At 73.6% G+C, this 57,671-nt stretch carries 46 protein-coding genes (2 of these 46 cut by a window edge); 23 read left to right on the top strand and 23 right to left on the bottom strand.

The features are described 5' to 3' along the window. Positions 1-879: the 5' portion of a thiolase family protein gene (locus ABD332_RS12850; RefSeq protein WP_344502060.1), read on the bottom strand. The gene continues 324 nt to the left of window position 1, outside the view; the window shows 879 of its 1,203 coding nt (coding positions 1-879); it begins with the start codon at positions 877-879; the stop codon falls past the left edge of the window. An 87-nt stretch (positions 880-966) separates the two neighbouring features. Between ABD332_RS12850 and ABD332_RS12845 the strand changes: the two genes are divergently transcribed. Together ABD332_RS12845 and ABD332_RS12840 are read left to right on the top strand one after the other, a co-directional pair. Beyond that, positions 967-2,109 carry an acyl-CoA dehydrogenase family protein gene (locus tag ABD332_RS12845; protein WP_344502059.1) on the top strand — a complete coding sequence of 381 codons (1,143 nt, stop codon included), beginning with the start codon at positions 967-969 and terminating at the stop codon, positions 2,107-2,109. Then, positions 2,106-2,909 (top strand): amidohydrolase family protein, encoded by an 804-nt coding sequence (locus tag ABD332_RS12840; RefSeq protein WP_344502058.1) that lies wholly within the window; start codon positions 2,106-2,108, stop codon positions 2,907-2,909. The genes ABD332_RS12845 and ABD332_RS12840 overlap by 4 nt, the downstream gene beginning before the upstream one ends. On the opposite strand, the gene ABD332_RS12835 is transcribed toward ABD332_RS12840, so the two are convergent. The 3 genes from ABD332_RS12835 to ABD332_RS12825 form a co-directional block, all read right to left on the bottom strand. Continuing rightward, the gene (locus ABD332_RS12835) at positions 2,895-3,629 is read right to left on the bottom strand and encodes a FadR/GntR family transcriptional regulator (RefSeq protein WP_344502057.1); all 735 of its coding nucleotides are present in this window, start codon (positions 3,627-3,629) and stop codon (positions 2,895-2,897) included. The two genes, ABD332_RS12840 and ABD332_RS12835, sit on opposite strands and share 15 nt — an antisense overlap. A gap of 179 nt (positions 3,630-3,808) precedes the next feature. Next, positions 3,809-4,822, bottom strand: coding sequence for an LLM class flavin-dependent oxidoreductase (locus ABD332_RS12830; protein ID WP_344502056.1), 1,014 nt, complete (start codon positions 4,820-4,822; stop codon positions 3,809-3,811). Positions 4,823-4,937: 115 nt separating this feature from the next. Beyond that, positions 4,938-5,216, bottom strand: coding sequence for a hypothetical protein (locus ABD332_RS12825; RefSeq protein ID WP_344502054.1), 279 nt, complete (start codon positions 5,214-5,216; stop codon positions 4,938-4,940). 154 nt (positions 5,217-5,370) lie between these two features. Here ABD332_RS12825 and ABD332_RS12820 point away from each other — a divergent pair, with 154 nt between their 5' ends. Continuing rightward, the gene (locus ABD332_RS12820; RefSeq protein WP_344502053.1) at positions 5,371-7,236 is read left to right on the top strand and encodes an ArnT family glycosyltransferase; all 1,866 of its coding nucleotides are present in this window, start codon (positions 5,371-5,373) and stop codon (positions 7,234-7,236) included. 4 nt (positions 7,237-7,240) lie between these two features. Here ABD332_RS12820 and ABD332_RS12815 read toward each other — a convergent pair whose 3' ends face one another. Together ABD332_RS12815 and ABD332_RS12810 are read right to left on the bottom strand one after the other, a co-directional pair. Then, the gene (locus ABD332_RS12815; RefSeq protein WP_344502052.1) at positions 7,241-7,852 is read right to left on the bottom strand and encodes a hypothetical protein; all 612 of its coding nucleotides are present in this window, start codon (positions 7,850-7,852) and stop codon (positions 7,241-7,243) included. Positions 7,853-8,100: 248 nt separating this feature from the next. Next, complete coding sequence (locus tag ABD332_RS12810) at positions 8,101-8,694, bottom strand: TetR/AcrR family transcriptional regulator (RefSeq protein ID WP_344502051.1); 594 nt, start codon at positions 8,692-8,694, stop codon at positions 8,101-8,103. A 105-nt stretch (positions 8,695-8,799) separates the two neighbouring features. Here ABD332_RS12810 and ABD332_RS12805 point away from each other — a divergent pair, with 105 nt between their 5' ends. Further along, a complete protein-coding gene (locus ABD332_RS12805) occupies positions 8,800-9,987 on the top strand; it encodes an acyl-CoA dehydrogenase family protein (protein WP_344502050.1) in 1,188 nt (395 codons plus the stop codon). Next, positions 9,980-11,023: a phosphotransferase family protein gene (locus tag ABD332_RS12800; protein WP_344502049.1), complete on the top strand. Its 1,044-nt coding sequence runs from the start codon at positions 9,980-9,982 to the stop codon at positions 11,021-11,023. Before ABD332_RS12805 ends, ABD332_RS12800 begins: the two co-directional genes overlap by 8 nt. Before the next feature lie 126 nt (positions 11,024-11,149). On the opposite strand, the gene gdhA is transcribed toward ABD332_RS12800, so the two are convergent. From gdhA to ABD332_RS12785, 3 genes are all read right to left on the bottom strand, one after another. Then, on the bottom strand, positions 11,150-12,496 hold the full coding sequence (gene gdhA, locus ABD332_RS12795) for an NADP-specific glutamate dehydrogenase (protein ID WP_344502048.1): 1,347 nt from the start codon (positions 12,494-12,496) through the stop codon (positions 11,150-11,152). A 277-nt stretch (positions 12,497-12,773) separates the two neighbouring features. Continuing rightward, the gene (locus ABD332_RS12790) at positions 12,774-13,409 is read right to left on the bottom strand and encodes a class I SAM-dependent methyltransferase (RefSeq protein ID WP_344502047.1); all 636 of its coding nucleotides are present in this window, start codon (positions 13,407-13,409) and stop codon (positions 12,774-12,776) included. 193 nt (positions 13,410-13,602) lie between these two features. Then, positions 13,603-14,568, bottom strand: coding sequence for a YihY/virulence factor BrkB family protein (locus tag ABD332_RS12785; protein WP_344502046.1), 966 nt, complete (start codon positions 14,566-14,568; stop codon positions 13,603-13,605). 222 nt (positions 14,569-14,790) lie between these two features. On the opposite strand from ABD332_RS12785, the gene ABD332_RS12780 reads away from it, so the two are divergent. Together ABD332_RS12780 and ABD332_RS12775 are read left to right on the top strand one after the other, a co-directional pair. Further along, positions 14,791-15,222, top strand: coding sequence for a DUF7144 family membrane protein (locus tag ABD332_RS12780; RefSeq protein ID WP_344502045.1), 432 nt, complete (start codon positions 14,791-14,793; stop codon positions 15,220-15,222). 138 nt (positions 15,223-15,360) lie between these two features. Beyond that, a complete protein-coding gene (locus ABD332_RS12775) occupies positions 15,361-17,241 on the top strand; it encodes a glycoside hydrolase family 15 protein (protein ID WP_344502044.1) in 1,881 nt (626 codons plus the stop codon). Positions 17,242-17,298: 57 nt separating this feature from the next. On the opposite strand, the gene ABD332_RS12770 is transcribed toward ABD332_RS12775, so the two are convergent. Continuing rightward, positions 17,299-19,722 (bottom strand): phosphoketolase family protein, encoded by a 2,424-nt coding sequence (locus ABD332_RS12770; protein WP_344502043.1) that lies wholly within the window; start codon positions 19,720-19,722, stop codon positions 17,299-17,301. A gap of 212 nt (positions 19,723-19,934) precedes the next feature. Between ABD332_RS12770 and ABD332_RS12765 the strand changes: the two genes are divergently transcribed. Further along, positions 19,935-20,600, top strand: a complete 666-nt coding sequence (locus ABD332_RS12765) for a hemerythrin domain-containing protein (RefSeq protein ID WP_344502042.1) — start codon at positions 19,935-19,937, stop codon at positions 20,598-20,600. Here the strand turns inward: ABD332_RS12765 and ABD332_RS12760 are convergent. Continuing rightward, positions 20,566-22,956 carry an ATP-binding protein gene (locus ABD332_RS12760; protein WP_344502041.1) on the bottom strand — a complete coding sequence of 797 codons (2,391 nt, stop codon included), beginning with the start codon at positions 22,954-22,956 and terminating at the stop codon, positions 20,566-20,568. The genes ABD332_RS12765 and ABD332_RS12760 overlap by 35 nt on opposite strands. A 159-nt stretch (positions 22,957-23,115) precedes the next feature. On the opposite strand from ABD332_RS12760, the gene ABD332_RS12755 reads away from it, so the two are divergent. The 7 genes from ABD332_RS12755 (at position 23,116) to ABD332_RS12725 (ending at position 34,138) form a co-directional block, all read left to right on the top strand. Then, positions 23,116-23,574: a hypothetical protein gene (locus tag ABD332_RS12755; RefSeq protein WP_344502040.1), complete on the top strand. Its 459-nt coding sequence runs from the start codon at positions 23,116-23,118 to the stop codon at positions 23,572-23,574. 261 nt (positions 23,575-23,835) lie between these two features. Beyond that, positions 23,836-23,925: a K(+)-transporting ATPase subunit F gene (gene kdpF / locus ABD332_RS12750; protein ID WP_344502038.1), complete on the top strand. Its 90-nt coding sequence runs from the start codon at positions 23,836-23,838 to the stop codon at positions 23,923-23,925. Beyond that, the gene (kdpA, locus tag ABD332_RS12745; protein WP_344502037.1) at positions 23,925-25,586 is read left to right on the top strand and encodes a potassium-transporting ATPase subunit KdpA; all 1,662 of its coding nucleotides are present in this window, start codon (positions 23,925-23,927) and stop codon (positions 25,584-25,586) included. Before kdpF ends, kdpA begins: the two co-directional genes overlap by 1 nt. Then, positions 25,583-27,661, top strand: coding sequence for a potassium-transporting ATPase subunit KdpB (gene kdpB / locus ABD332_RS12740; RefSeq protein WP_344502036.1), 2,079 nt, complete (start codon positions 25,583-25,585; stop codon positions 27,659-27,661). Before kdpA ends, kdpB begins: the two co-directional genes overlap by 4 nt. Then, a complete protein-coding gene (locus ABD332_RS12735) occupies positions 27,661-28,530 on the top strand; it encodes a potassium-transporting ATPase subunit C (RefSeq protein ID WP_344502035.1) in 870 nt (289 codons plus the stop codon). Before kdpB ends, ABD332_RS12735 begins: the two co-directional genes overlap by 1 nt. Positions 28,531-28,606: 76 nt before the next feature. Continuing rightward, positions 28,607-31,258, top strand: coding sequence for a sensor histidine kinase (locus ABD332_RS12730; protein ID WP_344502034.1), 2,652 nt, complete (start codon positions 28,607-28,609; stop codon positions 31,256-31,258). Between the two features lie 117 nt (positions 31,259-31,375). After that, on the top strand, positions 31,376-34,138 hold the full coding sequence (locus tag ABD332_RS12725; RefSeq protein ID WP_344502032.1) for a cation-translocating P-type ATPase: 2,763 nt from the start codon (positions 31,376-31,378) through the stop codon (positions 34,136-34,138). Here ABD332_RS12725 and ABD332_RS12720 read toward each other — a convergent pair whose 3' ends face one another. Then, positions 34,139-34,918 (bottom strand): metallophosphoesterase family protein, encoded by a 780-nt coding sequence (locus ABD332_RS12720; protein ID WP_344502031.1) that lies wholly within the window; start codon positions 34,916-34,918, stop codon positions 34,139-34,141. It abuts the gene before it with no gap. Beyond that, positions 34,915-36,270, bottom strand: coding sequence for a diacylglycerol/lipid kinase family protein (locus tag ABD332_RS12715; protein WP_344502030.1), 1,356 nt, complete (start codon positions 36,268-36,270; stop codon positions 34,915-34,917). The genes ABD332_RS12720 and ABD332_RS12715 overlap by 4 nt, the downstream gene beginning before the upstream one ends. 192 nt (positions 36,271-36,462) lie before the next feature. On the opposite strand from ABD332_RS12715, the gene ABD332_RS12710 reads away from it, so the two are divergent. Next, the gene (locus ABD332_RS12710; protein ID WP_344502029.1) at positions 36,463-36,969 is read left to right on the top strand and encodes a DUF1269 domain-containing protein; all 507 of its coding nucleotides are present in this window, start codon (positions 36,463-36,465) and stop codon (positions 36,967-36,969) included. Between the two features lie 90 nt (positions 36,970-37,059). Here the strand turns inward: ABD332_RS12710 and ABD332_RS12705 are convergent, their stop codons facing one another. After that, positions 37,060-37,419 carry an ArsR/SmtB family transcription factor gene (locus tag ABD332_RS12705; RefSeq protein ID WP_425552189.1) on the bottom strand — a complete coding sequence of 120 codons (360 nt, stop codon included), beginning with the start codon at positions 37,417-37,419 and terminating at the stop codon, positions 37,060-37,062. Here ABD332_RS12705 and ABD332_RS12700 point away from each other — a divergent pair. The 5 genes from ABD332_RS12700 (at position 37,409) to ABD332_RS12680 (ending at position 43,666) form a co-directional block, all read left to right on the top strand. Beyond that, complete coding sequence (locus ABD332_RS12700; protein WP_344502027.1) at positions 37,409-39,772, top strand: M28 family peptidase; 2,364 nt, start codon at positions 37,409-37,411, stop codon at positions 39,770-39,772. The genes ABD332_RS12705 and ABD332_RS12700 overlap by 11 nt on opposite strands. Before the next feature lie 70 nt (positions 39,773-39,842). After that, on the top strand, positions 39,843-40,607 hold the full coding sequence (locus ABD332_RS12695) for a TetR/AcrR family transcriptional regulator C-terminal domain-containing protein (RefSeq protein WP_344502026.1): 765 nt from the start codon (positions 39,843-39,845) through the stop codon (positions 40,605-40,607). A 44-nt stretch (positions 40,608-40,651) separates the two neighbouring features. Then, a complete protein-coding gene (locus ABD332_RS12690; protein WP_344502025.1) occupies positions 40,652-41,347 on the top strand; it encodes a hypothetical protein in 696 nt (231 codons plus the stop codon). After that, the gene (locus tag ABD332_RS12685) at positions 41,340-42,062 is read left to right on the top strand and encodes a Fic family protein (RefSeq protein ID WP_344502024.1); all 723 of its coding nucleotides are present in this window, start codon (positions 41,340-41,342) and stop codon (positions 42,060-42,062) included. Before ABD332_RS12690 ends, ABD332_RS12685 begins: the two co-directional genes overlap by 8 nt. A 116-nt stretch (positions 42,063-42,178) precedes the next feature. After that, positions 42,179-43,666 carry an FG-GAP-like repeat-containing protein gene (locus ABD332_RS12680; protein WP_344502023.1) on the top strand — a complete coding sequence of 496 codons (1,488 nt, stop codon included), beginning with the start codon at positions 42,179-42,181 and terminating at the stop codon, positions 43,664-43,666. 7 nt (positions 43,667-43,673) lie between these two features. Here the strand turns inward: ABD332_RS12680 and ABD332_RS12675 are convergent, their stop codons facing one another. The 9 genes from ABD332_RS12675 to ABD332_RS12635 form a co-directional block, all read right to left on the bottom strand. Then, complete coding sequence (locus ABD332_RS12675; protein WP_344502022.1) at positions 43,674-44,666, bottom strand: polyprenyl synthetase family protein; 993 nt, start codon at positions 44,664-44,666, stop codon at positions 43,674-43,676. Continuing rightward, positions 44,663-45,511, bottom strand: coding sequence for a UbiA prenyltransferase family protein (locus ABD332_RS12670; protein WP_344502021.1), 849 nt, complete (start codon positions 45,509-45,511; stop codon positions 44,663-44,665). Before ABD332_RS12670 ends, ABD332_RS12675 begins: the two co-directional genes overlap by 4 nt. Further along, on the bottom strand, positions 45,508-46,683 hold the full coding sequence (locus ABD332_RS12665; protein ID WP_344502020.1) for a cytochrome P450: 1,176 nt from the start codon (positions 46,681-46,683) through the stop codon (positions 45,508-45,510). Before ABD332_RS12665 ends, ABD332_RS12670 begins: the two co-directional genes overlap by 4 nt. After that, positions 46,680-49,319: a PEP/pyruvate-binding domain-containing protein gene (locus tag ABD332_RS12660; protein ID WP_344502019.1), complete on the bottom strand. Its 2,640-nt coding sequence runs from the start codon at positions 49,317-49,319 to the stop codon at positions 46,680-46,682. The genes ABD332_RS12665 and ABD332_RS12660 overlap by 4 nt, the downstream gene beginning before the upstream one ends. Further along, a complete protein-coding gene (locus ABD332_RS12655; RefSeq protein ID WP_344502018.1) occupies positions 49,316-49,963 on the bottom strand; it encodes a nitroreductase family protein in 648 nt (215 codons plus the stop codon). Before ABD332_RS12655 ends, ABD332_RS12660 begins: the two co-directional genes overlap by 4 nt. A gap of 11 nt (positions 49,964-49,974) precedes the next feature. Continuing rightward, complete coding sequence (locus tag ABD332_RS12650; protein WP_344502017.1) at positions 49,975-50,571, bottom strand: methyltransferase family protein; 597 nt, start codon at positions 50,569-50,571, stop codon at positions 49,975-49,977. Beyond that, a complete protein-coding gene (locus ABD332_RS12645) occupies positions 50,568-51,629 on the bottom strand; it encodes a ketoacyl-ACP synthase III family protein (RefSeq protein ID WP_344502016.1) in 1,062 nt (353 codons plus the stop codon). Before ABD332_RS12645 ends, ABD332_RS12650 begins: the two co-directional genes overlap by 4 nt. After that, complete coding sequence (locus ABD332_RS12640; protein ID WP_344502015.1) at positions 51,626-52,423, bottom strand: AfsA-related hotdog domain-containing protein; 798 nt, start codon at positions 52,421-52,423, stop codon at positions 51,626-51,628. The genes ABD332_RS12645 and ABD332_RS12640 overlap by 4 nt, the downstream gene beginning before the upstream one ends. Before the next feature lie 315 nt (positions 52,424-52,738). Beyond that, the gene (locus ABD332_RS12635; protein WP_344502014.1) at positions 52,739-54,544 is read right to left on the bottom strand and encodes an endonuclease/exonuclease/phosphatase family protein; all 1,806 of its coding nucleotides are present in this window, start codon (positions 54,542-54,544) and stop codon (positions 52,739-52,741) included. Between the two features lie 287 nt (positions 54,545-54,831). Here ABD332_RS12635 and ABD332_RS12630 point away from each other — a divergent pair, with 287 nt between their 5' ends. Continuing rightward, the gene (locus tag ABD332_RS12630) at positions 54,832-56,565 is read left to right on the top strand and encodes a hypothetical protein (RefSeq protein ID WP_344502013.1); all 1,734 of its coding nucleotides are present in this window, start codon (positions 54,832-54,834) and stop codon (positions 56,563-56,565) included. 181 nt (positions 56,566-56,746) lie between these two features. Next, positions 56,747-57,671, top strand: the 5' portion of a protein-coding gene (locus ABD332_RS12625; protein WP_344502012.1) for a hypothetical protein. It continues 662 nt past the right edge of the window; 925 of the gene's 1,587 nt are visible here — the first part of the coding sequence; it begins with the start codon at positions 56,747-56,749; the stop codon falls past the right edge of the window.

Genomic DNA, 57,671 nt, shown 5'->3' with positions numbered 1-57,671 from the left:
GGTGAGCATGAGGGTGGGGTCGTCGCCGACCACGGCGGAGGCGACGATCCGTGCCCGCGGCCGCAGGCCCAGCGCCGACGCCCGTTCCTCGCTCATGACGAGCAGCGCGCTCGCGCCGTCGGTGATCTGCGAGGAGTTGCCCGCGGTGACCTTCCAGTCGACCTCGGGGAACCGCCGGGTGTAGGGGTCGGTGGCGAAGGCCGGCGACAGGTTCGCCAGAGTTTGCACGGAGCTGCCCGGGCGGATCGTCTCGTCCGCGCCGACGACCCGCTCCCCCGCACCGTCCGGCACCCGGATCGGGACGATCTCGCGGTCGAAGGCGCCACCGGCGCGGGCCGCGGCGGCCCGCGCGTGCGACTCGGCCGCGTACGCGTCGAGCCGCTCGCGGGTGAGGCCCCACTTGGCGGCCACCAGCTCGGCGGCCACGCCCTGCGGCACGAGGCCGGGATAGCGTGCGCGGGTCCGCGGGCCGAACGGGTCGGCGTCCATGCGACCGGAGCCCATCGGCACCCGGCTCATCGACTCGACGCCGCCGGCGATCACGACGTCGTAGGCACCGGCCAGGACGCCCCACACCGCGAAGTCGACGGCCTGCTGGCCGGAGCCGCACTTGCGCTCGACCGTCACCGAGGGGACATGATCAGGGAAGCCGGCGGACAGCCACGCCTGCCGGCCCGGCGTCGCCGACTGCTCGCCGACCTGACCGACGCAGCCGACGATGACGTCCTCCACCAGCGCAGGATCGACACCGTTGCGCTCGAGGAGCGCGGCGAGCACCTGCCCGAGCAGATCGACGGGGTGGAGCCCGGCCAGGGAGCCGGACGCCTTGCCCTTCCCCATGGGAGAGCGCACCGCGTCGACGATGACGGCACCAGTCACGAGAACCTCCTGCGAGCCGCTTGACCAACGTTAACTATATAAACCAATATCACAGATACGGGTGCAGGACTACAGGACGGAGACCCCGTGAGCGAGGCACTTTTCGAGCTGCCGGAGGCGTACAGAGCGCTGCAGGAGCAGGCCCAGGCGCTGGCCAGAGCGGTGCGGCCGTTCTCCGCCCGGGCCGACGAGGCCGACCACATCGACCCCGACATGCGCGCCCAGCTGGCGGCGAGCGGGCTCACCGATCTGGTCGTGCCGGCCGCGTACGGCGGGCGGCACGAGAAGGTGGACGCCCTCGCCGTGACCGTCGTGCGCGAGGCGCTGGCCGCGGAGAGCGCCCATCTCGACTCCCTCTTCGCGATGCAGGGCATCGGCAGCTACGGCCTGGGCGTCGGCGGCGCGGAGCGGGTCAAGGCGGAGTGGCTGCCGAAGGTCGCCACGCTGGGGGCCATCGCCGGGCTGGCGCTCACCGAGCCGCAGGTCGGCTCCGACCTGCGGAACCTGGCGACGACCGTGGAGACCGACGGCGACCACGTCGTCGTCACGGGGCACAAGTCGTTCATCACCAACGGCGGCGACGCCGACTTCTATCTCGTCCTCGGCCGCCAGGGCGACGGGTTCACGCTGGTCCTCGTGCCCGCCGGGGCGCCGGGCTTCTCGGCCAGCAACCCGCACCAGATCATCGCGCCGCACGTCCTCGGCGACCTGCACCTCGACGGCGTGCGCCTGCCGGCCGACCACGTCGTCGGCCCGCCGGGCAAGGGCTTCTCGCTGGTGCTCGCCACGCTGGCGACCTTCCGGGTCTCGGTCGCGGGCGCGGCCGTCGGGCTCGCGCAGGCGGCCCTCGACGAGGCGCTGCGCCACACCGCCGGCCGCGAGCAGTTCGGCGTGCCGGTTGCCCGCCTCGGCCCGGTGCCCTCGATGCTCGCGACCTCGTGGGTCGAGATCGAGATGGCGCGCAGCCTCGCCTACCGCGCCGCCGCGGCCGCGAGCCGCGACCCCCTCGCGGCGCTCAACCTGTCGTCGATGGCGAAGGTCGGGGCCACCGAGGCCGCGGGCCGGGTCGTCGACCGCGCCGTCCAGGTCATGGGGCGGTTCGGGCTGGTGCGCGGCGGCCTCATCGAACGGCTCTACCGGGGCGCGCGGCCGATGCGCATCTACGAGGGGTCGACCGAGGTCATCCTCGATTCGCTGGCAAAGCAACTGCTGAAGGGACTGCAGTCATGATCATCGACGCGCACTGTCACGTGTGGCCCGACCACATCGCCCCGCAGGTGCTCGCGCAACGACCGGCGGGGCTGGACCCGCGCCACGACGGCACGCTGGACGGCCTGCGGCGCACCATGGACGAGGCCGGCATCGACCTCGCGATGACGCTCGCGGTCGCCACCGTGGCCAAGAACGTCGCGCGGACGAACGAGTTCATCGGCGGCGTCGACCGGTCGCGGTTCATCCCGTTCGGCACGGTGCACCCGGACCTGCCGGTCGCCGCGAACATCGCGTCGCTGCGGGACAACGGCATCGGCGGGGTGAAGCTGCACCCGCTCTTCCAGGGGCTCTCGCTCGCCGACCCCGCGGTGCACGAGATCCTGCACGGGCTCGCCGCGGAGGGCATCGTCGTGATCACCCACGCGGGCGCCGGCGGCGACGCGCAGGCCAACGACCGGGGCGCCCCGCACCATCTGCGCACCATCATCGACACGGTGCCGGGCCTCAAGCTGATCGCGTGCCACTTCGGCGGATACCACCGGCTCGACGAGGCCGAGCAGGCCGTGCTCGGCACCGACGTGCACCTGGAGACCTCGTGGCCGCCCACCCTGCGCGGGCTGGACGCCGACCGGGTGCGCGAGATCATCGCGCGGCACGGCGCGTCCCGGATCATCTACGGCAGTGACTGGCCGATGAGCGATCCGGCGACGGAGATCGCGGCGGTGCGCGCGCTCGGGCTCCCGCCCGCGGACGAGGAGGCGATCCTCGGTGGCAACCTGGCCCGCCTCCTCGGGATCGCGCCGCTAGCGCACGACTGACCAGGTGATCGAGGCGTCCATGGTGGAGGCGAACTTCTTCTCCAGGTAGCGCGTCATCTCCGCGATGTGCTCGCGCATGGACTCCTCGGCCACGTCACCGTCGCTGGCGGCGATGGCGTCGTAGATGGACCGGTGCCGCTTGAGCACCGTCCCCCGGCGATGCTCGGGGTAGTCGACCCCGAGCACCGTGCCGTCGAGGATGTCGAGCAGCGCGTCGACCAGGAAGCCGAACACGGTGTTTCCCGACGCCCAGGCAATGACGTCGTGGAAGCTCTTGTTCGTCTCCAGGAAAACGCCCTGGTCGGCGATGTGCTCGCCCATTTTCTGCACCGATTCTTCGAGCTGGCGCAGCCGCTCGGCGTCGATGCGCTGCGAGGCGAGCCGGGCCATGAGCGGCTCGAGGGCGGCACGGGTCTCCAGAATGGACCGGAATGGCGCCTGCTCGAACTGCAGCAACAGAATCAGGGACGTCGCCAGATGAGAGGCGTCGGGCTTCTCTACGATCGGACCGCCGCCCGGCCCCGGCTTGAGGGAGATGACGCCCTGCAACTCGAGAAACCGCAGCGACTCCCGGAGGGTGCCGCGGCCGACCTGATACTCCTCGAGCATGACCCGCTCGGGCGAGAGCCTGTCGCCGACCTGCTTGTTCTGCCTGCTGATCTCGTTGACGATGCGCTGCGCCACGAGCATGGCGGTCTTCTGCGGACGGTCACGGTTCACTGCCGCACCCCCCTTCTGCGTCGGCCTCCCCTGAGGCTCATTGCTTCCTATGATATTCAGCAAAAGGGCGCGTTCGCTACCCGCCCCCACCAGCCCGGCGTCCGCATTTCCCCCCGATGTCGAGAATGTGCGAGGAATGTGACCATCCCTATCGCGCTGCGTGACCGCCGTCAATACGATCAGCGCCGACCCAGCGCGGGCAGCACTTCGTCGGCGAACAGTTTGAGGGTGGCGAGCATGTCCTCGTGGGGCAGGTCGTACCACTGCGCCCGGAGGATGACCGTCGTCACGCCGGCCTCCTCGAGCTCGCGCAGCCTGGCGACGCACGTCGCGGGGTCGGTGAAGAGGTACGCCTCGTCGGCCACCTCCGCGGCGGCCGCCTCGCTCTGCAGGTGACGATACTGGGCCGTCGCATCCGGGGCGTTGTACTTCGCGTACTGCTGGGTCACGCCGAGCCGGGCGCGGAGGCCGCGCTCGCGGGCCCGCTCCCGGTCCGGGTCGAGCACGAGCTCGCGGCGGACGACCACCTCACCGTTGAGCGGCCGGCCGAGCCGCGCGCGCTCCGCCCGCTCCACCTGGACGAGCTCGGCGAGCTTCGCCACCGACGCGTGCGGCGGCACGATCCAGGCGTCGCCGAGCTGAGCGGCCCGCCTGGCGCCCGCCTTGTGCATTCCGGCGCCGACCCAGATCGGCGGCCCGCCCTGCTGCACCGGGGGAAGGCTGATCCGCGCGTCGTCGAGCGAGTAGTGCTTGCCCGCGTAGGTCACCGGCTCACCGGACCAGAGCCCGCGGATGATCTCGACACTCTCGGTGTAGCGCGAGACGCGTTCGTCGAGCGGGATGCCGAACGCGGCGAACTCGTTCTCCCGGTAGCCCATGCCGAAGCCGGCGATCGCCCGTCCGCCGCTCAGGTGGTCGAGCGTCGCGAACGTCTCGGCGACCTGGACGGGGTGGTGCAGCGGCAGGATGAACATGTTGGTCCCGATCCCCATCCCCTCCGCCTGCTGCGCGAGCGCCGCCAGGGTGGGAATGGGCTGGAGGGTGGGCATGCTGCCGAGGTAGTGGTGCAGCAGCCAGATGCTGTCGATCCCGCACTCCCGCGCCACGGAGACCTGCTCCCGGAGCTCGCCGACCCGCTCGGCGGCAATGGTCCCCTGCGGGAAGTCATTCATGATCGCTAATCCGAACTTCACGGCCCGTAACCCCTTCGACGCCCAACGCTGCTGCACGATATAACGATTATAAGGATATAGTCGCCAGCAAGCGAGAGCGCACAGGGGCGTTCGCCAGTCGTCTCCGGGTGGGCGGTCACGGACCGAACGGGGCGGGCGGCGGATGGCGGTCCGCCTCCCGCGCGGCGAGCGTGGCCATGTCCCGCCGGTACTGCTCGGCCGACAGGTAGCCGGCGAGCAGCCACTCGGTCAGCACGGCCTCGGCCCGCTCGGCCCGCGGCGACGCCGGCGAGAACCCGAGCGACTCCCGGCTCCGGCGCCTGGCGATCCACGCACTACCGGACGACAGGATCGCCACAAAGATCAGGACGATCAAGAAGACGGCGAACTCCACCGCGACCACCCCCGCCGACATCCGGGGTCCACATTCAATCCTCGCTCGGCCGGTTTCCGGCGGCAACCGGTCCACGGGCAGCCCCGGGCGCGCCCCAAAGGCGCGCCGACGCGGATGGCGCAACTCTTCACATATTCAGCTTCATCAATCATCGGGTTCTCTCTACGATCCGCGCATGTCTGAGCATTTAGCGTCACCTGTCGATGAGCTTGATCAGCCGGGCGGCGAGCTCCCCCGGGCGTCCCCGCCCCGGCCCACGTGGGTCCGGCCGGCGCTGGCGGCGATCGTCGTGTGCGCCGCCGTCGTCTACGCCTGGGGGATCGGCGGCATGCAGCTGCACCTGTACTACGGACCTGGCGTCCGCACGATGGCCGGCAGCTGGCAGGCGTGGCTGTACGGCGCCTACGACCCGCAGCTGACCATGACCTTCGACAAGGCGCCCGGCACGTTCTGGCTGCAGGCGCTGTCCGCCCGCATGTTCGGCTACGTCCCCTGGGCCGTCCTGCTGCCCTCGCTGCTGGCGAGCCTGGCCTCGATCGTGCTGATGTACCGGGTGGTGCGCGAGTGGGCCGGACCGGAGGGCGGTGTGGCGGCGGCCGGGTTCTTCGCGGCGACGCCGATGGTCGCCGCGCTCGCCCGCACCCAGATCCCCGACCCGGTCCTCGTGGCCCTGCTGCTGGCCGCGACCCTCCTCTGGCAGCGGGCCGTCGCCACCGACCGGCTCAGGCCGCTGCTGTGGACCGGCGTGCTGGTGGGCCTCGCGTTCCAGGTGAAGATGGCCCAGGCGTGGCTGATCTGGGTGCCGTTCGGCCTCGGCTACCTGCTCGCCGCGGCCGCCCCGTGGCGCCGCCGGCTGACCCGGCTGGCCCTGGCCGGCCTGCTGACCGTCGCGGTGTCCCTCGTCTGGGTCGGCGTCATGGCGGCACTGCCGGCGTCGCACCGGCCGTGGATCGACGGGTCGGTCGACAACTCGATCTGGTCGATGGTGTTCGGGTACAACGGGTTCAACCGCTTCGGCGTCGACAACGCCGGCGCCGACGTCCTCGGCATCGGTGGGCCGCCGGGGAAGAGCGAGGGCCCGGCGTGGCAGTACCTGATCCGCAACGGCGTCGCGCCACAGATCGGCTGGCTGTACGTGTTCGCCCTGGCAGGCCTGGTGGTGGCGGTCGTCACCCTGGTCCGGGACCGGAGGAACGCGGCCCCCTCGGTGCTGTGGCTCGCCTGGCTGGCGGTGCACCTGCTGACCTTCGCCGGCAGCGTCAAGGCCCACTCCTTCTACAACGTCGCCCTCGCACCCGCCCTGTCCGCGCTCGCCGCGGCCGGGCTGGTCGCCCTGTGGCGGGCCTACCGGACCTCCGGCTGGCACCGCTGGCTCCTGCCCGCCGCCGTCGCCGCCAGCGGCTGGTGGGCCTGGCACCTCGCCGGGCAGTTCCCGGCCTTCGCCACCTGGCTCCCGGCGGCGGCCGCCGGCACGGCCGCCGTCGCCGTCCTCGCGCTCGCCGCCGCGACGCTGACGCCCAGGCTCCAACTCACGGCGCTCGCGATCGCCGTCGCCGCGGTGCTGCTGGCGCCGGTCACCTGGACGCTGTCGGTCACCGACAACCTCACCGTGTCCGACGCGCACCGCCCCGCCGCCGGACCGCCGTCGCGGGAGACCGCCACCATCCTCAGCGGCCGCCTGCTACGGATGCTGCCGGCCGCGGACGTCGACCGCATCACCGCCCACGTCCGCGCCAACCGCGGCGGTGAACGCTACGACCTCGCCGTGCAGTGGGCGCCGCAGGCCGGCCAGTTCATCACCCGCGGCCTCGACCCACTCCCGATCGGCGGGTTCACGGCCCAGATCCCGAACGTCGGCGTGCGGCGGCTCGACGAACTCGTCGCGGCCGGGGAACTGCGGTTCGTCCTCGTCGACGGCCCGCAGCTGAAAGGCAAACCGACCCGCGACTACCCGGACTACGCCGCCTGGGCGCCGATCGCCTGCCGACCCGTCGACGGGTTCAGCACCGGGCTCTACACCCTGTACGACTGCGCGCGGTAGCCGGTCACTCGCCTTCCTTCGAGCCGTCCGAGGTCATCGCCTCCTGACCGGGAGCCGACGGCAGGAAGGCGTGCTGGTGCCCCCGGCCGATGTCGACGTTGAGCTGGTCGAGTTGCGTGGCGCCGACCGACCAGCCGGCGACCGCCAGGTCACGCTGGCGGCTGGCGAGGCTCAGCAGCGCCGCCCGGTCCGCCTCGGGGGCCTTGACCGCGGCGGCGTACGTGTCCACCGCGAGGTCGAGCTGCCGGGCGCCGCCGGCGAGGCTGCCCCGGGCGATGTTGACCGCCGTCCCGGCCGACGGCGGGTCCTTGAACTCCTCGACACCCTTGCGCGTGGCCGCCTTCCACCCGTCGACCTTGCCCTGCTCAACCAGCGGCCCCGGCGCACCCTTGGGCGGAAGCGCCGTGGCCAGCTGCTCGACGGCCGGCCCGAGCAGCTCCAGGATCCGGCGCGCCTGGTCGGTGAGCGCCACGACCTGGTCGGCGTCGCGCTTGACCTCCGCGACCTGCAGCTCGTCGATGCGCCGCTGCGTGTCGCTGCGCGGGTCGGCGACGGCGCCGCCGACGAGACCCCCGATCAGCCCGCCGACGACGAGCGCGACGGCCGCCGCGATCACGACTGGCCGCCACCGGAAACCACCGCCGCCGGTGGCACGGGCACGGGCAGGCAACGGACGGGCGCGACTCGGCGAACGGGGTGGCATCACAGCTCCTGGGGGCGCGTTCGGCTGCCGCCGGGACGGAAGGCTCGCCGAAGACCGACCACCCGGGCGTGGTGACGCCCGATGCTATCGGCACACCCGACCGGCCGGAAAGTCCGGAATCGGGGGCATCTGAGGGTGTCGCGGGGAGGGCACGCCGGAGGTCATCGTTCCGGCGGGGCCGGTGAGAGCATCCGGATGGCCTGGTCGGCGTACGTGTAGGCGACCTGCTCCACGCTGTGCGGGCCGTCCGGGCGGAACCAGGCCGCCACGCCGATGCCCATGTCGAGGATGGAGTACGACGCCAGGCGCGGGTGCTCGACGGCGAAGACGCCCGCGTCGCGGCCCTCCTCGATCACGCCGCGCAGGGTGCGCTCGTAGGCCGCCCGCATGGCCAGGATCCGGTCGCGGGCGGGCTGCTCCAGGTTGCCGATCTCGCGGTTGCCGACGAAGGCCTGGTCGCGGTGGCCGGCGTGGTAGCGGACGTGGGCCTCGACCATCCGGCGCAGCCGCAGGACCGGTCCGCCCCCGGCGCCGGCGGCGGCGCGCTGCGCGTCCAGCAGCGCCTCCATGGTCTCGACCATGACGGCGACCAGCAGGTCCTGTTTGGACCTGACGTGCCGGTAGAGGCTCGGCCCGCGGACGCCGACCGCGGCGCCGACGTCGGCCATGGTGGTGGCGCGGTAGCCGCGGTCGGCGAAGAGGCGCAGCGCGGCACGGCGGATCTCCGTCGCCTCCAGGCCTGGCTCGCTAATCATCGTTAGCCTACTCGTCACTATTGCTTGACTTTGCTCGGATCAGCATACCTAAACTGCGCTAATGATGGTTAGCAGGTGGACGGCGGGCCGGCGACGGGAGGGGTCATGAGCTTCGACTTCTCGCTGAGCGAGCGGACCACCGAGTGGCGGGACCGGATCGCCGCGTTCGTCCGCGACGAGGTGATCCCCCGCGAGCAGGACGCGTTCGCCAATGGGGTCACCGACGCGCTGCGCGCCGAGCTGCAGCGGGCCGCGCGCGCGGCCGGCGTGTGGGCGCCGCAGGTGAGCGCCGGGCTGGGCGGCGGCGGGTTCCGCTTCGACGAGGCCGCGGTGCTGCTCGAGGAGGCCGGCACCAGCCTGCTCGGCCCGCTGGCGCTGAACTGCGCGGCACCCGACGAGGGCAACATCCACCTGCTCGACGCGGTGGCCACCGGCGAGCAGCGGGACGCGTACCTCCGGCCGCTGGCCGCCGGCGACGTCCGGTCCTGCTTCGCGATGACCGAGCCGCCGCCGGGCGCGGGCTCGGACCCGGCCGCGCTGCGCACCACCGCCACCCGCGCGCCCGGCGGCTGGCGCATCACCGGCCACAAGCACCTGATCACCGGCGCGGACGGCGCGGCCTTCGCGATCGTCATGGCCCGGCACGGCGACCGCGACGGCGCAAGCATGTTCCTCGTCGACGCGGACAACCCGGGCATGACGGTGGGCGCCCACGCGCGGACCCTGGACGCCACCATGCCCGGCGGCCACTGCCAGGTGGCGTTCGACGGCGCGTTCGTCCCGGACGCGGCGGTGCTCGGCGAGCCGGGGCAGGGTTTCCGGTACGCCCAGGTCCGGCTCGCCCCGGCCCGGCTGACCCACTGCATGCGCTGGCTCGGCGCCGCCCGACGGGCGCACGGGATCGCCCTGGACCGGGCGCTCGGCCGGGAGCTCTTCGGCGCCCCGCTGGCGAGTCACGGGATGGCACAGCAGCTGATCGCCGACAACGAGATCGACCTCGCCGCGGCGCGGGCCCTGCTGTGGCACGCCTGCTGGCAGATCGCCGAGGGTGCCCGCGGCACCGAGGAGTCGTCGCGGGCCAAGGTCTTCATCAGCGAGGCGGCCTGCCGGGTGGTCGACCGCGCGGTGCAGCTGGCCGGTGGGATGGGCACGTCGGACGAGCTCGTCATCGGCCGCATCTACGCCGACATCCGCGCGTTCCGCATCTACGACGGCGCCTCCGAGGTGCACCGGATGTCCATCGCCCGCCGGGTCGTGCGGCGCGCCGAGGGCCGGAGGACCACCGATGCCTGAGCTTCCGGGACTGCCGTCCGGCCGGATCGGGCCGTGGCTGCGCGAGCACCTGCCGGAGCGCTTCCCCGGCGGCTGGGACGCCGAGCTCATCTCCGGCGGGCTGTCCAACATCACGTACCGGATCGTGCCCGCTGGCGGTGAGGCGGTGATCCTGCGCCGGCCGCCGCTGGGTGAGGTGCTGCCGAGCGCGCACGACATGCGCCGCGAGCACCGCGTCCTCACCGCGCTGGGCGGCACGGCCGTGCCGGTGCCGGAGACGCTGGCGCTGTGCACCGACGAAGAGGTCCTCGGCTGCCCGTTCTACGTCATGACCGAGGCGCGGGGGCGGGTGCTGCGCACCGCCGCGGACACCGCCGAGCTGTCCCCCACGGTGCGGTCCGAGCTGGCCGACCGGCTGATCACCACGCTCGCCGACCTGCACGCGATCGAACCGGCGGCGGTGGGGCTGGCCGACTACGGGCGGCCGGACGGCTACGCGGCACGGCAGCTGCGGCGCTGGGGCGGGCAGTGGGAGCGGTCGCGGACCCGGGACCTGCCGGACATGGACCGCCTGCTGGCCCGGCTCGCCGAGCGGCTGCCGGCGCAGGCCGGGTCGGCGCTGGTGCACGGCGACTACCGGCTCGACAACACGGTCGTCGACCTGACCGGGCCGGCGCGGATCACGGCCGTGCTGGACTGGGAGCTGTGCACCCTGGGTGACCCGCTCGCCGACCTCGGCGTGGCGCTGTCCTACTGGCACGACCCCGGCGACGACGAGCGCGGCCTGATCCCGGTGGCCGCCGGCGTGACCGCGCACGAGGGCTTCCCGCGGACCCACGAGCTGGCCGAGCGGTATGCCCTGCGGACCGGCCGCGACCTGACGACCCTGCCGTTCCATCTGGCGCTCGCCGCGATGAAGCTCGCGGTGATCCTGGAGGGCGTGCACGCGCGGTTCCTCGGCGGGAAGACGGTCACCGCCGGCTACGACAACGTCGGCGCCGCGGTGCCGGTGCTCGTGGCCCGCGGCCTGCGCCGGCTCGACGGGTCAGGCGCCTGAGCCGTGCCGCGGACGAGCTCATCGAGCTGCTGATCGGCCGTCACCACAGCCGCCTCGGCGCCGGGCCGGGACCGGCCCGCGATGAGGACCGGTCCCGCGACGTGCGTGCGGCGCTCGTGGCGCCGGTCAGATCAGGCCGTGGGCGAGCATCGCCTCGGCGACCATCCGGAAGCCGTCGATGTTGGCGCCGGCGACGTAGTTGCCCGGCATGCCGTACTCCTCCGCGGTGGCGTAGCAGCGGGCGTGGATGTCGCGCATGATGCCGTGCAGCCGCTGCTCGGAGTATTCGAACGTCCACGAGTCGCGGCTGGCGTTCTGCTGCATCTCCAGCGCGCTGGCGGCGACCCCGCCGGCGTTGGCCGCCTTGCCCGGCGCGAAGCGCACGCCGGCCTCGGCGAACACGCGGACCGCCGCCGGCGTCGTCGGCATGTTCGCCCCCTCCACCACCGCCACGCAGCCGCCGGCGACCAGTGCGGCCGCGTCGTCCGCGTCGATCTCGTTCTGCGTGGCGCTCGGGATGGCGACCGCGCACGGCACGTCACGCCACAGCCCGCCGCCGGGCGTGAAGGTCGCCCCGGGACGGTGGCGGACGTACTGCTCGATCCGCTCCCGCCGGACCTCCTTGACCTCCTTGAGGACCGCCACGTCGATGCCCTTGTCGTCGCGCACGTAGCCGGACGAGTCGGAGCAGGCCACCACGAGGCCGCCGAGCTGGTGCACCTTCTCGATCGCGTAGATGGCCACGTTGCCGGAGCCGGACACCACCACGCGCTTGCCCTCGATGCCGTCGCCGGCGGCCCGCAGCATCTCCTCGGCGAAGAACACCGCGCCGTAGCCGGTCGCCTCCCGGCGCACCTGGGCACCGCCGTACACGAGACCCTTGCCGGTGAGCACCCCGGACTCGTACCGGTTCGTGATCCGCTTGTACTGCCCGAACAGGTAGCCGATCTCCCGGCCGCCGACGCCGATGTCGCCGGCGGGCACGTCGGTGTACTCGCCGATGTGCCGGTACAGCTCGGTCATGAACGACTGGCAGAACCGCATCACCTCACGGTCGGAGCGGCCCTTCGGGTCGAAGTCCGACCCGCCCTTGCCGCCGCCGATCGGCATGCCGGTCAGCGCGTTCTTGAACAGCTGCTCGAACCCGAGGAACTTCACGATGCCGAGGTAGACCGACGGGTGGAACCGCAGGCCGCCCTTGTACGGACCCAGCGCGGAGTTGAACTCGACCCGGAAGCCGCGGTTGATGTGCACCTCGCCCCGGTCGTCCTCCCACGGCACCCGGAAGATGATCTGCCGCTCCGGCTCGCAGATCCGCTCGATGATCTTGGCCTGGGCGTACTCCGGGTGCTTGCCCAGCGCGGGGGCGACGCTGTCGAGCACCTCGCGAACCGCCTGGTGAAACTCGCTCTCACCAGGGTTGCGGTGGACCACCGCGGTGAAGATCGAGTCAAGTTTGTCCTGTACCGACACCGTCGTCCTTCCGGTTTGGCCTGTCCGAGCACCCGCTGAGCCGAGTGCCGGGACACCCACACCGTTGTGGACCGGTCTCGCCTCGCGCGGGGCCGTGCCCTGCTGAAGGCCAGGCCGAGCAACATCGCGTGTTTACCTCCCGTTCATCGTTGCATCACTGCAACCACAGGCGCGACCGTCCGTGTTGATCAGCACACAGCCCGGCCGTCGCCGGACGGGCCGGCCTCGGGGGTGGACGGCGCCAGGCGACCTGCTGCGACGCGGCTGCCAGGAGTGCTCAGGCGGCCGGCTTGCGGGCGTGGACGCGTTCGATGGTGCCGGCCTTGTGCCGTTCCGCCTCCTCGACGTCGAAGCCGGCGGCGCGCACCAGGGGCAGCTGGCGGCGGGTGAAGTACTCCCCCGCCGCGCGGCCGGTGAGCTGCTCGAGCAGCCACTGGGCGGCGCGGACCGGCGGCCAGCTGCTGCCGATGTGGTCGAGCAGCAGCAGGGTGCCGCCGGGGACGAGGACGCGGTGCATCTCGGCGATCGCGGCGGCCGGGTGCGGGATGGTGCACAGCGACAGCGCGCACACCACGGTGTCGAAGGTGCCGTCCGCGAAGGGCAACCGCTCGGCGTCGCCCTGCCGCAGGTCGGCGGGGCGGCCGAGGTCGGCGGCGCGCCGCTGGGCGATGGCCAGCATCGCGGGGCTCAGCTCGATGCCGGTGAGGACGACGCCGGGCCGGTAGTGGGGCAGGCTGCGGCCGGTGCCGACGGCGACCTCGAGGACCCGGCCGTGCGCGCGTCCGCCGAGCCACTCCCGTCCGCCGGTGAACCAGACCCGTTCGAAGAAGCCGATCTGCTTGTCGTAGCCGGGTGCGTTGCGGTCCCACACCCGCTGCTGGCGGGCCGTGGGCGTCTCGGCGTCCCTGGTCACGGTGGTCCCTTCGGCGCGGGGAGGAGCGGTCGCCGCCGGCGGCGGCACCGCCCATGATGGTCGGCCCGTCGACGCCGGCGTTCAAGCGCGCGGCCGATCGCGCCGGCGCCCGTCCTCGCGGCGGCGGGCCGCGGCGCCCGTCCTCGCGGCGGCGGGCCGCGGCGCCCGTCCTCGCGGCGGCGGGCCGCGGCGACTATCCCTGCGGCGGCGGGCCGAAGTCGACCTGGATCGTCTCGAAGGCCTTGAAGCGCTGCGCGGTCGCGATCGACGTGTAGATGCGCCGGTCGGCCTCGGTCAGCTCGACGTCGTCGGTGAACTGGGTGAGCAGGGCTCGGGGCCACAGGCGGTAGGTCAGGATCATGTTGATCTCGGCGCAGAGCATCAGCACGAGCGCCTGCAGGTAGATCCAGGCGAGCGCGGCCAGGACGAGCCCGAACGTGCCGTACAGCTCGCTCGCGCGGCTGAGCCGGGCGGCGACGTACTGGGCGCCGACGGTCTGCAGCGCCATCCAGGAGGTCGCGGCGATCAACCCGCCGGTGATGACCTGGCGCACCCGCAGCTTCCGGGCGGTCAGCAGCTGCATCGCCGCGGTGAACAGGACGGCGTTGATCACGAACGTCAGCAGGTAGCCGAGGATCTGCAGTCTGGGCCCGGACCGGCCGGTGAGCTCGTTGGCGAAGGCCACGAACGCCGCGGCCGCAGCCGACAGCAGCACCGCGCCGCCGAGGATCAGCAGCAGCCCGAGGCTGCGCAGCCTGGACCGCATCGCATTGGGCTGTTCGTTGCGCGGGACGCCGTAGATGTGGTTGATGCCGGCCTGCGCGGCCTGCATCGCGCCCAGCCCGCCGTACAGCGCGCCGAGGATGCTGAGCACCAGGCGGGTGCCGCTGCCGACCAGCCCGCTGACGTTGCGCTGCAGCTCCGGCCCGATGGCCGGCAGGTCCCCCACCGCCGTCTGCACCAGTTCCTGGTGCAGCTCGGGGTTGGCCTCCAGGAAGTAGCCCAGCGCGGTGAGGAACAGCAGCGTCAGCGGAAACAGCGAGACGAAGCCGTAGTAGGTCACCATCGCGGCGAAGTACGGGCCACGGTCGTCGATGAACTTGTAGACCACCGCCAGCGGGAATCCCAGCCAGACATGCCGACGCTGGAAACGATCCAACCACCCGACCACCGCGACCAGTTACCCCGCCGCCCCCGCGTCACGCCGCCCGTCCGACCCCGTGCGGGGTCCGGGACGGGAGCGGTCGCGGCAGGATTGCCCGCGGTCCGCGGGGGTAGGGCCGATGCCGTCTGTCCCGCATCCGGCGTTGTGGACGCTGACCAGGTGACGCACCCGCGTGACCTGTTGCCCGGCGCCCGCTGAGTGGAGGGAGTGCCGAGCATGGCTGAACAGAGTGCGCAGCAGGAGACGGTGGCCGTCCGGGAGGAGCCCCCGGGCGGATGGGCCGGCGGCTTCACCGTCTTCGCCGGGATCATGATGATCATCGGTGGCCTGTTCCACCTGGCCACCGGCCTGGCGGCGATCGTCGAGAACAAGTTCTTCGTCGTCACGGCGGACTATCTGTACACGTTCGACGTGACCGGGTGGGGATGGATCCACCTCGTCGTGGGCCTCGTGGTGCTCCTGGCGGGCTGCGCGGTGTTCACCGGACGGCTGTGGGCCCGGGTCGTGGGCATCGTCCTGGCCGGGCTGAGCGCCATCGCCAATTTCATGTTCCTGCCCTACTACCCGCTGTGGTCGCTGCTGATCATCGCGCTGGACGTGTTCATCATCTGGGCGCTGGCGGTGCAGGGCCGCAGCGTCCCGGAGTGACGGCCGGCGCGGCGATCGTCACTCCTTTCGGGCGAGGCAGCTCGACAACGGGGTGACAACGGTTGCAGTTGGGCACCCGCACGCACGACAGCAGGCGTGCGGGGGTGCCCCGCAGCAACACGAGTCGGGAGGCCCCCCGTGAACGCATATCCGGCCATCGAGGATCACGGGCTGATCGGCGACCTGCAGACCGCGGCCCTCGTGACGAACGACGGCGTCATCGACTGGTTCTGCGCACCGCGCTTCGATTCGCCGAGCATCTTCGCCGCGCTGCTCGACCGCAGCAAGGGCGGCTACTTCCAGGTCGTCCCGGACGGCATCTCGTACGTCAGCAAGCAGCTCTACCTGCCCGGCACGCCGATCCTCATCACGCGCTTCCTCAGCGCGGACGGCGTCGGCGAGCTGGTCGACTTCATGCCGATCGCGGGCGACCACGCCACCGACGTGCACCGCCTCGTCCGTATGGTGCGGGTCGTCCGTGGCCAGATGCGGTTCCGGATCGAGTGCCACCCACGGTTCAACTACGGGCGCGACGCGCACGAGGTCGAGATCACCCCTGACGGCATCGCGTTCCGCAGCCCCGGCTTCACCGTGAACGTCAACCCCGCCCGCCGCGGCGAACAGCTCTTCCGGCCCGAGGACATCCAGCGCAGCGACGACGGCCTCCGCCTGATCGGCACCCTGTCCGCCGGCAACGTCGGCGGCCTGGTCCTGGAGACCCAGCCCGCGGGACCACCCCGGGCGGTGTCCGCCGACGAGATCGTCGAGATGTTCCAGCAGACCCGCGACTTCTGGCGCGGCTGGATCGGCCGGTCCCGGTACAAGGGGCGGTGGCGGGAGATGGTGGAGCGCGCCGCGATGACGCTCAAGCTCATGACCTACGCGCCGACCGGAGCGCTGGTCGCGGCGCCGACCGCCGGGCTGCCCGAGCAGATCGGCGGCGAGCGGAACTGGGACTACCGCTACACCTGGGTCCGCGACGCCTCGTTCTCCGTCTACGCGTTGCTGGGGCTGGGCTTCACCGCCGAGGCGCAGGCGTTTCTGAACTGGCTCAACGACCGCGTGCAGCACGCGAGCGAGCACTCGTCGCCCCTGCAGATCATGTACCGGATCGACGGCTCCCCGGACCTCGACGAGGAGATCCTCGATCACCTGGAGGGGTACCAGCAGTCGTCCCCGGTGCGGATCGGCAACGCCGCCGCGAGCCAGTTCCAGCTCGACATCTACGGCGAGGCCCTGGACTCGCTCCACCTCGCCGACGCGCACGGACTGCAGCTGTCCCACGGTGCGTGGCAGCACGTCTCGCACGTGATCGAGTGGCTCTGCGAACACTGGGACCAGCCCGACGACGGGATCTGGGAGACCCGTGGCGGCCGGCAGGACTTCACCTACGGGCGGGTGATGTCGTGGGTCGCCTTCGACCGGGCGATCCAGCTCGCCCAGCACCGGGCCCGGCCCGCCGACCTCGGTCGCTGGACCAACATGCGCGACATGGTCTACCGGCAGGTCATCCAGCGCGCCTTCCACCCCAAGCGGGAGGCGTTCGTCCAGCACTACGACACCGAGGTGCTGGACGCGTCGCTGCTGTACATGCCGCTGGTCGGCTTCCTCGCGCCGACGGACCCGATGTGGCACACCACGCTGCGCGCGATGGAGGAGGAGCTGGTCGCCGACAGCCTGCTCTACCGCTACGACCCGATGGCGTCCCCGGACGGGCTGCGCGGCTCCGAGGGCACGTTCACGATGTGCAGCTTCTGGTACGTCGACGCCCTCGCCCGCGCGGGCCGGCTGGACGACGCCCGGCTGACCTTCGAGAAGATGCTGACCTACAGCAACCATCTCGGGCTGTACGCCGAGGAGATCGCACCGACCGGCGAGCAGATCGGGAACTTCCCGCAGGCCTTCAGCCACCTCGCCCTCATCAGCGCCGCGATGAACCTCGACTACCAGCTCGACCACGGCGCGGGCGGGGTCGTCGAACCGGTGCTGCGCCACGGCATGGCGACCTCCTCGGCCTGACGGGCCGACGGCACCGCCCCCCGGCCGTGACGTCCGCACCGAACCGCGCTCCGGGGTTCAGTCGCTCCACACCCAGTCGCGGATCTCGGGCTGGTCCTCGAAGTGCTCGCGGGCGTACGCGTTGGCCTCGGCGATGCGCGCGTCGCACTCGGCCAGCAGCCCGGGAGCGCGGTCGCGCAGCCGCGGCACGCGCCGGATCGCCTCGGCCGCCAGGTGGAACCGGCTCATCTCGTTCAGCACGACCATCTGGAACGGCGTGGTGGTCGTCCCCTGCTCGTTGAAGCCGCGCACGTGGATGCGGTCGACGTCCGGGTGCCCGTGCACGATCTCATGGATCGCCCGCTGGTAGCCGTGGAACGCGAACACGACCGGCTTGTCCGCGGTGAACAGGTCGACGAACTGGGCCTCGGTCATGCCGTGCGGGTGGTGCCGGGCCGGGAAGAGCCGCATCAGGTCGACCACGTTCACGACGCGGACGCGCAGGTCCGGGACGAGCCGGCGCAGATACCACGCGGCCGCGAGCGTCTCCAGCGTCGGGATGTCACCGGCCGATCCGAGCACCACGTCCGGCTCCCCGCCGTCGTCGGTGCCGGCCTCGTGCCAGATCGACGCGCCGTTCGCGCAGTGCTCGATCGCCGCCGCCATGTCCAGGAACTGCAGCTGCGGCTGTTTGTCGATCACGATCAGGTTCACGTAGTCGCGGCTGCGCAGGCAGTGGTCGGCGACCGAGAGCAGGCAGTTGGCGTCCGGGGGCAGGTAGATGCGGGTCACGCTGCCCCGCTTGGACAGCATCACGTCGATCAGGCCGGGACCCTGGTGGCTGAAGCCGTTGTGGTCGTTGCGCCAGCACGTCGAGGTGAGCAGGATGTTCAGCGAGGCGACCGGCGCCCGCCACGGGAGGTGCCGCGCCTCCTGCAGCCACTTGGTGTGCTGCACCGTCATCGACGCCGAGACCATCGCGAACGCCTCGTAGGTGGCGAAGAGCCCGTGCCGGCCGGTCAGCGTGTAGCCCTCCAGCCAGCCCTCGCACAGGTGCTCGCTCAGCACCTCCATGACGCGGCCGTCCGCCGACAGGTGGTCGTCGACGTCCAGGCCGGGTCCGACGAAGCACCGGTTCTCCACCTCGAAGACGTCGCCGAGGCGGTTGGAGTTCGTCTCGTCCGGGCAGAACAGCCGGAAGTTCGCCGCCCCGGCGTTGCGGACGAACACGTCGCGCAGCAGCTTGCCCAGCTGCCGGGTCGACTCCCGCCGCACCACGGCCGGCCGGTCGACGGCGATCGCGTAGTCGCGGAAGTCCGGGAGGTCCAGGTCGACCAGCACCGTGCCGCCGTTCGCCCGCGGGTTGGCGCTCATGCGGCGGTCGCCCCGTGGCGCGAGGGCGGCGAGGTCGGGCACGAGTGTGCCGTCACGGTCGAACAGCGCATCCGGCCGGTAGGAGCGCATCCAGGACTCCAGCTGGGCCAGGTGCGCCGGGTTCGTGCGGACGTCCGCCATCGGCACCTGGTGCGACCGGAAGGTGCCCTCCGCGGGCTGCCCGTCCACCTCCTTCGGGCCCGTCCAGCCCTTGGGGGTGCGCAGCACGATGGCCGGCCAGCGGGGCCGCCCGGTCACACCGCCGGCCCGAGCGTCGCGCTGGATGCCGCGGATGCGCTCGTAGCACCAGTCGAGCGTCGCCGCGAACGCCTGGTGCACGTGCCGCGGGTCGTCGCCCTCGACGAACCGGGCGTCGTAGCCGTTGCCCTGCAGGAACGCCGCGATGTCGGCGTCGCTGTCACGGGCGATCACGGCGGGTCCGCTGATCTTGTACCCGTTGAGGTGCAGGATCGGCAGCACCGCGCCGTCGCGGGCCGGGTTGAGGAAGGCGGTGCTGCGCCAGGCCCCGGCCAGCGGCCCGCACTCCGCCTCGCCGTCGCCGACCACCGCGGCGACGATCAGGTCCGGCGCGTCGAAGGCCGCGCCGAACGCATGGGCCAGCACGTAGCCCAGCTCGCCGCCCTCGTGGATCGAGCCCGGGGTCTGCACGCTGACGTGGCTGGGGACCCCGCCCGGGGTCGAGAAGCGGCGGCACAGCAGCCGCAGGCCCGCCCTGTCCCGCGTCACCTCGGGGTAGACCTCCGAGTAGGTGCCTTCGAGGTACGCGTTGCCGACCAGCGCCGGTCCGCCGTGGCCCGGGCCGGCCAGGTAGATGACGTCGGCGTCGCGCTCCCGGATCAGCCGGCTCAGGTGGACGTAGACCAGGTTCAGGCCGGGTGAGGTGCCCCAGTGGCCGAGCAGCCGGGGCTTGACGTGCTCCGGCCGCAGCGGCTCGCGCAGCAGGGGGTTGTCGCGGAGATAGATCTGCGCGAGGGTCAGGTAGTTGGCGGCCTGCCAGTACCGCTGCATCTGGTCGAGCAGGGTCGGGGGGAGCGGCCCGGCCGCCGCGGCCTCGCGCTCCTCGGTGGTGCGGACCGCGCTGGAGTGCTGCACGTCGAACTTGAGCATTGCGGGCCTACCTCCGGGAACGGCTGATCACGCTATCCGAATTGTCGGCCTTGTCCCGCAAGGATGGTGATCGCGACGGCGGGCATAGCCCGGCCGTTCACCCCCGGGATCGCGGGTCTGTGGGGCGAGTGTGTGGGCGCTGTGGGTGGGGTGGGGACGGCACCGCCCGGGAGGCTGGACGCACCAGATCCGTCCAGCCACGAGGAGTCACCGTGACCGCCCTGACCCGCACCGACCGGCGTCCCGACGTCCACGAGATGGTGGTCGTCCACCGCGCCTTCCGGCGGGAGTTCGGCGCCGCCGCCGGCCTTGTCCGCCGTACCCCCGCGGGCGACACCCGCCGCGCGAGGATCGTCGCGGAGCACCTGCGCCTGTGCGCCGCCGGCCTCGAGATGCACCACACCGGCGAGGACATCGTGCTCTGGCCGCTGCTGCTCGAGCGGTCCGCGCCGTCGACCGGGCTCGTCGAGACGATGCAGGCCCAGCACCACGGCATCGACGAGCTCGTCGAGGCCATCACCCCCGCGCTCGCCGCCTGGGAGGCCGCCCCGACCGGGGCCGCCGGCGAGCGCCTCGCGGCCCTCTGCGAGCGGTTCACGGCGGCCCTGCTCGAGCACCTCGACCTCGAGGAGCGCGAGGTGCTGCCGCTGGCCTCGCGCCACGTCACCGCCGCCGAGTGGAACCAGATGGGGCAGCACGGCAAGGACACGATGACCCCCAGCCAGCTGCCGGTCATGTTCGGCCTGGTGCTGCAGGACGCCGACGGCGAGGAGCGCGCCCGCATGCTCGGCAACCTCCCGCTGCCGGTCCGGTTGCTGCTGAAGACCGCCGGCGCCTGGCAGTTCAGGCGCTACGTCCGCCGCCTGCGCGCGTCGTGACCACCGCGGCACGGGCCTGGATCTCGGGACCGCTCGCGGCCCGCCCGGCGTCCCACTCGCGGGCGAACGCCTCGTCCCCGAGGGCGGCCCGGGTGGCGTCGAGCCCGCGGTCGGACAGCGCCCGCGAGACCGGGAAGGTGGGGTCGACGGCGTCGGCCGCCGAGATCGAGGCGCCCGCCCCGAAGAGCCAGGCCGCGGACACCGGGTCGCCGACCCGCTGCGCGAGGCTCGCCAGGGCGGGCAGCGCGTAGCCGAGGGTCCAGCTCATCCGGGCGGCGAGCGACAGGGCCACCGCCTCGCCGAGCAGCGTGGCGGTCGCCGGCTCGTCGCCGAGCAGCTCGGTGAGCGTCGCGTGCACGTTGAGCGCGGTGGCGAGGGTGAAGGCGTTGCCGGCCGCGCGGGCCGCGCGCACCGTCTCCGGCAGGGTCAGCCCGGCCGTCGCGAGGTCGCCCGCGACGAGGGCGAGCTGGCACCGCGCGAGCCGGGCGTGCACGGCCACCCAGCGACGTCCGGCGGCCTCCGCCTGCGCCAGCGCGCGGCCCAGCAGCGCGTCGGCGTCGTCGAGGGCGCCCGCGAAGACCGCCGCCTGGCCGGCCAGGGTCAGGACCTCGCACGTCACGGCCGGCTCGGCCACCCGACCGGCCAGCGCCACCGCGTCGCCGGCGTCGCGCAGCATCGAGGCGGTGTCGCCGGCCAGCAACTGCAGCCCGAGCCGGCCGGCCAGGGCGCGGCAGCGGGCGACGTCGGAGGCCCCGGGGCCGATCCGCTCCAGCCACGCGAGCCCTTCGCGGGCGTGGCCGCGCAGCGCGAGGTAGAGCCAGACGCTGCCGGCGAGCTCGGCGGCGTCGACGTCCCGGTCGAGCTCGAGCAGGCGAAGGAAGGCCGAGCGCAGGTTGGCGTGGTCGGCGTCGAGCCGGTCGAGCTCGGCCGCGAGGTCCGGCCCTTCCAGCAGTACCGCCGAGGCCGTAGCCCGCGCGTGGAAGTGCGCGGCGTGCCGGTCGGCGGTCGCGGTGGCCAGCCCAGACGCGTGCAGCCGCCGCATCGCGAACTGCCGCACCGGCTCCAGCAGCCGGAAGCGTGGCTGCGGGTCGGGCGACGGCACCCGGAGCACCAGCGACTGGTCGACGAGCGCGCCGAGGGCGGGCAGCACGTCGGCGCCTTCGCCGGCGACGGCCTCGATCGCGTCGAGGGAGCACCCGCCGCTGAGGACCGCGAGGCGCTCGAAGAGGGCGACCTCCTCGGGCTCGAGGAGATCCATGCTCCACTCCAGCACCGCGGCCATCGTGCGGTGCCGCTCGGGCAGGTCGCGCGGGCCCGCGCCGGGGCCCTGCCGCTCCAGCCGGGTGAGGAGGGCCGGCGGGGTGAGCAGCCGCAGGCCGGGCGCCGCGAGCTCGACCGCGAGGGGGAGCCCGTCGAGCCGCCGGACGATCGCGGCCAGGGCGGGAGCGTCGGCGGCGGTGACGGCCGTGGGGGACCCGGCGGCCGCGGCCCGGTCGAGGAGCAGCGCGACGGCGGGCGAGGAGGCCACCGCGTCCACGTCGTCGCCGGCGGGCGTGGTGAGCGGCCCCAGCACGAGCTCGTGCTCGGCGCGCACCCGCAGCGGCGCGCGGCTGGTCGCCACCACGACGAGCTCAGGGCAGCGCGCCACGAGGCCGGCGAGCGCCGGCGCCGCCTGGGTCAGCTGCTCCAGGTTGTCGAGCACCAGCAGCATCCGCAGGCCGGCCAGGTGGGGCACGAGCGCGTCGAGCGGGTCGATGCCGACCTCGTCGGGCAGCCCGAGCGCGGCGGCGATCCCGGGCACGACGAGCTTCGGCTCCCGGACCGCGGACAGGTCGACGGCCCGGGCGCCGCCGGGGAAGCCCGGCGCCGCGAGGCGCAGCGCCTCCATCGCGAGCCTGGTCTTGCCCACCCCGCCGGGGCCGGTGACCGTCACCAGCCGGCGCGTGCCCGAGCGGACGAGGGCCAGCAGGTCGGCGAGCTCGCCGTCGCGGCCGATGAGCGGCGTGCCAGGACCCACCGGAACGTGGGCCGGCGACGGGACAGCGGCCGCGGCCGGCGACACACCCGCGGCCGGGAACACGCCCGCTGCCGAGGACGGGGCCGGGGGCGGGGACGCCTCCCGGCTGGGGACCGCGGCGACGAGGGCCGCCCGGTCGCCGTCGTCGAGGGCGAGCCCGTCGGCGAGCGAGCGCACCGTGTGCGGGTAGGGCCGGCGCCGTTCGCCGCGCTCGAGGGCGCCGATCGCCTTCGCCGTGAGGCCCGACCGCTCGGCGAGCTCCTCCTGGGTCAGCGACCGCGCCTCGCGCAGCCGGCGCAGCACGGCGGCGAACTCGCCGGATGCCGCCGCCCCCTCCACAGCTCAGATGCTAGTCGCGCGGGTGCCGTGGGCGGCCGCGACACGGGAGGGCGACCGGCTGTGGTGCCGGTGTGGGCCCGCTGTGGGTGGGGTGGCGCCCGGCGCGGCCCGAGGCTGGGAGCCGACGGCATCCCCGCCCTCACGACGAGAGGACAGACCATGACCACGACACCGGCCACCGCCCCTACCACCAACACCGACACCGGCACCGGCACCGGCACCGCGAGCGGGAGGCGGACGGCACCGTACGGCCGCCACATGTCGAACGTGCTCGTCGCGGCCTTCACGCTGTCGGCGGGGCACACCGTCTACGCGAGCGTCGAAGGCATCGAAGACCCCACGTTCACCGTGACCACCCCGCTCGCGTGGGCGTTCTACGTCGTCGGGTTCGGGGCGGCGGTGCTGGCCCGGCGGACCGGGCGCGCGGCGCAGGCGGCGGTGCTCGCCTACCTCACGGCGCTGCTGGCGATCTCCGTCTTCTACTACCCGACGACGTTCGGGCCGCGGCAGCAGACGACGTTCGGGTGGTTCGAGAACGACGTCTACGTCGGGCTGCTCGTCACGGCGACGTACCTCGGCGTACAGCGGCTGCGGCGCACGACGCTCACCCCGCGGTGACGCCGCCCGGGACGGCCGCGGAGCCGGGGCCGAGCGCGGGCGGGCGTTAAGAAACCGTCAAGGACGCGGTCGCGGCGTATGGATCGCATCAACGCATCTGGGCAGGGCATGCCGCCGGGGCTTCACTTCGGATGCGGCCGGACGTCGGCCGCACGAAGTGGAATCAAGGAGGAGATCCCTCGTGGCTGACCTGTGGTTCGTGCTGCTGACGATCGCGTTGTTCGCGGTCCTCGGCCTGGTGGTGCGGGCGGTGGAGCGGCTGTGAACGCCGAGAACCTCGTCGGTCTCGTCCTCGCGGTCGCCCTGACCGCGTTCCTGGTGACGGCCCTGCTCTTCCCGGAGCGGTTCTGATGGGCACCGCGGGAGCGGGCGTCGTCTTCATCGCCTCGCTGATCATCGCCCTGGTGCTGGTGTACAAGCCGTTCGGCGACCACATGTACCGATCGGTGACCTCGGCCCGGCACACCCGCGCCGAACGGCTCGTCTACCGGGCCGTCGGCGTGAACCCCGACGGCGAGCAGTCCTGGGGCGTGTACGCCCGCAGCGTCCTGGCGTTCTCCGCCGTCTCGATCCTGGCCCTGTACCTGTTCCAGCGGGTCCAGAACCACCTGTGGCTGTCGCTGGGCTTCGACCCGGTCAAGCCCGACCAGGCGTGGAACACCGCGGTCAGCTTCGTCACCAACACCAACTGGCAGTCGTACTCGGGCGAGTCGACGATGGGTCACCTGGTGCAGATGGCCGGCCTCGCCGTGCAGAACTTCACCTCCGCCGCCGTCGGCGTCGCCGTCGCGGTCGCCCTCGTCCGCGGGTTCGCCCGGTCCAGGACCGAGCAGCTCGGCAACTTCTGGGTCGACCTGGTCCGCATCTGCGTGCGGATCCTGCTGCCGGTCGCCGCGGTCGCCGCGGTCGTGCTCATCGCCGGCGGCGTGGTGCAGAACCTCAGCGGCGGCACCGACGTCACGACGCTGACCGGCGGCAGCCAGACCATCACCGGCGGGCCGGTCGCCAGCCAGGAGGTCATCAAGGAGCTCGGCACCAACGGCGGCGGGTTCTACAACGCCAACAGCGCCCACCCGTTCGAGAACCCGACCGGCTGGACGAACTGGATCGAGCTGTTCCTGATCCTGCTCATCCCGTTCAGCCTCCCCCGCACCTTCGGCCGCATGGTCGGCGACAGGCGGCAGGGCCTCGCGATCGCGGGCATCATGGCGATCCTCGCGATCGGCAGCGTCATCGCGATCAACGCCCTGCAGCTCGCGCACGGCGGGACGGTCCCCACCGCGGTCGGCGCGGCGACGGAAGGCACCGAGACCCGCTTCGGGGTGTCGCAGTCGGCGACCTTCGCCGCCGTCACCACGCTCACGTCGACGGGTGCGGTCAACTCGTTCCACGACTCGTACACGTCGCTCGGCGGCATGGTGACGATGCTCAACATGATGCTCGGCGAGGTGGCGCCGGGCGGGGTCGGTTCCGGCCTGTACGGCATGCTCATCCTCGCCGTCATCACCGTGTTCGTCGCCGGGCTGATGGTCGGCCGGACGCCGGAGTACCTGGGCAAGAAGATCGGCGCCCGCGAGATCAAGTTCGCGTCGCTCTACCTGCTGACCACGCCGGCGCTGGTCCTCGTCGGCACGGCCGTCGCGATGGGCTCGGCGACCGCGCGGGCGTCGATGGCCAACCCCGGCGCCCACGGCCTGTCCGAGGTGCTCTACGCGTTCACGTCCGCGTCGAACAACAACGGCTCCGCGTTCGCCGGCATCTCCGTCAACACCACGTTCTACAACACCGCCCTCGGGCTGTGCATGCTCCTCGGCCGGTTCCTGCCGATCATCCTCGTCCTCGGCCTCGCCGGCTCCCTCGCCCGGCAGACCCCCGTGCCGCAGTCGGCCGGGACGCTCAGGACGTACCAACCCCTCTTCATCGGCATGGTCGTCGCGGTCACGGTCATCGTCGTGCTCCTCACCTACCTGCCGGCCCTCGCGCTCGGCCCGCTCGCGGAAGGCATCCGATGACCACCCAGACCGTCGCCGGCGGGCTGCTCGACCCCCGGCAGCTGTGGAAGTCCACCCCGGACGCCCTGCGCAAGCTCAACCCGGCCACGCTGTGGCGCAACCCGGTCATGTTCATCGTCGAGATCGGCTCGGTCTTCACCACCGTCCTCGCCGTCCTGCACCCGAGCGTCTTCGCCTGGCTCATCACCGCCTGGCTGTGGCTGACGGTGGTGTTCGCGAACCTCGCCGAGGCCGTCGCCGAGGGCCGCGGCAAGGCACAGGCCGAGACGCTGCGCCGGGCGAAGCAGGACACCGTGGCGCACCTGCGCGACGGCACGACGAGAAGCGCGAGCGAACTGCGGCAGGGCGACGTCGTGGTCGTCGAGGCGGGCCAGATCATCCCGGGCGACGGCGACGTCATCGAGGGCATCGCCTCCGTCGACGAGTCCGCGATCACCGGCGAGTCCGCGCCCGTCATCCGCGAGTCCGGCGGCGACCGCAGCGCCGTCACCGGCGGCACCAGGGTGCTCTCCGACCGGATCGTCGTGCGGATCACCCAGAAGCCGGGCGAGAGCTTCATCGACCGGATGATCGCCCTCGTCGAGGGCGCCAACCGGCAGAAGACCCCGAACGAGATCGCCCTCAACATCCTCCTCGCCTCGCTGACCATCATCTTCCTGCTCGCCGTCGCGACCCTGCAGCCCCTCGCCATCTACTCCAAGGGCGTGCAGGCGTTCGCGCCCGACAGCCTCGCCCTGAACGGCGACGGCGTCACCGGCATCGTCCTCGTGTCGCTGCTCGTCTGCCTCATCCCGACCACGATCGGGGCGCTGCTGTCCGCGATCGGCATCGCCGGCATGGACCGGCTCGTGCAACGCAACGTCCTGGCCATGTCCGGCCGCGCCGTCGAGGCCGCCGGCGACGTCAACACGCTGCTGCTGGACAAGACCGGCACCATCACCCTCGGCAACCGGCAGGCCGCCGCGTTCCTCCCCGCCGCCGGCGTCACCGACCAGGAGCTGGCCGACGCCGCGCAGCTGTCCAGCCTCGCCGACGAGACGCCCGAGGGCCGCAGCGTCGTGGTGCATGCCAAGACCGCGCACGGGCTCCGGGAACGCACCGCCGGGGAGCTCGGCGGCGCCGTCTGGGTGCCGTTCACCGCGCAGACCCGGATGTCCGGGGTCGACGTCGACGGCGACCGGCAGATCCGCAAGGGCGCCGCCGCGGCCGTCATGCGGTGGGTCCGGGACAACGGCGGGCACCCGACCAGCGACGTCGGCGCGATCGTCGACGCGGTCTCCGCGTCCGGCGGCACGCCGCTCGTCGTCGCCGAACGCACCGGCGACGGGCCCGCCCGCGCCCTTGGCGTCATCCACCTCAAGGACGTCGTCAAGCAGGGCATGCGGGAGCGGTTCGACGCGATGCGCCGCATGGGCATCCGCACCGTCATGATCACCGGCGACAACCCGCTGACGGCCAAGGCGATCGCCGAGGAGGCCGGCGTCGACGACTACCTCGCCGAGGCCACCCCCGAGGACAAGATGGCGCTCATCAAACGCGAGCAGGAAGGCGGCAAGCTCGTCGCGATGACCGGCGACGGCACCAACGACGCCCCGGCGCTCGCCCAGGCCGACGTCGGCGTCGCCATGAACACCGGCACCAGCGCCGCCAAGGAAGCCGGCAACATGGTCGACCTCGACTCCGACCCGACGAAGCTCATCGAGATCGTCGAGATCGGCAAGCAGCTGCTCATCACCCGCGGCGCCCTCACCACGTTCTCGATCGCCAACGACATCGCCAAGTACTTCGCGATCATCCCGGCCATGTTCGCCGCGATCTACCCCGGCCTCGACCGGCTCAACATCATGCGCCTCGACTCGCCGACGTCGGCGATCGTGTCCGCGGTCATCTTCAACGCCGTCGTCATCGTCGCCCTCATCCCGCTCGCGCTGCGCGGGGTGCGGTACCGGCCGGGATCCGCCGCGTCGATGCTGCGCCGCAACCTGCTCGTGTACGGCGCCGGCGGCGTCATCGTCCCGTTCATCGGCATCAAGCTCATCGACCTGCTCATCGCCTGGATTCCGGGGATCTCCTGATGCGCCTCCCAGCCTGGCTCAGCCAGCACCTCGCCGCCCTGCGCGCGCTGCTCGTCCTCACCGTCCTGCTCGGCGTCGTCTACCCGCTGCTCATGGTCGGCGTCGGCCGGATCCCGGGACTGTCCGGCCGGGCCGACGGCTCGCTCGTCGCCAAGGACGGCAAGACCGTCGGCAGCCGCCTCATCGGCCAGTCGTACACCGACGCGGACGGCCGCCCGCTCAGGCAGTACTTCCAGTCCCGGCCGTCCGCGGCCGGCAACGGCTACGACCCCACGTCGACGTCGGCGAGCAACCTCGGGCCGGAGAACGTCGTCGACACCCTCGGCGAAGGCGGCAAGCCGAGCCTGCTCACCCAGGTGTGCGCCCGCAGCAAGGCCGCCGGCGAGCTCGAAGGCGTCGACGGCGGCCGGCCCTACTGCACTCCCGGCGGGGTCGGCGCGGTCCTCGCCGTGTTCCACCGCGACGGCGCCACCGGCCCGGTGACCCGCGTCGTCAGCCTCAACGAGACGGGCCCCGGCGCGCCGTTCGTCGCCACCTACGACGGGGTCGCGGTCGAGCTCGCCGTGCCCGGCGAGGACTACAGCAAGGGCGTCGTCACCCCGGTCCGCGGCGGCGCACCGGACCGCCCGGCCGTGCCCGCCGACGCGGTCACCGCCAGCGGCAGTGGACTCGACCCGCACATCAGCGTCGCCTACGCCCGCCTCCAGGTGAACCGGGTCGCGGCCGCCCGCGGCATGTCGCCGGCGGACACGCAGCGGCTGGTCGACAGGTACACCACCGGGCGGGTGCTCGGGTTCGTCGGCGAGCCCGGCGTCGACGTCCTACAACTGAACCTGGCGCTCGACGCCGCGCACCCCGTCCGCGGCTGACCCGTGCCGGCCCGCCCCCACCCGGCGGCGGGCCGGCAACCTACAGAAGGCCACCTACAGAAAGTACGGTGCGAGCATGGCGCGCGGACAACTGCGGGTGTACCTCGGCGCCGCACCCGGCGTCGGCAAGACCTACAAGATGCTCGAAGAGGGCCACCGCCGGCAGCAGCGCGGCACCGACGTCGTCGTCGGGTTCGTCGAGACCCACGGCCGGCCCTTCACCGAGGCGATGCTCACCGGCCTGCGGGTGATCCCGCGCAGGGCGGTGGCCTACCGCGGCGCCGAGTTCACCGAGATGGACCTCGACGCGGTCCTGGCCGCCCGCCCGGAGGTCGCCGTCGTCGACGAGCTCGCCCACACCAACGTCCCGGGCGGCGGGCACGCCAAACGCTTCCAGGACATCGAGACGCTCCTCGACGCCGGCATCACCGTCCTGACCACCGTCAACATCCAGCACCTCGAGTCGCTCAACGACGTCGTCCAGCAGATCACCGGCGTGCCGCAGCGCGAGACCGTCCCCGACGCCGTCGTGCGGCGTGCCGAGCAGATCGAGCTCGTCGACATGACCCCCGAGGCGCTGCGCCGCCGCATGGCGCACGGCAACATCTACCGCCCGGAGAAGGTCGACGCGGCCCTGGGCAACTACTTCCGCGTCGGCAACCTCACCGCCCTGCGCGAGCTGGCCCTGCTGTGGCTCGCCGACAAGGTCGACGACCAGCTCGACCGGTACCGGGCCGAGCATCACATCGACGCCACGTGGGAGGCCCGCGAACGGGTCGTCGTCGCCCTCACCGGCGGCCCGGAGGGCGACACCCTCATCCGGCGGGCGGCCCGGGTCGCCGCCCGTACCAAGGCCGCCGACCTCCTCGCCGTCCACGTCATCCGCGGCGACGGGCTCGCCGGGGCGGACCCTGCGAACCTCGCCCGGCAACGCGTCCTGGTGGAGACCCTCGGCGGCACCTACCACCAGGTCGTCGGCAACGACGTGCCCGCCGCGCTGCTCGACTTCGCCCGTGGTGTCAACGCCACCCAGCTCGTCCTCGGCGCCAGCCGGCGCAACCGCTTCGCCCAGGTGCTCTCCCCCGGCGTCGGCGTGACCACCACCGCCGGGTCGGGCTCGATCGACGTCCACCTCGTCACCCACGAGCAGGCGCGGCGCGGCCGGCTCCGCCACGGCGGTCCCGGCGGGCTCACCCTGCGCCGGCGGCTGGCCGGCGTCGCGCTCGCCGTGCTCGGCCTGCCGCTGCTGACGGTGGGCCTCACCGCGGTCCAGGCGGACATCTCGCTGCCCAGCGACATCCTCGCGTTCCTCATCCTGACCGTCGCCGTCGCCCTCGTCGGCGGCCTGTGGCCGGCGCTGCTCGCCGCCGTCGGCAGCTTCCTGCTGCTCAACTACTACTTCACGCCGCCGCTGCACCGGTTCACCGTCGCCGAGCGCGAGAACCTGTTCGCGCTGCTCGCGTTCGTCCTCGTCGCCACCGCCGTCTCCACCGTCGTCGACCTCGCCGCCCGGCGCACCAGGGAGGCGGCGCAGGCCCGTGCCGAGGCGCAGACCCTGTCCACGCTCGCCGGCGGCGTCCTGCACGGCGACCGGCCGCTGCCGGCGCTGCTCGAACGGGTCCGCGAGGCCTTCGGCCTCACCAGCGTCACCCTGCTGCAGCGCCGCACCGGCGAGGACGCCGGGCCCGAGCCACGCGGCGACACCGGCGCGTGGCAGATCGCCGCCACCGTCGGCGGGCAGCCGTGCACGTCGCCGGCCGACGGGCAGTCCGAGGTGCCGATCGACGAGGACCTGTCGCTGGTGCTGCGCGGCCCCATCCTCGCCGCGGCGGACCGGCGCCTGGTCGAGGCGTTCGCCGCGCACGCCGCCATCGCGCTGCGCCAGCAGCGGCTGTCGGAGCAGGCCGCCGCAGCCGGGAACCTCGCCGAGGTCGACCGGCTGCGCACCGCGCTGCTGTCCGCGGTCAGCCACGACCTGCGCACCCCGCTCGCCGCCGCCAAGGCCGCCGTCGGCAGCCTCCGCAGCCCCGACGTCGAGTTCTCCGCCGAGGACCGCGAGGAGCTGCTCGCCACCGCCGAGGAGTCCCTGGACAAGCTCAACCGCCTGGTCGAGAACCTCCTCGACATGAGCCGGCTGCAGGCCGGGGCGCTCGGCATGCACCCGCGGGCGATCAGCGTGGGTGAGGCGATCCCCCGCGGCATCGACGACCTCGGCGACGCCGCCGCCGGCGTCCGGGTCATCGTCCCCGACGAGCTGCCCGAGATCCACGCCGACCCGGCGCTGCTGGAGCGCATCCTCGTCAACGTCCTCGCCAACGCCCTGCGCCACAGCCCCGCCGACCGGCCGCCGCTGATCACCGTCAGCGAGCACGCCGGCCTGGTCGAGGTCCGCGTCGTCGACCACGGGCCCGGCGTACCCGCCGCCGACCGGGACCGGATCTTCCAGCCGTTCCAGCGCCTCGGCGACCGCGACAACACCACCGGCGTCGGCCTCGGCCTCGCCCTGTCCCGCGGCCTCGCCGAGGCCATGGGCGGCAGCCTCGAACCCGAGAACACCCCCGGCGGCGGGCTCACCATCACCCTCACCCTGCGCACCGCCGAGCTCGACGCGCGCCGCCGGTCCGCGACCCCCGACGAACGGGTCGACCCCGCGCTGCTCGACCGGCTCGACGCGTACACCCACGACCACCGCACCGGATCGCCGCCGGACCCCGGATCCGCGCGCTGACCGAAGCTCGTCACCGTCTTCGTCCTTCAGGGATCAACGGCCGCCGAATGGGTATTCGGGGCCTCCCCCCGCCGGATCGTCACGCGGACCTCAGGAGGCGACACGTTCATGGTCACGATGTCGACCAGGGAGGCGGAAGCGCCGCCCTTCCACGCGCTGTCAGTCACGGACACCCTTGCGGTGGAGCACGTCGAACCGCGCTCCGGCCTGTCGGACAGCGAGGTGGCGGCGCGTCGTGCCACCTACGGTCCGAACCGGCTGGCCGGGTCGCGCAAGGAGTCGTGGTGGCGGGCGTTCGGGCGGCAGTACGCCGACCCGATGCAGATCGTCCTGCTGTGCGCCGGGATCGGCAGCCTGTACCCGCTGCGGCAGCTCGGCACGGGGCTGCTCCTGCTGCTGCTCACCCTGTTCAACGCGGCCCTCGGGATGCGGCAGGAGGGCAAGGCCGCGGCGGCGGTCAGCGCGCTGCAGAAGATGATGATCGTCAAGGCGAAGGTCCGCCGCGACGCGCAGCTGACCGAGGTCGCCGCGGAGGACCTGGTGCCGGGCGACGTGGTGCTGGTCGAGGCCGGTGACCTCGTGCCGGCCGACGGGCGCCTGGTCAGGTCCACCGGCCTCGAGATCGACGAGTCCGCGCTGACCGGTGAGAGCGTCCCGGTCGCCAAGGACGCCGAGTCCGTGGCCGGGACCGAGGCGGCGCTGGGCGACCGGGTCGACATGGTGTACATGAACACGAACGTCACCCGCGGGACCGCCGAGTTCGTGGTCACCGCGACCGGGATGGCGACCGAGGTCGGGCACATCTCCGGGATGCTGCAGACGGCCCAGGACGCCGAGACCCCGCTGACCCGCCAGCTGTCGCGGCTGACCAACCAGATCCTCATCGTCGCCGGCGTCGCGCTGGCGCTGTCGATCGCGCTGAACCTGTCCCGCGGCAACGCGTTCGACGTGGTGTTCCTCGCCGCGGTCGCCTTCGCCGTCTCGGCCATCCCGACCGGCCTCCCCGCGGTCGTCACCACGATCCTGTCGATGGGGACCCAGCTGCTCGCCCGGTCCAACGCGATCGTCAAGCGGCTGCGGTCCACCGAGACCCTCGGGTCGACCTCCGCCGTCAACTCCGACAAGACCGGCACGCTGACGCTGAACCAGATGACCGCCGTCGAGCTGGCGATCCCCGGCCGCCGGTACGCCGTGTCGGGCAGCGGCTACGGCATCGAGGGCGACATCCGGCACACCGCCGGCCAGCCCGACGTGCCGCTGGAGCCGTTCCTGCTGCCGATGGCCCTCGCCGGCGACGCCGTGGTGCGTGACGGCGAGCTGATCGGCGATCCCACCGAGGGTGCGCTGGTCGTGCTCGCCGAGAAGGGCCACGTCGACGTGGTGTCGACGCGGCAGCGGTACCCGCGCCTGGCGGAGGTGCCGTTCGACGCCGCGTACAAGCTGATGGCGACGTTCCACCGGATGACCGACGACGCCGGCACCGACGTGGTGCGCGCCTACGTGAAGGGCGCCCCGGACCAGCTGCTGGCCCGGGCGGCCACGGTGCTCTGGCCCGGCCTGACGCCCAGCCCGCTGGACGACGAGCTGCGCGGGCGTTACCTGGCCGAGAACGAGCGGCTCGCCGCGCAGGGGCTGCGGGTCATGGCCACGGCCCGCAAGGACTTCCCCGCGGCCGGCTTCGACCCGCAGGCCGCCCTGCTGGAGACCCTCGACGAGCTGACCCTGCTCGCCCTCGTCGGCATCGTCGACCCGCCCCGCCCGCAGGCGAAGGCCGCGATCGCCACGGCGAAGGCCGCCGGCATGCGGGTCCGCATGATCACCGGCGACCACGCCGTCACCGCCGCCGCCATCGCCGGGCAGCTCGGCATCGACGGCCGGGCGATCACCGGCGCCGAGTTCGGCGCGATGAGCGACGACCAGCTGAGCCGCGACATCGACGACATCGGGGTGATCGCCCGGGTGACCCCGGAGCACAAGGTCCGCCTCGTGGAGATCCTCCAGCGCAAGGGCCACATCGTCGCGATGACCGGCGACGGCGTCAACGACGCGCCCGCCCTGAAGCGCGCCGACATCGGCATCGCGATGGGCATCACCGGCACCGAGGTCTCCAAGGAGGCCGCCGCGATGATCCTCACCGACGACGACTTCGCGACCATCGTCAAGGCGGTGGAGATCGGCCGGGCGCTGTACGACAACCTCAAGCGCTACGTCCAGTTCCAGATGGGCGCCCTCATCGGCTTCATCGCCACGTTCCTCGGCGCCAGCATCTTCAACATCGCCGCCGGCGTGCCGTTCCTGCCGCTGCAGACGCTGTGGGTGAACTTCACCACCCAGGTGTTCCAGGCGATCGGCCTCGGCTACGGCAAGCAGGACGCGGACCTCATGCGCCGGCCGCCCCGCCGCTCCGGCGAACCGCTGCTGCCCAACCGCACCCTGCTCTGGCTCGCCTTCCTCGGGCTGGTGCTGGGCGTGGTCACCCTGGCCGTCATCGCCTGGGCCGGGCCCGCGTACGGGACCGGCGTCGCCCGCACCATGGGCCTGACGACGTTCTCGCTGCTCAACCTGGCGCTGTCGTTCACCGTCCGCAGCGACGTGCGCTCGGTGTTCACCCTGGAGACCTTCGACGACCGCCGGTTCCTGGTCACCAGCGGCATGTCGGTCATCGCGATCATCATCGCCACCGAGCTCGGCCTGCTGCAGCGGATGCTCCACACCGTCAGCCTCAGCCTGACCCAGTGGCTGGTGTGCATCGTCGCCGCCCTGTCGGTGATCGTGGTCACGGAGGTCCGCAAGCTGGTGCTGCGGCACCGGCACCCGGCGACGACCGGTGCCACGACCAGTGCCACGACCGAGGCCACGGACACCGTGGCGGTCGGCTGATCAGCGCTCGTAGGCGGCAGTGCGGCCGGTGCGCCAGGACCCCGCGACCTCGACGCGGTGCTCGACGTGGATCCGCCGGTCGTCGATCCGGATGACGGTCCACGAGCGGGGCGCGCCCCGCAGCCGCAGGCTCGTCGCCGTGCCGGCCACCACCTCGAGCGGTCCGCGGCCGGCGGGCCGGTCACGGCGGCGGCTGGCGGGCACGTGCGTGTGCCCGGCCAGCACGAGATCGACGCGGGCAGCGGTGGTGGCGCGCAGGAGCGCCGCCCGCCCGGCGATGCGGGCCGGGCCGCGCGTGAACGGCGGATGATGCAGCGCCAGCAGCCGGACCGCGCCGGCGGGGGCGGCGCCGAGGAAGGTGGCGACCGTCGCCGACTGCCGGCGCGACACCCGGCCGCTCTTCCACCGCCAGCGGGGCATCGACTGCAGGCCGAGCGCCCGGATGCCCGGCAGGTCCAGCCGCGGGTCGAGCTCGGGTTCGAGCCGGGCGCGGTACCGGTCGTACGGCGCGACGAGCCGGCTGGGGCGCAGCAGCGGCACGTCGTGGTTGCCGGCCACCACGAGCAGCGGTGCCGGGAGCCGGTCGAGAAAGGTCCGGGCCTGGACGAACTCGGCGTCCCGGGCCCGCATCGTGCAGTCGCCGGTGACGACCACCAGGTCCGGCGCAACGGCGGCCACGTCGTCGACGAGCGGGTCCACGACCGCCGGCGCGTGCCGCCCGAAGTGCAGGTCCGACAGGTGCGCGACGACCAGCGGCGGGCGCCGCGGCCCGCCGTTCACGACCGCCGGTCCTCGCCGGCGGTGGGCGCCGTCCGGTCCCCGCCGGTGGTGAACGCCAGCCGCCACAGCCGGCGCCAGTCGACCCGCTGGCGGGGGCGGCGGACCGGCCTGGACCGCGGCACCCGGACCCGCAGCGCACCGGGCTGGATGCGGCACCGCACCGGCGTGGGCAGCAGGACCGACTCGCCGTCGATGCCGACCGGGACCGACGGCGCGTCCGCCTCGACGACCGCCGCGCCGGCGGTGAGCTGGGTGAGCCGCTCCGACCGGGTGCCGCGCACGAGCATGGCCGCGTCGGCGGCGTTGTTGACGGTGACCGCCAGCACGCCGAGCGCCCCGCCGTCGAGCCGCTCCCGGCGGCCCAGCCCCACGAGGTCGTTGCTCGCGTACGGGTTGTTGCTCACCAGAACGGCCTGGGCGCCGGCGACCCGCGTCCCACCGGTGGACAGCCGCAGTGCGACGCCGTCGCGGCCGGCGAGCAGGTCCGGCAGCATGTCCAGCGCCGTCGCCGCCTTGTCCTGCCGGTAGCCGGGGCTCTGCACCACCTCCGCGTAGGCGCCGAAGGAGGCGTTGTTGACGAACATCCGGTCCCCGGCCCAGCCCACGTCGACCCGGAGCTCGACCCCGTCGGTCAGGGCGTCCAGGCACCGGGCCGGGTCCCTGCGGTCGAGGCCGAGGTCCATCGCGAAGTGGTTGCGCGTGCCGGCGGCGACCACGACGAACGGCAGGTCGTGCTCCACCGCCACCCGGGCCACCGCCGCCTGCGTGCCGTCGCCTCCCGCGACACCGAGCAGGTCGGCGCCGGACCGCACGGCCTGCCGGGCCAGCGCCGCGACGTCGACCTCCCGCGGCCCCTCCAGCAGCACCACCTCGGCCCCGAGCGCGCGGGCCTTGCCGGCGAGGTCGTGCCGCTCCACCTTCCCGCCGCCCGAGCGCGGGTTCATGATCAGGAACGGGTGGCGCGGCGGCGCGGCGACGGCGTGCTCGGCCGTGCCCGGGCGTGGCAGCGCCGCCCCGGCCGCCGTGACCGCCAGCGCCCAGAGGCCGGCGCAGACCAGCGCCACCAGCAGCAGCCCGGCCTGGGCGTACAGGACCACGACCGTCACCGGGGCCGCGACCGCGACCAGGCCCGCGAGCACCCGGCGGGCGCCGCGGTACGCGAGGGCCGCCCACACGCCGGCGAGACCGGCCCCGGCACCGGCGACCGCGACCGCCACCAGCACGACGCCGCGGAGCCCACCGGCGGCGACGAGCAGCCCGACCGCGGCGACGGCCGACACCATCGCCAGGCGGGCCAGCCACCGCGCGGCGCCGTCGCTCCCCGGCCTGTTCCCCTTGCCGTCCGCCGGCATCGACCAACCTCCCGAGCCCGTCCCGCCTCGCGTCTGACGCTCCCCCCGGCGCGGGCGGGCGCCGTCATCAGGCGCGGGTGACGTGCGGGGCGGCCCACGCCGCGTCCGGTCACTCGACGCAGGCGAGGCGGTTCGGCACCGGCGTGGCGAGCGTTGCAGGTGACACCACGACAACAGGTGAGAGGAGCCACCATGAGCGAGATCATCGCGATCGAGTACAGCGACATCCCCACCGCGAAGACCGCCCGGGAGAAGATGGTCGACCTGCAGCGGCAGGGGCTCATCACCCTGCGCGACGCCGCGGTGGTGGAGGTCAACGCCGGTGGCAAGGTCAAGGTGCACCAGGCGGCGTCCGCGACCGGCATCGGCGCGGCCGGCGGCGCGATGTGGGGCGGCCTGATCGGGCTGCTGTTCTTCGCCCCCTTCCTCGGCATGGCGATCGGCGCGGGAGCCGGGGCGCTCGCCGGGAAGAGCGCCGACGTCGGCGTGGACGACACGTTCATGAAGGACCTCGCCGGCACGCTGCAGCCGGGCTCGGCGGTGCTGTTCCTCCTGGTCGACCAGATCACCGTCGACAAGGTCGTCCAGGAGATGGCACCGCTCCATCTCGGCGGCCGCATGCTGCGCAGCTCGCTGAGCCGCGACGCGGAGCAGCGCCTGAACGACGCCGTCGACGCCGCCCGCCTCGCGCACGTCTGAGGCGCGGCCGGCCCGGGGCGTGCGGCGGTCCGCCGCCGTCCCGGGCCGTCGCACGCCCGCTCCCGGCCCGGGCCGCCGGCCGGGTCGGTGTCAGGCCGGGTCGGTGACGGTCAGCAGCGCGGCGAGCCGGCGCATGATGCCGGGCCGGGCGCGGTAGTAGACCCAGGTGCCGCGGCGGTCGGCGGAGACGAGGCCGGCCTCGCGCAGGGTGCGCAGGTGGTGGGAGATCGTCGGACCGGACAGGTCGAACGCCGGGGTGAGGTCGCAGACGCAGATCTCCCCGCCGTCGGCGGAGGCGATCATCGACATCAGCTGCAGCCGGACCGGGTCGCCGAGGGCCTTGAACGCGGGCGCGAGGACGGCCGCGGTCTCCGCCGGGATCCGGTCCTGGGCGATCGGCGGGCAGCACGGCGCGTCGACAACGTTGAGGTCCGTGAGGGTGAGCACCACCGGCCTGCCGGCCCCCGCCCGCGGGCTCGGCGCGCTCCTCGACGCGGTGTCCGGCGCGCGGATGGCCGCCACCGTCGCCACCCTGGCCGGCAGGCCGTTCACCGGCCGGCGGGTCGGCACGGCCGGTGCCGCCGCCGCCCGCGCCTGGCTCGACCGGCACCTGCGCGACCTCGGCGCCGCGGTGACGGTCGAGCCGTTCACCGCCCCGCGCGTCCCCGAGGTGTACGCCGCGCCGGCCGTCGAGTGGCACGACGGCACCGCGCACCACCAGCTCGGCTTCGGCCGCGAGGTGGCGGTGCACCTCGCGTCGGCCGACCAGCCCCTCGCCCGGCGTGGCGACCCGGCCGTCGCCGGAGCGGGCGACCCGACCGGCCGGTGGCTGCTGGTCCCGGCGGGAATGCCCCTGTCCGACGCCTACGGTCACGCCCACGGCGCGCTCGGGCTGCTGGTCGGCCGGCGCGTGGACGCCGAGGGCTGGCAGTACACGATGCTCGCCGGGCCGGACCCCGGTCCGCTGCCGGTCCTCACCCTGGACACCGCCACGCACGCGGCGGTCCGGCCCGGCGGCTGGTTCGCGACGAACACGCCGATCCGCCGCCGGGACGCCGCGGCGGCCAACGTCCATGCCCGCTGGCGCACCGCCGGGCCCGGGCGACCGGACCTGCCGCTGACCGCGCACTACGACGGGGTCGGCGACCATCCGGGGCTGTGGCAGCCGGGCGCGGCCGACAACGGCAGCGGCGTCGCCGTCGTCCTGGAGACCGCCCGGGTCCTCGCCGGGGCCGGGGCGCTGCCGGACGGGGCCGGGCTGTCGGTGGCACTGCTGGACGGCGAGGAGGCCGGCGCGCTCGGCTCCGCCTGCCACGCCGCGCGGCTGCGCCGGGCCGGGGCGGCGCCCTTCGTCGTCAACGTGGACGGCGCCGGCCACCTCGACCGGGCGGCGGCGGTCGAGGCCGGCGGCCCCGCGCACGGGCTCCTGGCGGCGCTCGACCAGGCCGGACGGCACACCGGGCTGCCCCTCGCGGCCGGGCCGGTCGCCTCGGACAACCGCCGCTACGCCGCCGCCGGGCTCGCCGCCGCCGGGCTCGCCGCCGTCGGTCCCGGCGCCGTCGGCGTCGGCGCCGGGATGGCCGGCTACCACAGCCCGGCCGACACCGCCGACCGCGTCGAGACGGCCACACTCACCGCGGTGGCGCGGCTCGTCGTGGCCACGGGGTGGCTCGCCGGCGCCGCGGACACTACAGTTCCCCGGCAAGCGCTACCTCGACTGGCAGCTCGACGACCCCGCCGGGCAGGACCTCGACGCCGTCCGCCCGATCCGCGACGCCATCAGGGCCCGCGTCGAGCAACTGCTCGCCGAGCTGCCCACCGACGCGCGCTGACGGCACCGCCACCCAGGCCCGGCGCCGGACGCGGACGACGTACCGGCCGCCGGGATAGACTCTGCGCACCGGGTACAGGCTGGGAGGTGGGCGTGGCGCAGGCGGCGGCAGGCATCGTCGCTGAGCTGTGCCGGCGCATCGCCGCGGGCGAGCTGCGGCCGGGTGAGACCGTGCCGTCGACCCGGGGCGTCGCACGCGAGCTGGACCTCCCGGTGAGCGCCGCCGCCCGCGCGCTGGCGATGATGCGGCAGGACGGTCTCGTCGAGGACGCCGGCGGGGCGGGCCCGGTGATCACCGAGCAGGCTCCCGGGATCGCGTCCGGCTGGCGGCCGCCCGCCCGGCGGCGGCGTTCCTCGCCCGCGGGTGCGGAGTTCCTGGCGCTGGCGGTGCGCACGGCGATCGAGTCGGCCGACGCGGACGGGCTCGCCGTCACGTCCGTCCGGCGCATCGCCGTCGAGCTCGACACGGACTTCGCGACGGTGCGCAAGCACGTCGGCGACCGGGCCCAGCTGGAGGTCCTGATGGCCGACGCGATCTTCGCCGGGCACGAGCCGCCGGCGCCCAGCGGGGACTGGCGGGCGCAGCTGGAGGCGCTGTGCCGCGCGCAGCTGCTGATGTACCGCCGCCACCCGTGGCTCGCCGAGGCCGTGTCCTTCAGGAAGCCGCTGCAAAGTCCGCATGTGGCCGAGCACACCGAGTGGGCGGTGCGCGCGCTGGCCGGTGCGGGGGCGGCGCCGGACACCGCGCGGCGCGTCGCCGTGACCACCGCGAGCTTCGTGCGCGGCCACGCGATGCGCCTGGCCCAGGAGCAGCGCCACGACGAGCTGCAACACGAAGAACCGCCGCACGAAGAACCGCAGCACAGAAAGCCGCGGCACGGGGAGCCCGCAGCGGACGTGGAGCGGGGCACCGCGCTGTTCGAGTTCGGCCTGGAGCGGCTGCTCGACGGCTTCGCGCGCCTGGTGCCATAGGCGACGACGGGAAACGAAGGCGCGGCTAGAGTTGGGCCACAACACACGGCGGGAGGCTGCAGTGGCGCTGATGGCGACGGACATCGCCGCGCTGTTGCGCCAGCGGATCGCCACGGGCGAGCTGCCGCCGCACACGGTGGTGTCGTTCAAGGACCTCATGAGCGAGTGGGACGTCTCGATGCACATCGCCTTCAAGGCGCTGCGGCAGATGCGGGACGAGCGCCTCGTCGAGAAGGTGCCCGGCATCCACGGGCTGTTGGTGACCGAGCCCGCCGCGGGCATCGCGGCGGCGTGGCAGCCCCCACCGCCACCGGGGACGGAGGCCCGTGCGCGGGTGGTCCGCACCGCGATCGAGCTGGCCGACGCCGACGGCCTCGCGGCCGCCTCCATGCGGCGCATCGGGGAGCGGCTCGGCGTGACCACCATGACGCCGCACAAGCACGTCGGCAGCCGGGCCCGCCTCGAGACCATGATGGCCGACGCGATCTTCGCCGGGCACCCGCTGCCGCAGCCGCCCGCCGGCGACTGGCGGGCGCAGCTCGAGCTGGTGTGCCGCACGCAGTGGCAGATGTACCGCCGCCACCCCTGGCTCGCGAGGATCGTGTCGTTCGAGCCGTCGCCACTCAGCGAGCACGTGGTCGCGCACATCGAGTGGGCGGCGCACGCGATGACGGGCCAGGGCCTGCCGGCGGAGACCGCGTCGCGGGTCGCCGCGACCGCCGCCGACGTCGTGCGCGGGATCGCGATGGACGCCGATCAGGACCCCGACGACACCGAGCTGTTCGAGTTCGGCCTCCAACGCCTCCTGGACGGACTCGCGCCGCTGTTCCCGTAACGGCCGGCCACGGCCGCCGCAAGAGGCGGCACCATACTGGACGCGTGTATCCGTGGACGTTGTCGTGGCCGGAGGTCGACCCTGCCCGGCACCCGTTCGACCGGGAGGCGGCGCCCGCGGTGATCCGGGGGCTGCCGCCCGCCGCCGCGGTGCCGTCCCGCCGGGCGGGGCACGCCGCCGACCCCGCCGTCATCGGCTGGGGGCACGGGGAGGGGCGGCTGTGGTGCGACGCGATGAGCACCGCCCTCGTCGAGCACTACGGGCCGTGGGCGTCCGGCTGGCGGTGGTCCTCCGGCGAGGGCGACTACGGCGGCGGGCCGGTGCACGCGTGGTGCTGCCCGCGCGACTCGATGACCACCCCGGACGCCACCCTGGCCGTGGTCGCGGCGGCGCTGCTGGAGTGGCGGGCCTGGCTGGAGGACCTCGCCGCGCGTTTCGACGGGTTCCTGCCGCTGCCCGCCGGCCGGGAGGCGGCCCTCGCGGCGTGGGAGCGGGCGGTGGCGCAGCTGGTGACGGTCGTGGTGGACAGCACCGGCGCCGAGGACGCGTGGTATGAGCTCTGCGGCCAGGTGCTGCACTGGTTCCTGGCGGCCGCCGGGGTACCGGAGGCGCTGCGCGGGACGCTCGTCGGCGAGGCGATCGACGGCCGGTTCGAAAGCTGGTGCGAGCCGGCGGACGACCTGGTCACGGACGTCGCCGGGCGGCTCGCCGCGGGGGTCGTCGGCCGCGGCGATGCGTGACCACCTGCTGGACTGGATCCGCGTCCGCGAGGAGGTGCGCTGGGCCGAGGTGGCACGGCCGTTCCCCGGCCCCGTCCGGGGCGCCCGCGACGGCGTCGCCGACCATGTCCGCACGACCGTGGCGCACCGCGACCCGCACCGGGCACGGCGCCTGCTCGACGCGCTACACCGTGCCCGGACCGCCACCGAACTGTCCCTCGAGGTCCTCGCCGGCTGGCAGGCCGTGGTCCTCGGCGGAACGAACAGCAGGACGGACAGCGGGACGGACAGCGGGGCAGGCAGCAGGACGGACCGCGGAGCAGGCAGCGGGACGGGCAGCGGGACGGGCACAGCCCGCTTCCGGACGGGCACCGCCCACGCGAAGCGGGGCCGGGACCGCTACGGGCTGCACACCGACACCGAACCCCGCTTCCGGGCCTGCCTCGCCGACGCGACGGACCCGTCGGTGCCGCTGTCGGCCCGCGCCGCCCGCGTCTACCTCGACGTGGCGTTCTTCCACCCGTTCGAGGACGGCAACGCCAGAGCGGCCATGCTCTGCCTGTACCACATCCTGCACCGCGGACAGGTCACGCTGGACCTGGCCGCACCGCTGCTGCGGATCACCCGCCGCGCCGACGACCCGGCCGGCGCCGCGGACCTGGTGCGGCTGGTCGACATCCTGATCGCCGCCACCCACCGGCGCGCCGCGGGCGCCGCACCCGGACACCGCACCTGAGCCGACCGGGCCGCGCATCCGAGAAATCGATTGCTGCAAGTTCTTTACGGGAATTCCCCACGCCTGGCAAGATATCGACATCAAACGATGCCGGACCGGCCGTCAGGAGACCCCGTATGTCCCGTGTCCAGCGAGCCGCGCTCGCCGCCGCCCTGCTCACCTTCGTGCTGGTCGATGCCTCACCGGCGTCGGCGGCGCCGCTGTTCAAGGCGCCGTTCCCCTGCGGTCAGCGCTGGACCTACGACCACCACAGCGCCGAGGTGCGCCAGGCGCTCGACTTCGTGCGCACCGACGGCACCACCAACGGCACGCCGCAGGTCGCGACGGCGGCCGGGGTCGCGCACCGGCTGTCGCAGCCCGGCGGCGCCGGCAACTACATCTCCATCGACCACGGCGGCGGCTGGACGACGTACCACTTCCACCTGAGCGCCTACTCGGTGCCCGACGGCGCGTACGTGCAGCAGGGCCAGCAGATCGGCATCACCGGCAGCACCGGCAACTCGTCCGGCCCGCACCTGCACTACGAGCAGCTGTTCAACGGCGTCGGGCAGGTCATCTCGATCAACGGCGCCTCGCTCGCGCCGTACCCGGGGCAGTACAACCAGAAGTTCCTGGTCAGCGACAACTGCGGGCAGGGCTCGGGTCCGGGCGACCGCTACCTGGCCGGGTCGCCGACCGACTTCAACGGCGACGGCAAGGACGACATCGTCACGTTCACCCGGGGCACGCTCAACGACGTGTACGCGGCGACCTCGACCGGCACATCCTTCACCGGTACGTCGGTGAAGTGGAACGACTTCTTCGGCCTCACCGGCGAGACCCTGCTGACCGGCGACTTCAACGGCGACGGCAAGGACGACGTCGTCACCTTCACCGGCGGCTCGCTCGGCGACGTGTACGTGGCGCTGTCCACCGGCACGGCCTTCGCGGGCGCGGCGAAGTGGCACGACTGGTTCGCGCCGAACGCCGAGGTGCCGGCGGTGGGCGACGTCAACGGCGACGGGAAGGACGACATCGTCACGTTCACGCACGACGCGGCCGGCGACGTGTACGTGGCGCTGTCGACCGGCACCGGCTTCGGGCCGGGCGTGAAGTGGCACGAGTACTTCTCGATCCCCGGCGAGCACCCGGCCGTGGGTGACGTCGACGGCGACGGCAAGGCCGACATCATCACCTTCACGCAAGGCCCCGCGAGCGCCTCGGACGTGATCGTGGCGCTGTCCGACGGCACGTCGTTCGGCGCGCCGCAGAAGTGGCACGACCTCTTCGCCGTCGGCGCCGAGCTGCCCCGCGTCGGTGACATCAACGGCGACGGCAAGGCCGACATCGTCACCTTCACCTGCGACGCCGACGCCGACGTCTACGCCGCGGTCTCCACCGGCACGAGCTTCGCCGGCACGACCGTCAAGTGGAACGACTTCTTCTGCCTGCCCGGCGAGTTCCCGTACCTGGGCGACTTCAACGGCGACGGGAAGGACGACATCATCGTCTTCACGAAGGGCACCACGAACGACGTCTACGTGGGCCTGTCCACCGGCACGTCGTTCGCCGGCGGCGTCAAGTGGCACGACTTCTTCGGCCTCACCGGCGAGACCACGCTGTGAGTGACGGCTAGGCGACGGGGACCGGCAGCGGGAACGCCAGCATCGCGTCGTCGACGAGGGTGTGCAGGGCCGAGGTGTGCGGTGGCGTGCCGCCGAGGGCGTGCAGCGCCCCGTGCACCTCGGCGACCATCGCGTCGACCCGGCCGTGGTAGGCGCGCAGGTGCTCCGGGCCGGTCAGCAGCGCCTTGAACTCGGCCCGGGCGTCCGCCGACGTCGCCGCCGCCGCGTGCAGGGCCAGCAGTGCGGGGCGCTGCGCCGCCGGCACGCCGTCCAGCAGCAGCATCACGAGGAAGGTGGCGGCGCCGTTGCGGAGGTCCTCGTCCCGGCCGGTGATCAGGTCGCGCTGGTCGTTGGTGAGCTGGCGGAGGACCCCGAACCGGCGGCCGACGTCGCGCCAGCGGTCGACCCGGCCCGGGTCGGCGCCGGCCAGGCAGGCCGCCGTCGCGGTGGCCATGGCGTATGGCGCGCCGGTCTTGCCCTCGTAGCTGGCGAGGACCGACGCGGTCGTGGCGGTGGCCGGCCGGGCGGCGAGGTCCAGCAGCTGGCCGCTGATGCCGTCGAGCCAGCCGCGGGACAGCTCGGCCTGCGCCGCGACCTTCGTGGCGTCCGGCACGCGGGCCTCCCGCAGCAGCCTGGCCGGCAGGTGACTGCCGACGCCCAGCGCGGCCAGGATGTCCGCGTTGCACCGCGCCGGGTCGAAGGGTCCCCCGTCGGCGAGGTCGTCGAGGTAGCGGGCGGCGGCCCACCAGAGCACGTGGACGACCGCCGCCGGCCTGCCACCGGCCGGGTCGCCGGTCTCGGCGGCGTGGACGAGCAGCGGCAGCCGGATCATCACGTCCACCGCGCCGGTCGAGCCGCGCGCGGCCAGCCGGCCCAGGAAGCCGCCGAGGAACCCGGCCATGGCCTCGTCGGCGACGTCGCCGCCGGCTCGCAGTCGCGCCAGCAGCGCGGCCAGGTCCTCGTGCACCGCGCCGACCACCTCGGTGACGTCCGTCGTCATGATGTACCCCCTGCAGCAGCGGTCACGGCCCACGAGACGAACGAGGCCAGCAGATAGAAGAAGGCGAGGCGGGCGTCCCAGCGGTCCGCGCGGCGGAACCGCCACCACGCGAGGGCCGGCAGGGCCAGCGGCGGCAGCGTCAGGAGCACCCACGCGGACGGTGCCGCCAGCACCAGGACGACGGTGGCGGCGACCGGGCTCAGCACGGCGACCGCGACCGTCGCGGGCAGGCCGAACGTGGTCACGTACGTGCGTTCGCCGGGGCGCGGCGACCGGGTGATCTTCTTGGCCACCTCCAGGTGCAGCGTCGCCAGGACGACCACGGCGAGCGCCGGCCAGAACGACGGGCCGAAGCCGCCGCCCGTCGTGCGGAGGTGGAGGGTGTACAGGTACAGGTGCAGCAGCAGCTGCACGGGGCTGCTCAGCAGCAGCGTCAGCACCAGCCGCCCCGGGTCGGGGCCGGGGAGCAGCAACAGCAGCGCGTAGGCCAGCTGGACCGCGATGACGAGCGCCGCCCAGCAGTCGAACAGGTTCACCAGCACCAGGAGCGCGCCGATCACGCCGTACCAGCGCAGCAACGACGACCGGGTGACGACGCCGGCGGCGAGCGGGCGGTCCGGGTTGTGCACGCGGTCGTAGGGCAGGTCGCGGATGTCGTCGACGATGCGCATGAGCAGCATGTCGACGGCGATGGTGAGCGCCGCGACGGCGGTGCCGAGCCCCGGCCGCCAGGGGCCGGCGGGCGGGCCGGTGAGGGCGAAGAGGCCGGTGACGCCGTAGGCCCAGCAGACCGCGAACAGGATCGACGGCACCGGCGGGTAGCTGCCGCGGATGAACGCCCTCACGGTCGCACCGGCGAGCCCAGGTGCACCGGCAGGCGCCACAGGCCGCGCAGGAACATCTTGTCCCGCCACTCGTCGGCGCCTCCGGAGGCGGGGCGCAGGTCCGGGAAGCGGCGCAGCAGCGCGCCGATCGCGGTGCGCAGCTGGACCCTGGCGTGCGGGGCGCCGACGCACATGTGCCGGCCGTGGCCGAAGCCCAGGTGCGGGTTGGCGGGCCGGTCGAGGCGGAACTCGTCCGGGTCCGGGAAGACCGCCGGGTCGCGGTTGGCCGCGTCGGTGAGCGGGACGACGACCTGCCCGGCGGGCAGCGGCACCCCCGCGAGCTCCGCGTCGGCGAGCAGGACGTGCGGCTGCCCGCCGGTGCCGGCGAACCACACCCAGCGCAGCAGCTCCTCCACCGCCGCGGGGATCAGCTCGGGGCGCTCGACCAGCGTGCCGCGGAGCTCGTCGTCGTGCAGCAGGTGGTGTACGCAGCTGCTCAGGTGACTCGCGGTGGCGTCCCCGCCGGCCATGACGAGCCCGGCCGCCATGACGACGATCTCCTGCTCGCTGAGCGCCGGCGCGAGCGACCCGAGGAACCCAACAGCCCCAGTCGCGCCCTCCCGGCAGCCTCCGAGCCGTTCGCGGAAGTAGCCGTGCATGGCGGCCGTCGCGGTGGTGACCTCGTCTGGCTCGCACCGGCCCGCGGACATCATCACGTCGGTCCACGCGACCAGCTGGTCGACGTCGCCGGCCGGCGTGCCCATGATGCGGGCGATCACCAGGTAGGGCAGCGGCCGCAGGTACGCCGCGACCAGGTCGACCGGTCCGGGCTTCGCGGCGGCCTCGTCGAGCAGGTCCTCGGCGAGCCGCTCGATCCACGGCCGGTCGGCCTCCGCGGCCCGGTGGGTGAACGCCGCCTGCACGGTCCGGCGGCGGCGGGTGTGCAGCGGCGGGTCGGTGGTGGCCAGGGCGAGGGTGTCGGGGCTGCGGGCGAACATGGTGCCGCCGTGCCACTGCTGCCGGCTGAACCGCGGGTCCGACAGCACCGTGCGCACGTCGGCGTGGCCGGTGACGAGCAGCGCCGGATGGTTGCCGCGGATGCGGACCGGCACGAGGGCGGCGCGGCGGAAGAGCGCCGCCTGCTCGGGGTCGAGGGCGACGCCGGGGCGGCTCTCGAAGGGGAACTGCGTCATGACGCCTCGGCGATGATCCGGACGGTCCCGGCGGTGCCGTCGAGCTCGATCAGCGCGCCGTCGGGAATGCGGCCGGTGGCGCCCGGCACGGCGACGACCGTCGGCACGCCGAGCAGCCGCCCGGTGATCGCGGTGTGCGACAGCAGCGTGCCGCGCTCCACGACGAGCCCCTTCGCCGCCATCATCAGGAACAGCCAGCCGGGGTCGGTCTCGCGGGCGACGAGGATCGCGTCGCGGCACGTCTCCGGCGGCACGGACGGGTCGAGGACGAGGCGGGCCGGGGCGCGCACGACGCCGGGCGCGGAGCCGAGCCCGGTCAGGACCCCGGTGTCGCCGGCGGCCGGCGCGGCGGTCACCTCCACGGCGGCCGGCAGCACGTCGGCGAGGGGGCCGGTGGCCGGGGTGCGCAGGAGGCCGGGCCGGCCGGGGCGGGCCTCGGCGAGGAGCCGTGCGCGACGGCGGGCGGCGGCGAGGTCGCGCAGCGCGGCGCACGGCAGCGTGCCGTCGTAGGCGCCGAGGACCTCGGCGACGGTGAGGTCGCGGATGTCGAGCGGGTCGTCGAGGTGGCCGGTGGCGTGCAGGTCGGCGCCGAGCCGCCACAGGATGTCGCGGGACAGCCCGTACAGCTGCGTGCGGCAGAACCGGGTGTCCTCGCGGACCCGGGCGGTGTAGCGCACGTAGCGCGCCAGGGTGCGCAGGACGGTTCGGCGCAGCCGGCCTGGGCAGCGCGCGGCGAGCTCCTCGGCGGCCTGGCGGGTGGCCCGCTCCTCCGCCTGGATCAGGCCCTCGACCGTGCGGTTCTGGCTGATGTACGGGCGGAGCACCTCCAGCAGCGTCCACGGCTGCTGGCGCGGGGTCGGCTGCTCGAGCTTGAGGTCGTGCAGCGCGCGGTCCCCGTAGCGGCGCAGGTAGTCGGCGGCCGCCTCGGCGAGGGGCGTGCCGTGCCCGCCGGTGCTGATGGCGCGCCACACCTCGCGGGGGCGCTCCCCGGACTCGACGGCCGCGCGCAGGTCCGGGTCGGCGGCGACGAGCTCGGCGAGGGCGACGGCGGCGCGGACCGACCGCAGCGACCGGTTCGCGGGGCCGCCGGTCAGCAGGCCGGTGAGCAGGCCCTTCGCGCCACCGGCCCACCGGTCGAGCAGGCGCATCAGGGCCTTCACGGCGAGCAGCCCGTAGATGGAGTTGGTGAGCGTGACGCCCCAGCGGACGCTCATCGCCGCCCACAGCTCCCGGTAGGCGGCGACGAGCTGGTGCGGGGTGCGCCCGGACAGGTCGCCGGCATCCGCCATCACGCCGTCCCACCAGCGCAGGAACTCCCTGGCCTGGCGGGGGTGGCGGGTGGCCCGCAGGAGCGTGCCGGGCAGCGCGAGCCACGCCCGCCGGCGCGGGCGGGTGACGGCCGGGCGTGCCTCGCCGGTGACCCCCATGCCGTCCTGCCACACGTCGCGGACGAGGTCGAACACCGGCATCTGGCCGTGCAGGGCGTGCCAGGCGCCGAGGCGGTAGTAGACCCGCCCCTCCAGGTGCGCGACGAGCTGCTCCAGGTGGTGCCGGTTCGCCGCCACGGTGCGGGTCGGCACGCCCATGCGGTGGTACAGGTCGCCGAACGCGCGCCGGTAGAACTCCTGCGCCTGCGAGAAGGTAAGCGCGCCGGAGACGCCCGGGTAGCTCTCGGTGATGTTGTGGTTGGCCCAGTACACCGGCGGCCCCGCGGGCATCACCATCGGCCGGGCCTGCACCAGGTGCAGGGTGCCGTCGGCGGTGATGGTGCCCTCGACGTCCTGCGGGCCGCCGAAGAACGCCTCGGCCCGGGCGGCGAGGGCCGCGACGGCGCGGGCGGTGCGGTCGTCGAGCACCGGCGCGTCGGCGAGGTCCGCCGGCACGGGCAGCAGCGCGAGCTCGCCGGTGTCGTCCGGCGGGCCGACCATGCGCTCCTTGCGGACCAGGTCGGCGGTCACGGTCGCGCCGGTGACGTGGAAGTGGTCGACGTCGGCCTTCTCCTGCACGACGCCCTCGCCGATGCCGTGCGCGGCGGCAATGACGGTGCGCCGGGCGCCGTCGCGGGGGTCGCGGGTGAACGCCACGAACGAGCGGGTGCCGGGCACCATCAGCTGCACGCCGACCGCGATCCGGGTCCTGGCCGGGTCGAGGCCGCGGTGCCGCCGGTAGGCGACGGCCCGGGCGGTGAACGCCGACGCCCAGCAGGCCGCGATCCGGTCCGCGACCCGGTCGGCGGGCACGTAGAGGAAGCTGTCGCTCATCCCCGCGAACGGGTCGGCGCCGTCCTCGCCGTCCTCACCGTCCACTGTGGACGTGACGGCGCAGGCCCGGACGGCGAACAGCGCGTCGGGCCCGAACCGGTCGCGGACCTCGGCGAGGATGCCGTCCGGGACCGGGGCGGCGCGCAGGGCGGCGGCCGCCCGCGTCCACCGCTGCGGGTCCTCGGGGTCCCCCTCTGGGTCTCCCGCGGCGCCGGCGCTGTCCTGAACGGACTGCCACGCCGCGTCGAACGCGGTCGCCGGGACGGTGACCAGGTCCGGCACCGGGAACCCGGCGGCCCGCATCCGGTGCAGGCGGGCGAACTTGTGCCCGACGAGCGCCGGGTCGGCGACGTCCGCGCCGGTGGTGATCGTCATGTCTCGTTCCAGCCGTCGATGTGGATGACACTGTCCAGCGGGGCGCGCCGGGCCGGGCGGAAGCCGCCGCCGATCGGGTGCGCGGTCGGGATCAGCGCGCCCTGCCGGACGTGGCCGGGCAGCCGCAGCAGCGCGGCGACCTCCTCCTCCCGGTCCAGGTGGGTGGTGGTCCAGGCGGTGGCGAGGCCGCGGGCGCGGGCGGCGAGCATGTAGCTCCACGCGGCCGGCAGCAGCGACCCCCAGATCCCGGCCTGGTTGCCGGTGCCGAGCCCGCGGCGCACCTCCAGGCACGGCACGACCAGGACGGGGACCTGCCCGAGGTGCTCGGCGAGGTGCCGGGCGCTGGCGAGGGTCCGGGGCGGGACGCCCGTGTCGGTGGCGTCCGGCGGGTACCGCTGCTCGAAGGCCGCGCGGTACACCTTGCCGATCGAGGAACGCAGCACCGGGTCGGTGACGACCAGCCACCGCCAGTGCTGGCGGCCCGCTCCGGTCGGCGCCTGCAGGGCCACCTCCAGGCAGGCGCGGACGTCGGCGAGGTCGACGGGGCGGGTCAGGTCGAGCCGGTGCCGCACCGACCGGGTGGTGGTGAGCACCTCGGCCGCGCTCATCCCGGTGGTGCCGGCCGTGCCCATCACAGGGCCCATCACAGGGTCCATCACCAGACGCCCGGGACGAGACGCTTGCGGCCCACGGCGTAGTCGCGGTAGCCGGGCATGTCCCACAGCACCTGCTCCTCGACCCGCAGCCGCCACACGATCGACGCGACGAGCGCGCAGAGCGCCACGACCCCGGCGGGGCCCGGGAAGCAGCCGACGAGCCCGAGGTGGGCCAGGATCATGCCGGCGTACGCGGGGTGCCGCACCAGGCGGTACGGCCCGTGGGTGACGGCGACCTGGTCGCTGCGGCGCACCACGTGGTGGGAGTAGAACCGGCCCAGGGTGCGGATCGCGGTCTCGCGCAGGACGACGCCGACGACGAACAGCGCGGCCGACGCCCAGAACCAGGCCGGGCGCTCCCCCGGCACCAGCAGGCAGCAGCCGATGGTGGCGAGCCGGGCCGCACCGTACGGCACGATCGTCCACGCGTCCTGCGGCGCGCTGGTGGCCCGCAGCGCGATCGGGGCCTCGACGAGCAGCCACAGCGCGTACAGGCCGGCGACGACGAGCGCGGCCGGGTCGTCGCGGTGCGTGTACACGCCGCCGGCGAGCAGCCCGAAGGCGGTGACGAAGATGATCCAGGGTGCGGCTCTCATGCGGTCCACTCCGGTCGGTGCAGGATCTCCAGGACGGCGGCGCCGACCGCGATGCCGGTGCCGTTGGCCATGACCAGGACCCGGTCGCCGGGCTCCAGCTGGCCGGTGAGCACCAGGTGCTCCAGGGCGGCGACCTGGTCGCCGGAGCCGAGGTGCCCGAGGTTGCGGCCGAACTCCAGCACGCCGCGGGTGTGGTCGATACCCAGCGGCTTGAGCACGTGCTTGACGTACCGCTCGTCGCCGGCGAACACGTGCAGCACGCGGGTCACGTCGGCGGCGGTGACGCCGGCGTCGGCGAGGGCCTCCTCCGCGGTCCCGGTCCGGGCGTCGCGGAGCCGGCGCAGCGCGGTCGCGAGCCGTCCCGGGCTCTTCGCGTCGTACGCGGCGAACCGGTTGCCGAGCCGGACCGGCCCGTCGGCGGCGACCGGCGGAGGAAAGATGCGCTCGTCGCCGCGGTACATCTCCTCCAGGTCCGACAGCGAGCGGTTGACGATGCTGCGCACCCGCGCGAACCCGCCCCGGTTGCTCAGCACCGCGGCGGTGCCGGCGTCGCCGAGGATCGAGCCGCGGTTGGTGCCGGCGTTCGTCGCGTACCGCCAGCGCACCGCCGGGTCGTACCCGGTGGCCGGCTCGACCCCGAAGTTGTCGCCGTTGGTCACCAGCACCGCGCCCGGCCCCGGGCGGGCCAGGTGCCCGGCGGCGAGGTCGAACGCGTTGAGCATGCCGGCGCTGCCCTGCCGCAGCTCGATCGCGGGCGCGCCGTGGCCGACGACGCGGTGCTCGATGTAGTGCTGCGGGCACCAGCCGTTGGGGCCCTGCGGCGCCGACGTCACGTGCAGCAGCAGCCCCACCAGGGCCGGGTCGATGCCGGAGCGGTCCATCGCGGTGCGGGCGGCGCGCACGGCCAGGTCGGCGGGCGCGATGTCGCCCGCGACCGCGACCCCGGTCCAGCCGTCCTGCTCGGCGCCGCACCAGCCCTGCCGGGCCGCCTCGGCGACCGTGAGGACGGGCGGGAGGCAGGTGCCGACACTCGCCAGCCACAGCTCGTCGAACCTCACGCGGCCCGCACCTTCCGGTAGGCCGCGGGCGACATCGTGTGGGTGACGAGCCGGATGGTGCCGAGGTCGGCCGTCCCGGCGTGCAGGCCCATGTCGAACGCGGTCCGCGGCCGGGGCTTCCCCGGCGGCCGGCGCCAGCTCACGTGCAGCGGCAGGCCGGCGGGCGGGGCGGCCGGGATGTCGGCGGCCAGGTCGATCCAGACGACGTGGGTGTCGAACGCGTGACCGTTGGCGATGTGGCCGAGCATGAGCACGAGCTGGCGGGCCGCCTCGATCACCTCGATCGGGTCCCGCAGGTCGCCGGGCGGGGCGAGGCTCGGGCAGCGCAGCACGGCGCAGGTGAACCCGCCGTCCGGCGTCTCGGTGGGCGCGCCCAGCATGACGGTGCTCAGGTCGGCCCGGTGCACGAGCCTCGGGTCGGCGGGGGTGGCGAGCGTCCGCTCGGCGGGTGCCGTGAGGGTCGCCGTCCCGCCGCGGCCGGACCCGCCGGCCGGCCCGGCCGCGGGCAGGGGCAGCGGCGGCGTGGCCTCGGGCAGGGCCGGCTCCGGCAGCACGGTGACGGTGCCGCGGCAGATGTCCCGGGTGGTGCCGCCGACCGACTGGGTGGCGGTGAGCTCGAGCGTGTCACCGGCCCCGCCGCAGTGCAGGTCGACGCCCCCTTCGAGCTCGCCGAACGCCGGGAACGCGAATTCGAGCCGCAGCCGGCGGCCGGCCCGCCGCAGCCCGCCGCCGGTGACGTCGCCGGCCAGCCCGAGCAGGCCGGCGACGAGCAGATTGCCTGGTAGATGATCCACCGGGTGGTCAAAAAAGAATGGATGATGTCGATCCACGGGTAATTGAACTGTCCGCATCAATGCCCCCCATTCACGTCCATGACGCGGTGTGAAGCATCGAAGTATGGTGTCGAAACTTGCGGCCGTCAATACTGCGAAATCAGCTTGTATTCACCTCACCGTCATACTTTCGGATGAACCTCATTCATACTTATGACGTTCAACTGATCACTGTGCACCAGTTGTCCACGAATGCGAAACAATGCGGTAATGAACTGCTGAAACGTCAGATGTATCGGTGCACAGAAATGTGCACTTTCGGTGCCAGGAACTCGCTCAACCGACCTGGAAGACCGTCAGGACCGCGGCGTGATCCGACGGCCAGGCGTTCGCCGATGGATTGGACTGCGACGGGGCGCCGACCCAGAGCGCGTCGGAGGAGACGACGGTCAGCGGGCCTTTGTAGTGAATGAAGTCGATGCGATCCTGCGGCTCCGCCTCGCCGGCGTGGGAGTCGTACCCGTAACCGCCGGTGAACGTCTTGAACACCGGTGACCAGGTCGTGCCCGGGAACGCCGCCGGGTTCGGGTGTGCCTGCCGGTAGGAGTCGGTCAGGCCCGCGTTCGCGGGGGCGGTCGACGTCGGCCAGGGCACCGCGCCGTAGCCGCAGCGCGAGTTCGACGCCGTCCAGTCCAGGTGCGACGGGGCGTTGAAGTCGCCGACCAGCAGCACCGGCGTGCTCGACGCGGCCGCCAGGTCGGGGCCCATCGCCGAGACGATCGTGTTGATCTGGCCCGTCCGCCCGGCCGCCGCCTCCTGGTTCAGCAGCTGCTGGACGCCCATCCGGCCGAAGCAGGCGTCGTACGGGCCGTACGGCGTGTACCCAAGGTGCGCGCTCCACAGCCGCACCGACCGAGCGCCGAGATCGATCCGCGCCGCGACCGCCCTGCCCGCGATGGCCGTGCCCGTGGCGGTGATCGGGTAGCGGCTGACCACCGCGACGGAGCCGTCCTGGTGGAACGACCAGCCCAGCGCGCCGGCGAGCCGCTGCGCGGCCCCGTCGTTCTCCTGGAGGCCGACCACGTCGGCGTCGCTGTCGAGCAGGAACTTGAGCTCCTTCTCGAACCCGCCGGTGACGGAGCTGCCGCCGTGCCACAGGTTCCAGCTCAGCGCGCGCAGCTGCGGCACCAGCACGCCGGACTGCACCCGGACCGTCACCGTGGCGTCCGCGGTGCCGGTCGACGACGTCGCCCGGACGCCGATCGTGACCGTGCCGGCCGCGGTCGGCGTACCGCTGACGACACCGGACACGGAGACGCTCGCCCACGCGGGGCCGCTGGTCTTGGTCAGGGTCAGGCCGGCGGTGCCGCCCTGGACGAGACCGCCGACCGCCGCCGTGTAGGCGACGCCGACCTTCGCGTTGCGCAGCGCGAACGCGCTCGACGGGAACCGCGGCGCGCCGGTGCCGGTGACCCGGATCGGGAACGGCTGCGCCAGCCACGTGTACCCGTCGTTGTACAGGTAGTAGACGATGTAGTCGCCCGGCGTCAGCCCGGTCGTCGGCAGCGTCGCGGACCCGCTCGCGTTCGGGGTGTACGCCCACGCCAGCGACGGCCCCACGTAGACCTGGTTCACCGGGCCGTCGCCGGGGTTGCGGTACAACCCGACCCAGTTCTTGGCGTTGGCGCTGGTCGTCGTGTACGACACCTGCACCGGCGAGCCGGCGGCGACGGTGGGGTCGGCGACGGTGAGCGTCCCCGGGAGCGCGGCGGTCAGCTTGAGCTTGACCGGCTGCGCGAGCCATGTATACCCGTCGTTGTAGAGGTAGTACAGGACGTAGTTGCCCGGCGTGAGCCCGCCCGTCGCGAGGACCCCCGACCCGCTGCCGTCCGGCGTGTACACCCACTTCAGCGACGGCCCGACATACGCCTCGCCCACCGGCCCGTTGCCGGGGTCCGCGTACAGCCCGACCCAGTTCTTCGCCTGGGGCCGCGGCGTCGCGTACTGGAACCGCACATCGGACCCGACCGCCACCGTCGCGGAGCTGACGGCGAGGGACCCGTCGGCCGCCGCCCTCGCCTCCGGAACCGGCCCGATCAGCACCGCCAGCATCGCCAGCACCACAAGGACAACTCTGCGCACTGAAGCTCTAAATATCGACACTCAACTATTGTGAGGGATCATCTGACGCCGATGTGACATCGTAGCCACATCCCGCCGAACCGCGGCCCAAGAAATCGCCGCGACCGCCGCAGGACACCGTTCATCGGCGCGGGTTCTGCCAGGTCCGCGGTCGCAGCGGGATGGTCCGGGGCGGTCCGGGGTGGAGCGGGCGGTGGCGAAGCGTTACGGTTCTCGATCGGTGGCGTGTTGCGGGGGCGGCTCACCGGGTGCGGCCCCGGCCCGTGCTGGATCGGGAGGACGGTGGCATGGCGGGGAGCGATCCGGTGCCGGGCGACGTGTGGAGCCTGACGGATCCCGATGAGGGCACCGCCGAACGTCCGATCGTGGTGCCGCCCGGCCCGCCGGCGATGGCGCAGGCCGCGCCGCTGCCGATGTCCGCGGCTCCTCGGGTGCCCGGGCCGCCGGTGCCGCCGGTGCCGCCGATGCCGTCGATGCCCCAGGCCGCGCCGCTGCCGGTGTCCGGGCCGCCGATGCCGCCGCCGGTGGCGCAGGCCACGGTGGCGCAGGACGCGACGACGGAGCTGCCGCTGGTCACGCCGCCGCCGGTCCCGGCACCACCACGGCCGCAGGTGCCGTTCACCGCTCCCCCACCGGCACAGCAGGCCGTGCCGCCGTCCGTACAGCAGGCCGGGCCGCCGCTCCTGCCGCCCCCCGTGGCGCCACCGGTCCAGCAGGCCGGGCCGCCGCTCGTGGGGATGGGGGCACCGCCGGTACAGGGGCCGCCGGAAGCCTTCGCCGGGGAGGTGGCGCCGCGCGGAAGGGGGCGCACCGGGCTGGTCCTCGCCGCCGCCGGGCTCACGCTGGCCGTCGCGGTCGGCACCGTCGCCGCGGTCAAACTGTCGGGGTCCGGTGGTGGCGGTGGCGCGCCGGTGGTCGTGGCGCAGGAAGGGGACCCGTCCAGGGCGGGCAGCCAGGCCGGCACGGCGTCGGGGACGCCCGACGGTGAGCGGGTGCCGCTGGCGCCGAGCGCCTCGGTGCCGCCCGCGCAGCTGAAGCCCGGCTTCAGGCTGGCCGCGGGGCAGGGGCTGCGCTCACCTAATGGCAGGTTCACGCTCACCCAGCAGCCGGACGGCAACCTCGTCCTCGCCGACGAGGCGAAGCGGGTGCAGTGGTCGTCGCAGACGCCGTCGAACCCGGGCGCGTACGCCAGCTTCAACCACGACGGCGACCTCGTCGTCTACGGCAAGAGCGGCGGCGTCCTGTGGCACACCGCCACCGGCGGGAAGGGCGCCCTGCTCGAGGTGCGCGACGACGGCAACGCCGTGGTGTCGCAGGCCGGGAAGCAGGAGCTGTGGTCCAGCCAGGGCGAGCGGGGGCGGCTGTACCCGGGCCAGGCGCTGATCTCCGGGCAGCAGCGCCGCTCCCCCGACGGCCGGTTCACGCTCACCCAGCAGCCCGACGGCAACCTCGTGGTCGCGGGCGCCGACAAGAAGGTCGTCTGGAGCGCGCAGACGGGCGGCCGCTCGGGCGGGTCGACGCAGATGCAGAACGACGGCAACCTCGTCGTGTACGGCGCCGACAAGCAGCCGCTCTGGTCGTCGGGCACGTACGGCGCCACCGCGGTGACGGCCACGCTCAACGCCGACGGCAACCTCGTCCTCACCTCGGGCGGCAAGGTCCTCTGGGCCACGACGACCGACGGCGTCAGCAAGCTGACCTCCGGCCAGCGCCTCCTCGCCGGGCAGTCCCGCTCGGCGGCGAAGGGCGGCTACGAGCTGCTGCAGCAGCCCGACGGCAACCTCGTGCTGCGCAACTCGGCCAAGACCGTGGTGTGGCGCAGCGGCACCAGCGGCCACCCCGGCGCGTCGACGCGGATGCAGCCCGACGGCAACCTCGTCGTCTACGACACCGCGGGCAAGGCGCTGTGGAGCACCAAGACCTACGGCAAGGACGCCGGCTACCTGCTGGTCCAGGACGACGGGTCGGCCGTGCTCTACACCGCGGCCAAGAAGGCCGTCTGGACCAGCAAGACGGCCTGACCCCGGCCGGCACGATGCACCGCTGAATTCGGACGCATTTTATTCCGCGCGACACGTTCGTGTGACGCGCGCGGACTCCGTCGGCCGCGCCCAGATACCGTCATTTCCTGGACATCGCCCCCGTATTGCCCTGGCTACGCTTCGCGCACATGCCGGAGTCGTTGCAGGAAAGGGGCTACGAATGGGCAATGCCAGATCGCCACGACGGATATTCATCGCCGCCGTCTCGTGTGTGGCGATGGTGCTCGGCACGCAGTTCATGCTGGCCAGACCGGCGAGCGCGGCCAGCACCGTCACGGTGCGGGTGGTCATCGAACACGTCCTGGAACAGGGGTGCACCGACAACCTGTCCGGTTCGGACTTCTATTCGAAGATCACGATCGGCGGGCAGGACTTCAATTTCGGTCCGATCGACGGTGAGGACGAGATATCACCGGACTGGACCGCGGAAAAGGCGGTCGACGTCGACACGGCGGCCACCGTTCCGGTGGTGATCACCCTGGCGGAGTCGGACGGTTTCCTCAATTTCGAGGACGACGTCTGCGACATCTCGCCCAACGGTTCGGAGCTCGACCTCACGGTCAACCTGGTGCCGTGCGCCGTCACCGGCGACGTCAGCGGCGTGTGCGCCGGGCCGATCACCTCCGCCGGCAACGGCGACGCCGACATCCGGTTCCGGATCGAGGTCGACCTGCCCGCGGCGACGCCGGGGCTGGCCGTGCGGTGCACCCACACCCCGCTGTGGCCGCAGCCCGGCGACACCGTGACCATCACCGTCGAGTCGCTCGACGGCACGGTCCAGGTGGGCGACACGATGGCCGACCTGTCCTCCGGCGCGCCGGGGCCCGCGCTGGTCGACCACAAGAAGATCGCCGACGACCTGGAGGTGTGGGTCAACGAACCGACCGGACCCGACCTGCACGTCACCGGCAAGACCACCGACAGCTACGTCATCACCGACGTGCCCGCCGGTGACCTCGTGTACGGCTGCACCGCCCACGCCGGCGCCGACCGGGTCTTCACCGGCTGGCGGCGGACCAGGGTCGGCGCGCCCGCCGAGGGCACCGCGATCCCGGTCAGCTTCACCGGCGCCCGCACCAACCGGG

Source organism: Dactylosporangium maewongense (assembly GCF_039531485.1).
Lineage (GTDB): Bacteria > Actinomycetota > Actinomycetes > Mycobacteriales > Micromonosporaceae > Dactylosporangium > Dactylosporangium maewongense.
The sequence above is the reverse complement of the archived record's forward strand: the minus strand, read 5'-3'. Positions and strand labels throughout refer to the sequence as shown.

Excerpts from the sequence above, each read along its gene's own strand:
- ABD332_RS12840 (WP_344502058.1), top strand. The coding sequence starts at position 2,106 with ATGATCATCGACGCGCACTGTCACGTGTGGCCCGACCACATCGCCCCG.
- ABD332_RS12825 (WP_344502054.1), bottom strand. The coding sequence starts at position 5,216 with ATGTCGGCGGGGGTGGTCGCGGTGGAGTTCGCCGTCTTCTTGATCGTC.
- ABD332_RS12820 (WP_344502053.1), top strand. The coding sequence starts at position 5,371 with ATGTCTGAGCATTTAGCGTCACCTGTCGATGAGCTTGATCAGCCGGGC.
- ABD332_RS12810 (WP_344502051.1), bottom strand. The coding sequence starts at position 8,694 with ATGATTAGCGAGCCAGGCCTGGAGGCGACGGAGATCCGCCGTGCCGCG.
- ABD332_RS12805 (WP_344502050.1), top strand. The coding sequence starts at position 8,800 with ATGAGCTTCGACTTCTCGCTGAGCGAGCGGACCACCGAGTGGCGGGAC.
- ABD332_RS12800 (WP_344502049.1), top strand. The coding sequence starts at position 9,980 with ATGCCTGAGCTTCCGGGACTGCCGTCCGGCCGGATCGGGCCGTGGCTG.
- ABD332_RS12780 (WP_344502045.1), top strand. The coding sequence starts at position 14,791 with ATGGCTGAACAGAGTGCGCAGCAGGAGACGGTGGCCGTCCGGGAGGAG.
- ABD332_RS12770 (WP_344502043.1), bottom strand. The coding sequence starts at position 19,722 with ATGCTCAAGTTCGACGTGCAGCACTCCAGCGCGGTCCGCACCACCGAG.
- ABD332_RS12755 (WP_344502040.1), top strand. The coding sequence starts at position 23,116 with ATGACCACGACACCGGCCACCGCCCCTACCACCAACACCGACACCGGC.
- kdpA (WP_344502037.1), top strand. The coding sequence starts at position 23,925 with ATGGGCACCGCGGGAGCGGGCGTCGTCTTCATCGCCTCGCTGATCATC.
- kdpB (WP_344502036.1), top strand. The coding sequence starts at position 25,583 with ATGACCACCCAGACCGTCGCCGGCGGGCTGCTCGACCCCCGGCAGCTG.
- ABD332_RS12735 (WP_344502035.1), top strand. The coding sequence starts at position 27,661 with ATGCGCCTCCCAGCCTGGCTCAGCCAGCACCTCGCCGCCCTGCGCGCG.
- ABD332_RS12730 (WP_344502034.1), top strand. The coding sequence starts at position 28,607 with ATGGCGCGCGGACAACTGCGGGTGTACCTCGGCGCCGCACCCGGCGTC.
- ABD332_RS12725 (WP_344502032.1), top strand. The coding sequence starts at position 31,376 with ATGTCGACCAGGGAGGCGGAAGCGCCGCCCTTCCACGCGCTGTCAGTC.
- ABD332_RS12715 (WP_344502030.1), bottom strand. The coding sequence starts at position 36,270 with ATGCCGGCGGACGGCAAGGGGAACAGGCCGGGGAGCGACGGCGCCGCG.
- ABD332_RS12710 (WP_344502029.1), top strand. The coding sequence starts at position 36,463 with ATGAGCGAGATCATCGCGATCGAGTACAGCGACATCCCCACCGCGAAG.
- ABD332_RS12695 (WP_344502026.1), top strand. The coding sequence starts at position 39,843 with ATGGCGACGGACATCGCCGCGCTGTTGCGCCAGCGGATCGCCACGGGC.
- ABD332_RS12685 (WP_344502024.1), top strand. The coding sequence starts at position 41,340 with ATGCGTGACCACCTGCTGGACTGGATCCGCGTCCGCGAGGAGGTGCGC.
- ABD332_RS12680 (WP_344502023.1), top strand. The coding sequence starts at position 42,179 with ATGTCCCGTGTCCAGCGAGCCGCGCTCGCCGCCGCCCTGCTCACCTTC.
- ABD332_RS12675 (WP_344502022.1), bottom strand. The coding sequence starts at position 44,666 with ATGACGACGGACGTCACCGAGGTGGTCGGCGCGGTGCACGAGGACCTG.
- ABD332_RS12665 (WP_344502020.1), bottom strand. The coding sequence starts at position 46,683 with ATGACGCAGTTCCCCTTCGAGAGCCGCCCCGGCGTCGCCCTCGACCCC.
- ABD332_RS12660 (WP_344502019.1), bottom strand. The coding sequence starts at position 49,319 with ATGACGATCACCACCGGCGCGGACGTCGCCGACCCGGCGCTCGTCGGG.
- ABD332_RS12655 (WP_344502018.1), bottom strand. The coding sequence starts at position 49,963 with ATGGGCCCTGTGATGGGCACGGCCGGCACCACCGGGATGAGCGCGGCC.
- ABD332_RS12650 (WP_344502017.1), bottom strand. The coding sequence starts at position 50,571 with ATGAGAGCCGCACCCTGGATCATCTTCGTCACCGCCTTCGGGCTGCTC.
- ABD332_RS12630 (WP_344502013.1), top strand. The coding sequence starts at position 54,832 with ATGGCGGGGAGCGATCCGGTGCCGGGCGACGTGTGGAGCCTGACGGAT.